Below are 57671 nucleotides of genomic sequence, written 5' to 3'. Positions count from 1 at the left end.
CTGAGTGTAGATAATCAATCTTCTTCCCTTTTCCCCATTGTTTAAATTCATAAAGGCGTTTGTACCATGGCGCTTTATATTTATCTGTCCACATATAAGACATCGATAAGGCACCAGCTTGATCAAAATCGAGCGTTGTGCCTAATTCAAAACCTCGATAAGTACCCGGTAATAAACTCCAGTGAGGGGCTAATAGTGTTTGACCTGATGGCTGAATAAAACCGGCTTTTAGCCAAAATAATTCATCTTGCTTAAAATTGACCTGTGCTTTATAAAAGCTCACACCACTGACATCTTTTTTCCAATCCTCATCCCAGCGGGTGCGTGCGCCACTAAAACCGATTTCATTAGGATGACCATTGCCACCGTTACTGACTTCCCATGCACCATATCCGCCCAGTTCAATACCAAGGTGATCAGCAATATACCCTGATCTAAAATCTAAATTTGTGTTAAATGATGAGTGCCTGAGGTTTTTTTCATATTTATGTTCTTCAATATTTTTTCTTTCTCGATCACGATTCCAAAAAAATACGTTACCGGTTAATGATGCATCATCAATAAATTCACTAGCATATTGAGCTTGTGCGGGGCATATACTGGTTAAAATGGTCATCGATAAAAAAAGTTTAGTAAAAAGATTAAAACGATAGGGTAAATCAAGTGCATTATCCAGACTCATAATTTCATTCCCATAATTATATAACTGACCGTTAAATTTCCTTAATCGGATGTTATAAGCCAAACTGAATTCTTTATTACTTTGAATTGCTTTCTAAACTACGAAACATATTTAGGTGGAGATTGGACAAATATGCATTTTTATAATGCATAAACATATTTTAGTTCGCAAATTAATTAATCTAAATTCGTGATCTAAATCACCAAAATGATGAAAATTCGGCTTATTTTTGTGGGATTTTCGGCTCTTTTTTTACGTGATAAATTAATTAAGCTCTATTTTTTTGATGGTTTTTAAGTCATGAAATTATGGGCAGAATTAGTAATGAAATGAATAAGTTTAATGGGGTGAGTAATAGGTAAAAAAAGAGAAATGTATAACATTTCTCTTAGGAATTGATAGCACAATTAGTTTTCAGTATCTAGCTCTTCAAAACTTTTTACTAATTCATCAATGGCTTTCATCTGTTTTAAGAATGGTTCAAGTTTTGCTAACGGTAATGCTGATGGACCATCACATTTTGCATGACTTGGATCAGGATGTGATTCTAAGAATAATCCAGCAATACCTACCGCCATACCTGAACGAGCTAATTCAGTAACTTGACCACGACGACCACCTGACGCAGCCCCCATTGGATCACGACATTGTAGCGCATGAGTTACATCAAAAATCACTGGCGAACCTTTGCTAACTTTTTTCATTACGTTAAAGCCAAGCATATCAACAACAAGGTTGTCATAACCAAAGCAGCTACCACGATCACAAAGGATAACTTGGTCATTACCCGCTTCTTCAAATTTTTCGACAATATTGCCCATTTGTCCTGGGCTAACAAATTGTGGTTTTTTGACATTGATTACCGCACCAGTTTTCGCCATTGCAACAACTAGGTCTGTTTGTCTTGCCAAAAAAGCAGGTAATTGAATAACGTCAACGACATCGGCAACGGGCTGGCACTGCTCTTCGGTATGAACGTCAGTGATAATTTTTATACCAAATTGCTGTTTTAATTCTTGGAAGATTTTCATCCCCTCTTCTAACCCAGGTCCTCGATAAGAGTGAACTGATGAGCGATTAGCTTTGTCAAAAGAGGCTTTGAAAATATAAGGAATATTCAGTTTATCGGTTACTGTGACATAATGTTCACAAATTTTCATGGCTAAATCGCGTGATTCAAGCACATTCATACCACCAAATAATACAAACGGTAAATCATTAGCTACCGTGATATTACCTACTTTTACTTTTTTTTGTTTAATCATAAACTCATTCCTAGTTAAGGTTTAAACCAACGACCAAGTGTGACTCTGTCATTGCCACTGTAATCGGTGAAGGTTTCGACTAATTGAAATCCGTGTTGTTTAAAAATAGTTTGTACCGCTAAGCCCTGCTTCCAACCATGCTCGATTAGCAGCCAACCATATTGATTTAAATGTTTAGTTGCGCCTTGTACAATGACTTTAATATCGGCAAGTCCATCATCTTCAGAAACTAATGCACTGCGAGGCTCATAACGAACGTCGCCTTGCGATAGATGAACATCGGTTGGATCAATATAAGGGGGATTACTGGTAATCATAGAAAATTTACGATTTTTTATTGGTTTATACCAATCTCCCAGTAAAAAGTAAACATTATTAACATCGATTTGCTTGGCATTTTTTTGAGCTAATATTAACGCATCTTTGTTTTTTTCGATTGCGGTAAATAAGCAATCAGGACGTTCAGTTGCCATGGCGATTGCTATCGCTCCGGTTCCAGTCCCTAAATCCAAAACTTCACAAGGTGCCTTTGGCAAATATTCTAAACCAAGTTCAACAAGCTTTTCAGTATCGGGGCGTGGGATTAATGTCGAGTTGGAGACATTAAATTTTAATGACCAAAATTCTTTTTCACCTGTTATGTAGGCAATTGGCTCACCTTCTTGACGTCTTTTTAAATAAGCATCTAACGCAGTGACTTCATCGTCAGTTAATGATGTTTCACTAAAAGCCATTAAAAAGGTGCGTGTTCTATGAGTTACAAAACTCAATAAAATTTCTGCATCACGTTTTGGGCTTTCGCTTTCAGTTAAGGTTTGCGACGCAAATTTAAGCCATTCTAAATAGGTCATTCATCCTGTTCCGATAACGCTGCAAGCTGATCTGCTTGGTACTCTTGTACTATTGGTTCAATTAGCATATCTAATTTACCTTCCATCACTTCATCTAAGCGATAAATGGTAAGATTTATACGGTGGTCAGTAACCCGTCCTTGAGGATAATTATATGTTCGGATACGGTCTGAACGATCACCCGAACCTAATAAGTTACGTCTGGTTGATGCTTCTTCTTGTTGACGTTTGCGCGCTTCGGCATCTTGAATACGTGCAACTAATACTGACATCGCTTTCGCTTTGTTTTTATGTTGTGAACGTTCATCCTGACATTCAACCACAATCCCAGTTGGAATATGGGTAATACGGATTGCTGAATCAGTGGTATTAACATGCTGACCACCTGCACCGGATGAACGGTAGGTGTCAATTTTTAAATCCGCTGGATTGATTTCTGGCATTTCTGCTTCAGGAATCTCAGGTAAAACAGCAACTGTACAAGCAGATGTGTGAATACGACCTTGTGACTCAGTTTCAGGTACGCGTTGAACACGATGTCCACCTGATTCAAATTTTAAGTGGCCATAAACACCATCACCACTGACTAACATGATCACTTCTTTATAACCGCCATATTCACCATCATTGGCACTCATGATTTCAACACGCCAGTTGCGAGATTCGGCGTATCTTGTGTACATTCTGGCTAAATCACCAGCAAAGATTGCAGCTTCATCACCGCCTGTGCCTGCTCTAACTTCAACAAAACAGTTGTAGTCATCATTCGGATCTTTCGGTAATAAAAGTACTTGTAACTGTTTTTCTTGCTGTTCAACTTGAGCCATGGCCTCATTTAACTCTTCTTGAGCCATTTCACTCATTTCAGGATCAGATAGCATCATCTTGGCAGTTTCGATATCTTCTTGAGTTTGCTGCCAATTAGCAAAGCACTTAACCACATCGGTTAATTGTGCATATTCTTTTGAAAGGGTTCGAAATCGGTTTTGATCGGCAATAACCGTTGCATCAGATAGTAATGCTTGAACCTCTTCATAACGCTCTTGTAGCGTTTCCAATTTACTGATAATTGAAGGTTTCATAACTCTATATATTTGATAATGATTAATTGAATTTGCCCGGCATTATATACTTAATTGCCTTTAAAATACAGTTTCTACTTACTTATGGCTAAGCTAAACAATATTGTTAATCGCACTGTATTGGTGAGGATATGATTATTAGATTGAATAAAAAATGTTACACGTGTCACAGATTTCAATTTTGGTCATTTTAAATTTACTTAACTCCATATAACATCATTTGTAAACGATGTCATCACGAATCAATAACACTTTTATTAAAATTGAACCACCATTTTGCTTTAAATTTTGTTATCGCATACATAAAACTGTTGTTAAATATTATAACTATTCAAGGAGTTAATTTTATGAAGAAGATGTTTATGTGTAGTCTGATTGGGTTAAGTTCAATGGCAAATGCGGCTATTCAATGGGATACTCCGCAAGGACAATTAAAGTTATATGGAGACGTCGAATTTAATGTGGATGCCGCTAGTAGCAAACAGCAACTTAGCTCTTTGAGGGAGACTGCTGATAAAAAAAATAAACCTTCTGACAAAGATCGTTGGGATATCAATGGTCGTATATTGATTGGTTTAGATGGCTATCGTGAAATTAACAACAAAAACTTTGCTGGATTCGTGGTGCAACCTTTAGCAGATTTAGGTGGTGATGTGAATCTGGATGATGCGGCATTTTATTTTGGTCAGAAAAACGAGTGGAATATTAAAATTGGTCGTTATGAAGCTTATGATATGTTCCCGCTTGGACAAGATACCTTTATTGAATATTCAGGTAATACTGCCAATGATTTATATGAAGACGGCTTTGGCTATATCTATATGTTGAAAGAGGGTCGTGGTCGTAGTAATAATGGTGGCGGTATTCAATTAAATACACCGCTATTTGATAATGTCAATTTTGAGTTAAATGCATTGGTCAATAATGGCGAGAAAATGTTTAATAAATCGGCTTATCATGGTTATGAAATTGATAAGAAGAAAAACGTGGTCTATTTACGTCCCGTTTTATCTTGGAAAAATGAAAGCATTTCAACCGCAATTGCTGCCGAAACCAATGTGGTAAAAAATGCTTACGGTTATCATGATGATAACGGTAAATTCCGCGATCAATCACAAAGAACTGGTTATGGCGCGACTTTTTCATGGAACAATCAAGGCGATTGGGATGCAGCAGGATTCAGATTTAATGCCAGCTTTGCTTATATGAATGCTAAAGATGAAAAAGATATGACCATTGGCACAAATATTGTTTGGGAAAAAATCGGCTTAGGTTACTTATTTGCGAACAATGATATCAAAAAATTTAATCCATATAATCGTGTTAAAGATGGCCATATAAATAGCAAAGGTAAATATAAAATTCATACTGTTAATGCCTCATATCTAATTGATGATGTGTTAGATATGGATAATTTTAATATCTATTTAGGTGCTTATTGGTCATTACTTGATAGAAGTAAATCTCATGGCGATAACACCGATGATCGTTATGGTGCTCGTGTAAGATTTAAATACTTCTTTTAATTAGTTGAAGTAAATTCTCGATTAAGCCAGTTTAATGCTTATTTTTAAAACTGGCTTTTTTATTGCTTTTGGCTAGTTAGTTAAATGATCAACCAATTAATAATTATTAATGATATTAAAATCAAATCTTCCCTATCAATTAGAAGACTCTCATTATAAAAAAGAATTTTAGCTACATTTTTATTTTCCATAATTTTGCTAAAAACACCTTCAAAAACCCCGCTCCTCAACTTTTTTTGATATTGTAATTTATCATTTTGCGAATCATTAGAGCATATTTAATAAATAGGATTGTTGAAATTGTAATTTTTTATTCGTACTTTCCGATAATGTGAAAAGATTTAGCGGTTAAAAATCGCAGGATATTAAAATCAAATTTTCCCTATCAATTAGAAGACTATCATTAAAAAAAGAATTTTAGCTTCATTTTTATTTTCCATAATTTTGCTAAAAACACCTTCAAAAACCCCGCTCCTCAACTTTTTTGATATCGTAATTTATCATTTTGCGAATCATTAGAGCATATTTAATAAATAGGATTGTTAAAATTGTAATTTTTTATTCGTACTTTCCGATAATGTGAAAAAATTTAGCGGTTAAAAATTGCAGGATAATAAAAGTAGGTTAGATTACTATTATTAATTATATAGTTATCTCCCCTTTTTTTACTCATTTAATCGGGAAGTTTGGGATGTCAATGTTCTCAAGCAAGAAAAATAAAATGCCGTCAGTAAGCTAACGGCATTATTTCAATGATAAGAGTAGATATTACTTATTTTTTAACGGCCTTTGGATTGGGTAGATCGGTAACCGTACCTTCATACACTTCGGACGCGAGTCCGATTGATTCATGTAAGGTTGGGTGAGCGTGGATGGTTAATGCAATGTCTTCTGCATCACAGCCCATCTCTACAGCAAGAGTGATCTCTCCAAGAAGTTCACCACCATTTGCTCCAACTACCGCACCACCAAGAAGGCGATTATCGGCTTTGTTAAAGATTAGTTTAGTCATCCCTTCTGAACAATCAGACGCAATTGCTCGCCCTGATGCTGCCCATGGGAATATGGCGACCTCATAATCGATACCTTTTGCTTTCGCTTCTTTTTCAGTTAATCCTACCCAGGCAACTTCTGGCTCGGTGTAGGCAATGGATGGTATGGTTTTCGGATCGAAATAATGTTTTTTACCAGCTATCACTTCAGCTGCAACATGCCCTTCATGAACCCCTTTATGAGCCAACATTGGTTGACCCACAATATCACCGATCGCATAGATATGTGGAACGTTAGTTCTCATCTGTTTATCGACTTCAATAAAACCACGATCGGTCACATTTACTCCAGCTTTTTCAGCATTGATAAGTTTACCATTTGGCGCTCGACCTATCGCCACTAGTACTGCGTCGTAAGTGTGCGTTTCGATGGTTCCATCTTTCTTTTCCATGGTGACATAGATTGCATCATGTTTGGCTTCGACCGTATTTACTTTAGTTTCTAAGCGTAAGGTAAATTTCTTTTGAATTTGTTTGGTAAAGACTTTTATCACATCTTTATCCGCAGCTGGGATCACCTGATCTAGCATTTCAACCACATCCACTTCTGAACCCAATGCGTGATATACGGTACCCATTTCCAGACCAATAATACCACCACCCATTAACAGTAATTTTTTAGGAATAGTGGTTAATGCTAACGCATCGGTTGAGTCCCATATACGAGGATCGTCATGAGGAATGAATGGTAAGGTTATTGGTCGAGATCCTGCTGCAATAATAGCATTATCAAAGGTAATTTTAGTTATCCCTTTGGCAGAAGTGACATCCATTGTGTGACTACCGGTGAATTGCGCTTCACCTTGAATCACATTAACTTTACGCATTTTGGCCATGCCTGCCAGCCCGTTAGTAAGCTGATTGATTACCTTTTCTTTCCAAGCACGAACTTTGTCGAGCTCTAACTTTGGCGTTCCAAAATGGATTCCATGTTCGGTGAGGGATTTTGCTTCATCCATCACTTTAGCAACATGCAATAATGCTTTAGAAGGAATACAGCCAACATTAAGGCAAACACCACCCAAGGTTGAGTAGCGTTCGACTAATGTCACATCTAATCCAAGATCAGCGGCACGGAAAGCAGCGGAATAACCCGCTGGCCCGGCACCTAATACAACAACTTGTGTTTTGATATCTTGACTCATAACTGATTTCCCCCCCTTACATCACTAGTCGACGTAAGTCGGATAAAACATTAACAATATGGCTTAAGAAGCGTGCACCATCTGCGCCATCAATCACTCGGTGATCGAAGGATAATGATAAAGGTAACATTAAGCGTGGTGTAAATTCTTTACCATTCCATACTGGTTTCATACTTGAGCGAGATACACCAAGTATGCCCACTTCTGGCGCATTTACAATTGGGGTAAATGATGTCGTTCCGATGCCACCAAGACTGGAAATAGTGAAACAACCACCTTGCATATCACTACCTGTGAGTTTACCGTCTCGCGCTTTTTTGGAGATTTCAGCAAGTTCACGTGAAAGTTCAATAATGCCTTTTTTATTTACATCTTTAAATACAGGAACAACTAAACCATTTGGCGTGTCAACTGCCACACCGATGTTGATGTATTTTTTAATGATAAGAGTTTGTGCATCTTCTGACAATGAACTATTAAAACGCGGATAAGCAGTTAAAGCACTCGCTACGGCCTTCATGATAAACACGAGCGGAGTAATTTTGAGATCGAGTTTTTTCTTTTCTGCTTCAGCATTTTGTTGCTTACGAAATGCCTCTAGTTCAGTGATATCTGTTTCATCAAATTCAGTGACATGAGGAATCATCACCCAGTTTCGATGTAAATTTGCACCAGAAACTTTTTGAATTTTAGTTAATGGTAAAGATTCAATTTCACCAAATTTACTGAAATCGACTTTTGGCCATGGTAATAATCCAGGGAATGCACCAGATGATCCACCGTTTTCAACTTGTTTTACGGCATTTTTGACATAGTTTTGGATATCTTCACGAAGTACACGATGTTTAGGGCCTGTAGGTTGGATTTTTGCAAGATTGATACCAAATTCTCTTGCTAATCGTCGAACTGATGGTGTGGCATGTGCGTAAGCATCGTTTTCTACAAATTCATTTGCAGTTGGTGCAGGTTTAGCTGTCTCAGCAACTGGTGCAGGAGCTTGAGCTTGAGCTTGAGCTGGAGCTGGAGCTGAAGTTGAAGCTGAAGCTGGCGCAGGTTCAGCTTTAACGGGTGCACTATTCGTTTCAAACTCCATTATTTTGGAGCCAGTTTTGACTTTATCACCAATTTTAACAGTGATGCTTTTTACTGTACCAGCTATAGTTGCAGGTACTTCCATCGAGGCTTTGTCTCCTTCAACGGTGATGAGTGAATCATCAACTGAAACTGAGTCACCAACTTTAACTAATATTTCAGTCACTTCTACTTCATCGCCACCAATGTCTGGAACATTAACATCAACGACTTGGCTACTATTTTGTGCTGGTGCTGGCGCAGAAGCTGGAGCTGAAACTTCTGGAGCAGGCGTTTTTGACGCGCTTGCGCCCTCTTCGTCAAATTCCATAATACTAACACCTGTAGTCACTTTATCGCCAACTTTGACAATGATTGACTTCACAATACCAGCCTGTGGTGCCGGTATTTCCATCGATGCTTTATCGCCTTCGACAGTTAATAGTGATTGATCTACATCAACTTTGTCGCCGACTTTAACTAGGATTTCTGTTACTTCAACTTCATCGCTTCCGATATCAGGTAATTTTATTTCAATACTCATTATTTTTACCTCTTATGCAATACGTGGATTGAGTTTGTCAGCATTGATTTCGAACTTTTTAATCGCGTCTTCAACAATACTTGGCTGAATATCACCACGTTTAGCTAGTTCTCCTAGTGCTGCAATCACAACATAAGATGCATCGACTTCAAAATGATGACGTAAATTTTCTCGGCTATCACTACGACCGAATCCATCTGTACCGAGTACTCGGTAGCTTTCTGCTGGTACAAATCCTCGAATTTGTTCTGCATAAAGTTTCATGTAATCAGTGGAAACAACAGCAGGATTGTTATTCATTATTTGAGCAACATATGGCACTTTTGCTTCTTCGCTTGGATGTAACATGTTGTAACGTTCGCAATCTTGACCATCTCGAGCAAGTAAGGTGAATGACGTTACACTGTAAATATCAGAACTGACGCCATAGTTTTTAGCAAGGATATCAGCCGCTTCACGAACATGACGTAGCATTGATCCAGAACCTAATAATTGAACTGTTGGTTTGCCTTGTTGGCCTTCAACGGTATCTAACTTATAAATACCACGACGAATCCCCTCTTCTGCACCTTCAGGCATTGCAGGTTGGGCATAGTTTTCATTTAGTGTGGTGATGTAGTAGTAAACATTTTCTTGTTCACCATACATACGACGTAAGCCATCTTGCATAATAACCGCGACCTCATAAGCGTAGGCTGGATCGTATGATAAGCAGTTAGGGATGGTTAATGCTTGAATATGGCTGTGACCATCTTGGTGTTGTAAGCCTTCACCGTTTAATGTTGTGCGACCAGAAGTTCCTCCAATCATGAAGCCTCGAGCTTGTTGGTCACCCGCCGCCCACATTAAATCACCAATGCGTTGGAAGCCAAACATTGAGTAATAGATATAGAAAGGAATCATCGGTAAATCGTTATTACTATAAGAAGTAGCAGCCGCTAACCATGATGCAGTCGCGCCACATTCGTTAATACCTTCTTGGAGAATTTGACCTTTTTCATCTTCACGATAGTAAGCAACTTGCTCTTTATCTTGTGGGGTATATTGTTGACCATGTGGGTTATATATACCAATTTGGCGGAATAGACCTTCCATACCAAACGTACGCGCTTCGTCAGCGAGAATTGGTACTAGTCGCGGTGCTAAGTCTTTATCTTTTAGCATGATGTTAAGTGCACGCACAAAAGCGATAGTGGTTGAGATTTCTTTAGATTGTGCTTCAAGTAACGGCGCAAATTCGCTTAAAGGAGGGATAGAAACCGTTCCTGAGAATTTAGTTAGTCGTGAAGGCACATAACCATGTAATGCTTGACGTCGTTCATGAATATATTTGTATTCCGGGCTATGTTCTTCGAATTTGATATAAGGTAATTTTTCGAGTGCTTCATCAGTAACCGGAATGTTGAAGAAGTCACGAACATGGCGAACACCATCCATATTCATTTTTTTGACTTGGTGTGCAATGTTTTTCGCTTCTGCGGCTTCACCCATTCCATATCCTTTAATGGTGTGGGCTAAAATAACTGTTGGGCGATCTTTTGTCTCTTTTGCTCTTGCAAATGCAGCAAACATTTTTTCGGGGTCTTGACCACCACGGTTTAGTCTGAAGATCTCTTCATCAGACATATCTTTGACTAATTCAGCCGTTTCAGGATATTTTCCAAAAAAGTGTTCACGTACATAAGCGCCGTCTTTTGATTTGAAGGTTTGATAATCGCCATCAAGAGTTTCATTCATTAAACGAATTAATTTCCCTGATTTATCTTTTTGCAATAATTTATCCCAACGATCGCCCCAAAGTACTTTAATCACATTCCAACCAGCGCCAGCAAACACACCTTCTAGTTCGTTCACTATTTTGCCATTACCGGTTACCGGACCATCAAGACGTTGCAAGTTACAATTGATAACAAAGACTAAATTATCAAGTTTTTCACGTGTTGCAACTGTGATTGCACCTTTTGCTTCTGGCTCATCCATTTCACCATCACCTAAGAACGCGTAAACAGTTTGTTCAGTGGTATCTTTTAAACCACGATGGTTTAAGTATTTTAAAAAGCGAGCTTGGAAGATTGCACTAATTGGTCCTAACCCCATTGATACGGTTGGGAATTGCCAAAATTCCGGCATTAATTTTGGATGAGGATAAGATGATAAACCTTTACCGTGAACTTCTTGCCTAAAGTTATCAAGCTGTTCTTCAGTTAAACGACCTTCAATAAAAGCGCGTGAGTAGATACCCGGTGAGATATGACCTTGGAAATAGATTAAATCCCCACCATCTTTTTCATTGCGAGCACGGAAGAAATGGTTAAAACATACTTCATAAAATGTAGCAGCAGATTGGAATGATGCCATATGACCACCAAGCTCTAAATCTTTTTTAGAAGCTCGTAAGACCATCATAATTGCATTCCACCGAACAATTGAACGGATTCGTCTTTCAATTTCCCAATCACCTGGATATGCTGGTTGTTCTTCGACAGGGATTGTGTTTATATAGTTACTGGTTGAAGAACCAAATAGTAAAGGGACACCACCATCTCTAGCTTTATTGACAATCTGTTCAATAATATATTGAGCACGTTCGACGCCTTCTTCTCGAATAATAGAATCTAAACTTTCCAGCCAATCCTTTGTTTCGACTGGATCGATATCATTCATTTGCATGTCCGACATATAAAACCTCTTTTTTGTTTAAAAAATGCAGTTTTTGCTATCCTTAGCTATAACAGACGCCATAACTAAAATTATAAGCTTCAACTTTGCATTACGGATGCTTAATTGATATCAGTCTGCCAGTTTCCATTAAAAAGTAAAGCAAACCACCGCCCTGAAAAGAATGTTAATTCCTATTAAATTAATCAACTATTTCAATTATTAATATAAATAAAAAGATAATTATTTGATATAAGTCAAATTTAACTCATGAGATTGGAAAGAATACTGCGTTTTGAGTTATACCTTGAATAGTTAGCGGTTGTCAAGTTATAGTAAAATCTGCTATATAGTTGTTAATTTATTGTTAAATTAAGACTGAATTGACAGATAATATGCCAAGTAAAAACGTCATTATTAAAGAGTTAAAAACTATGCCTTATTGGCATACTTATCAAGCTATGCATGATTTTACTCAGCAGCGTGATAAGCAAACTCAAGACGAGATTTGGCTAGTTGAACATCCTCCGGTTTTTACTCAAGGTAAGGTTGGAAAACCTGAGCACCTGCTTACTAAAACGGATATTCCTGTTGTGCAAACTGATCGTGGTGGTCAAATTACATACCATGCGCCTGGACAACAAATTATGTATATCTTATTGGATTTAAAAAGGCGTAAAATAGGTATTCGTGATGTCGTCAATTATTTAGAAAATAGTGTTATTCAAACATTAAAACACTATGAGATAGTCGCCTATTCAAAACAAGACGCTCCTGGCGTTTATGTCAATCAACAGAAGATCTGTTCTCTTGGATTACATATTAAGCGTGGCTGTACCTTACATGGATTAGCCCTTAATATCGATATGGATCTCACTCCTTTTAATTATATTAATCCATGTGGTTATGCTGGATTAGAAATGACGCAGTTGAAACAATATGTTTCAAAAATTGATCGCCAAGAGATTAACCATTTATTGACTGATTATTTTATTAATCAGCTACCAAACTATTAAGATGTGAATTATGCAAAATACTGAAATCCGCAGTTCAAAATATCGTGATGCCGAAAAAACGCGTCTAATTCCCTCAATCACTATAGAGGATACAGCTCCTTTAAAAAAACCTGATTGGATGAGAATTAAGTTGTCGGCAAATACAGAAAATATTACGCATATTAAAAATACGATGCGTAAACATGGGTTACATTCGGTTTGTGAAGAGGCTTCATGCCCTAACTTGGCGGAGTGCTTTAATCATGGGACCGCGACTTTTATGATTTTAGGGGATATTTGTACTCGTCGGTGTCCTTTCTGTGATGTTGCTCATGGTCGCCCTTTGCCACCAGACCGTGAGGAACCGAATAAGCTTGCGCAAACAATTCAAGAGATGAAATTGCGTTATGTTGTGATCACCTCTGTTGATCGTGATGATTTGAAAGATGGCGGAGCAAGTCACTTTGCTTCATGTACTCAAGAGATTCGTTCATTAAGCCCGAATATAAAAATTGAAACTTTAACTCCTGATTTTCGTGGTTGTGTTGATGAAGCCGTTGCGGTTTTAAGTGAAAACCCTCCGGATGTGTTTAATCATAATTTAGAAAATATTCCTCGGTTGTATAAAAAAATACGCCCAGGAGCAAGTTATGAGGGATCGTTACAATTACTTGAAACGTTTAAACAAAAACATCCCGAAATTCCCACAAAATCAGGATTAATGGTCGGATTAGGTGAAACCAATGAAGAACTTATTCAGGTTTTGAAGGATTTGCGGAGCCATGGTGTTACCATGCTAACTTTAGGTCAGTATCTACAACCAAGTAAGTATCATTTGCCAGTGGAGCGCTATGTTTCACCTGAGGAATTTGATGAATTAAAACAGATGGCGCTGGCTATGGGATTTACTCATGCAGCTTGCGGACCATTTGTGCGTTCATCTTATCATGCTGATTTACAAGCAATGGGAAAAGAGGTGAAGTAATATTCACCTCTTTGGAAAAAATTGTTTAATTATCTACCACAATAAAATGACGATTTTCGGTGACAATTTGTAAGAATGTAGGTAAGTTTATCTTTTCATCTTTCAATTGATTACCGTTTAGATCATAGATTTTAGATCGTCCATACGCATCAATTACCACGGTTTTATTACCATAAAGCGCTGCAACCTGATTTTCACTTCCAGCTAGAATCCATTCACGCTCTTGAAATAGATTTTGACCTTGGCTATACTGTTTTGCAGGTGTAGTGACGTTGAGAGCATCTTGCATTAATGTTCTTAATATATCCGTTTCAGAAGTTATATTATCAACTTCTTTTGCCTCTTTACCTGGCCATGAAATAATTAATGGTACTTTTAAGGTATTTCGATTAAAGCTAACTTCATCATTACGTAAAGCAGATTTTTTAGCATCATCTATTTTTATGTCATTAGAACCGGTAATAATAATTATGGTGTTTTCGTATGCATTAGATAATGTTAAATATGCAATTAAAGATTCTAAATATTGGTCGAGTTTTTTTGCATCTGTTTCTAGTTCGGTTATTGGTATTTTTTTATTTTTGGCACCCAGTGAATATTGGATGACAGAAAATAGAGGAGCGTGGTTTTCGAGTTGATTTTGTTCATCGTGCCATGCCATCCAATTATCAGTGGTTTGCTTGTTAGACTGCTTTTTACCATCTGGGGTGGTGAAATTAGACAATAATGCATAACGATAAAGTGGTTCAGAAAAACCATCAGCCGAGAATAGACCAACGTTATAATGTTGTTTCGTTACAGTTTCGAATAATACCGATGGCTTATGCCCTGCCAAGATACTATTATAATAATTCGGGTCAAGTCCATAGAATAATGAGAAGTTATTTAAGTAGGCTTGGCTACTTGCGCCATAATGATTAGTAAATTGTATATTTTGGCTAGCAAATTCTTTCAGCCAAGGCATATTATTGGCTAATAGTCGATCATTCCAGCCATTAATATCAATAATCAAGATATTCGGTTTATCTTGATTTTCATTAAATGAAATTTTATCGAGTGGATATTCAATAGCGATCGCAAATGGGTTACCTTCTTGAATTGCGCGATTACGATAACCATTCTCTTCAATAAATCCATAGCGCTCAAGAAAATGACGCGCCGTTAACGGATACGATAGCGGTAAGCTTGATCGTTGCATCGTAATTGGACGATAGAAGTTAGCATCGGCCCAAATATGAATCAAATGTGATGAAACAAAGCATAGAATAAAACCTATTACTACAGGTCTGGCAAAACGTTTGCGTTTACTTAAACTGCGTTGCTTTTTCCAACTCCAAATCGAGAATAATATTTCAACCAAAAGAATAAAGGGTATTAATATAAATGCACTATTGAGAAAAGATGCTTTATCCGAGGTAAATAGTTGCCAGATAGATAAATTTAGATGCATTCTAAAATGCGAGAAAACTTCAACATCAATAAGCAGTAAACTAATTCCTATCGTTGCAACGATAGTTGCAATAATCCTTTGCCATCGTGAAGAGTGAATAAGAAAACTTAACGGAAAAAGCAATATCAAATAAACAATGAAAGTAAGAAAACTAAAATGCCCAATCGCACTAATAATTGCATAAAAACGCCCCATGAATGTTCGGGGCCAATCAGCAATGAGCAAATATTGGCTACCAAGTAAAATGACTACCAGAATATTAAATAGCGTAAACCAATGCCCCCAACTAACTATCTGCGAGGTTTTATCGTCTTTGATATGATTGTTTTTGAGTTTGAGCATATTTAATTGTAGTAATTACCAAGAAAAACTTAATTGAAATTTACGTCACAGTTTAACTGATTTTTTAAAATCTTTCCGTAATTTTTTTAGTATAAAGCCTTTGGTTATTTGTTGGCGTTGCTATCGATACTTGTTATAATTTGCTTTAATAATATAGCTAATTAAAAAGATACTAACTTTGGCAATCAAACAACTCAACTCTCAAGAAGTCCAACCTAACGTAAATGACATTGTAAATAATAGCGATATTAAAACAAATTTATGCAGTGATGGATTAACCAATTTGTTATCGTGGCAACCTCGCGTTGCTGCTGCTGTATCCTTATTGTGCAAAAATCATAATACGCAGTATCGTTCTCGCTTTGTGCTTTTAAAAGCATCTGAAAGCGAGCTTTTTTTTGATTTATTAAAGCAGTCGGTAAAGCGTAATCTCACAACGACCCATTTAGGTTATAGCTATTACTTTAGTGATAATAAAATTACCTTAACTGAAGCGAAAAGTAAGCAAGATAATTTTGCATCCCAAGATAATTGTCTATCAGCAACAATCGTTGATATGGAAAAACTATTTGGTTGTGTTAGGCAACCTGAAAATAGTCCAATCAAATTACAAGCTGGTTTAGTTCATGATGCTAATGGTGGTGTTTTAATTTTAGGATTGCGTTCACTGCTTGCGCAACCAGTAGTTTGGGCTAAGTTAAAACAGATGGTTCTGTCACAAACTTTTGAATGGTTTTCAGCTGATGATTCTCATCCATTACCATTATCTATTCCTGCCATGCAGTTGGATTTACGCATTATTTTAGTCGGAGATAGGCTCTCTCTAGCTGAATTGCAGGAATTTGAACCAGAATTTTATTCATCATCTATTTACGCTGAATTTGAAAGTGAAATGCATATCACTGAACCTCAGCAAATTAATGATTGGATGAATTATTTACAATTTATAAGCCACCACTTAGCACTACCCAAAATTGAGCAATCTGCTTTTGCTAAAATTTATAAACACGCAACAAGATATACGGGTGATCAATATTATTTACCACTTAGCGTTGAATGGGTGCAATCGATTCTGCTAAATTCATCTTATTTTATAGAAAATGAGAATATTGATGCTTCAGCCGTCACAAAGGCTTTAGAACAAAAAGCATGGCGAGAAAATTATTTAGCTGAGCGGTTCCATGATGAGATTTTTACCAATCAAATTTTGATTGATACTCAGTCACAAGTGGTTGGGCAGATTAATGGGTTGTCAGTTATTGAATACCCCGGTTATCCAAAAGCGATTGGTGAGCCAACACGGTTAAGCTGTCTTGTCCATTTTGGTGACGGTGAATTAATTGATATTGAACGTAAAACCGATCTTGCTGGCAATATTCATTCTAAAGGGATGATGATTATGCAAGCGTTTATTATGTCTGAGTTTGCAATCAATCATCAACTTCCATTTTCTACGTCATTAGTATTTGAACAATCCTATAATGAGATTGATGGCGATAGCGCTTCACTGGCGGGGCTTTGCGCGCTGATTAGTGCGCTATCTAATCAACCTATCGATCAGCAATTAGCTGTGACAGGATCTGTTGACCAATTTGGCCATGTTCAATCTATTGGTGGCGTTAATGAGAAAATAGAAGGATTTTTTGCTGTTTGTCAGCACCAAGGTTTGACTGGCCAACAAGGCGTTATTATTCCTGCTAGTAATCAGCGCCATTTAAGCTTAAGCGATGACATTATTGAGGCAATTAATAATGATAAATTCTCTATTTGGACTGTCGAACATGTCGCCGATGCGCTCTATTTATTAACTGGTATTCCTTACAAAGATGAGAATAATATTAGTCTTTATAAGTTGATTCATGCTCGTATGCAATCAATGCTAATTCAAGATAGAAGACGTGATGGTTGGCTCAGTCGCTGGAAAAAAATTGCAAAAAGTAACAATACACAATAAACTTGAGACCAAAATTTCATTGATGCGATTAATGAAATAATCATGTAAAACTTTACAGCTTAGGTTAATTATTAGTTTTTTAATCAATAATGATTCTATAAGCAATTATGTAATGACAACAAAATAAAAGGTTTTTTTATGACATTTGAACGTAAATCTTCGTATGATAAAGCAGATCTAATTAAATCAGGTAATAGTGAATTATTTGGTCATGATGGACCGCCATTACCGTCTGATTTGATGCTAATGATGGATCGCGTTATTGAAATGAATGAAGACGGTGGTAGTTTCGGTAAAGGTTATGTTGAAGCTGAGTTTGATATTAATCCTGATTTATGGTTTTTTAAATGTCATTTCAAAAACGATCCGGTAATGCCTGGTTGTCTTGGTCTTGATGCTTTATGGCAATTAGTCGGTTTTTATTTAGGCTGGATTGGCGGTAAAGGTAAAGGCCGAGCGCTTGGTGTTGGTGAATTAAAATTAAAAGGTCAAATATTACCTAATAACAAAAAAGTGACTTATAAAATTAATTTTAAACGTGTTATTAATCGTAAATTAATCATGGGAATCGGCGATGGTGAAGTTTACGTTGATGGTAAATTAATTTATGAAGCAACTGATCTTAAAGTTGGTTTATTTAAAGACACGTCTGAATTTTAATTCAATATAATCTTACACTCCTTGCTCACTATTATTAATTACTGATAATTAGCAAGGAGTAGCTTTTTTTTGCGCTACTATTTTAAGAAACAATCCGTAATGTATTTTTTAAGAAAATCTCTCCTAATCCTCTTATTTGTTGTAATCGGTCAAGCACAAGCAGACTTTAATGGTAAAGTTGTAAAAGTAATTGATGGTGATACCGTTGATATATTAACAAATAAAAAAATTCGCGTCCGGTTACTCGATATTGATGCTCCAGAAAGACACCAAGCATATGGTAATGCATCAAGAAAATACTTAGCATCGTTGATTGCGGGTAAAACTGTTTATGTTAAAGAAAATAAAAAGGATATTTATCAACGGACATTAGGCGTCATCTATCTAAAACAAGTCAACATTAATGCTAAGATGGTGGAAAATGGCTTTGCGTGGGCTTACCGCTTCAAAGGCGTTGCTAGTAATAAGAATATGGTAAAGCTCGAATTAAAAGCTAAACAAAACAAAAAAGGACTATGGAAAGATAAACATCCAATAGCCCCTTGGGATTTTCGCTATCGTAAGAAATAATAGCGTCTAAACAATGACTTTATTTTTTAGCTGGGATTGAAGCTTCTAGTTGTTTTAATACTTCAGTTGCTTGTTTACAGCCTTCTTCTTGATTTGCAGTAGGCATTGCAGAAATTTGTTGTTTAGCTGTTTCTAAGTTTTGTTTGATCATGTCTGTTTGTTGTTTAGTAGCAGCATCATCAGGAATAGATTTAACAAAGCTATCAACTTTTTCAAAGTAAGTTTTGCAAGATTCTGATAACTCAGCCATAGCAACAGAAGATAAACCTAATAATGCAACAGATAATACTAATTTTTTCATTGTTTCTTTTCCTTAAAATTATAAATATTTAGAACATAAAAGTATGTTTATTACTGAATTACTTTGAAGGGATAATATAAGAATTGGTAAGGAAAGTCTATTAATTAAATGTAAAAAATCTTATCAATAATTAATACTGATAAGATAATATGAAAAATCTTATCAATAATCAATATCGATAAGATAATTTAAAAATTACAAATTAGATAATTGTAACATCAGCAGCAGCAGGGCCACGAGGACTATCTTGGATAGAGAACTCAACTTGTTGACCTTCGCCTAAAGTTTTAAATCCATCGCCAGAGATTGCAGAAAAATGAACAAACACATCTTTACTTCCATCAGCAGGTGAAATAAAACCAAAACCTTTACTTTCATTGAACCATTTAACTTGACCAGTTTTTTTAGACATAAAAATCTTCCTATAAATAAATTAATTACAGCCATCAAAGGCGAAACATTAGAACATAAAACCTAGACTACTTATTAACAAACAGAAGAGAAGACTGAAGAGAACTAATACAAATGTGATTAAAGTAAACTACAAACTGCATAAATCTAAATGTTACAAAATATATCTGCATGTAATATGCTGATGACTATTAACTCATAAATAGATGACTAACACAAGCAATGATTTGCTATTATTTACAATTAAAAATGAAATGAACAATAACTATTTGTTATTGTTCATGTTAACAATCTTTAATTTTTTGACAAATCTTTGGATTTTTGAATTGAAGCCTCTACTGCGTCAATGATAGCTGCTCGAAAGCCTTTTTCCTCAAGTACTTGCACGCCTTCAATTGTAGTACCGGCTGGTGAACAAACCATATCTTTTAATTCACCTGGATGTTTTCCTGTCTCCAGCAATAATTTAGCTGAACCCATCACTGTTTGTGCCGCAAATTTGTAAGCTTGTTTTCTAGATAAACCACCTTTAACTGCACCATCAGCCAATGCTTCAATGAACATAAATACAAATGCAGGAGAAGAGCCACTTGCCCCAACTACGGCATCAATTAAGTATTCAGGTACAACTTCTGTTTCACCAATACAATTTAATAAAGTTTCAACAATTGTTAATTCTTGATCAGTAATTTCTGTATTAGGTGTGATAGAACACATAGCGGCATTAACTAAAGCTGGAGTATTTGGCATAACTCTAACAATTTTTTGTTCATAGCCTACACATTGCGCAATAGTTTTAATCGTTACACCGGCGGCAATCGAGATGACAATGGTATCTTTTTTTAACTCTTTTTGAATATCATTTAATACATCCACAATAACATTGGGTTTAACTGCTATGAAAACAATATCTGATTCTCGTGCAACATCTTTTGCCGATCCTAAATTATTTATTGAATGCGTTTGATTAAGTGCTTGGCCCTTTTCGGGATGAGGATCATAAACGTAAATTTGCGTTCCCGGCACAATATTACTTGCTAAAATACCTTGTAAAATGGCATTACCCATATTACCAATACCGATAAGACCTATACGCTGTTCCATTTGTTTATACCTTTATGAATGAAATACTATAAAGATTATAAAATAAATTTTTGAATAAAACTTATAAAATTTACGAATAAAAAGAAGACGAAATTTTTACTATTTAACTTAATCCAGCATTAATTGCATACCAACTTGTTGACCTGTTTGCATTAATGATAATATCTGCCTTGTTTTACCCTCGTTGATCAAATTGCTGACGGCTGGGGTGTTGATCAGAACTTCAAAAATAGCTTTTCGACTTTGTTTATAAGGTATTAATTTTTGACAGACTATCGCTTTTAAACTATTTGATAGCTGAGTACGAATTAATGCACGTGTCCCCTCTTCAAAGACATCAATAATACGGTTGATTGTCTGTATTGCAGTACGAGTGTGCAATGTTGCAAGAACTAAATGACCGGTTTCAGCAATAGTTAATGCAGCTTGAATGGTCTGTTTATTGCGTAATTCACCCAATAAAATGATATCTGGATCTTGCCTTAATAAACTATCAATTGCATCACCAAAATGGTTAATTTCGCGTTGTTGGATAAGTGATTTATCACTTTGATAAATGAACTCAATAGGGTCTTCTAATGTGATAATATGTTTAGCTAACGTCTGATTTATATGATCAATTAATGCAGCTAAAGTTGTTGATTTTCCGCTACCTGTTGCGCCAGTAACTAAGATAATTCCAGATTCTGCTTTTGCTAATTCATTTAGTACATCAGGTGCCTGAATATCAGTTAAGCTTGGTATTTGTTGCTTAATAATTCGAAATACGGCTGAAATACCACGTTTTTGATAAAAAATATTTACCCTAAAACGGCCTATATCTTCAAGATGATAACCAAAATCAATTTGTTGATGCTGCTGTAATAGCCCCTTTTGATCGTCATTTAATAGATTAAATAAATCAATTTCAAGTTTTTGTGGCGATAATTTATCTTGTGCAATAGGTTTTAGCTCACCATTAATACGAATCCACGGTTTTTCACCACTAGAAAGATGCAAATCAGAAGCTTTTTGCGTTACACTAAAAGCCAACATTGAATTTATCATTTTCACTCACTATCCATTAGTTTATTGGGAATTAATATGAATAAAGTACATGACAATTTAATCAAGATTAAAAATGAAATACATAAAATTGCCTTAGATTGCGATCGAAATCCCAATACAATTGAACTTATTGCAGTAAGTAAAACCAAGCCGGTCACATTAATCGCTCAAGCAATTGATGCAGGCCAATTAGCCTTTGGTGAAAATTATGTTCAAGAAGGTGTTGAAAAGATTGCTTACTTTAATAAAAATATGCCGAATACCCCGATTACTTGGCATTTTATAGGGCCATTGCAATCAAATAAAACTAAGCTAGTTGCTGAAAATTTTGATTGGATGCACACCATTGAACGTTTCAAAATTGCTCAGCGTTTAAATGATCAGCGACCTACAGATATGGATAAGTTAAATGTTCTTATTCAGGTAAATATTAGTAATGAAGAGAGTAAATCTGGAATTGCAGTAGATGAAGTCGCCGATTTAGTTAAGCAGATAATTACATTACCTAATTTAAGGTTACGTGGCCTTATGGCCATCCCCGAGATAGAAAATGATTATGCCAAACAACTTGAGGTATTTGAACAGATGACTCAGCTTTTAGAATCATTGAAAACGGATTATCCTTTTTTAGATACATTATCAATGGGCATGTCAGGCGATATGAAAGCAGCTATTGTTGCAGGCAGTACAATGGTTCGCATTGGTAGTGCAATCTTTGGTGCACGGCAATATGTGTGATATATTGCAGATCATTTTAGATTTTAGGAGTATTAAATGATTTCGTTAATCTTCTTAGGAAGGGCTATTTTCACTATTTGCTTATACATACTTATTCTACGTTTGTGGATGCAGTATGCGCGAGTAAATTTTCATAATCCCTTTACTCAATTTATTGTTCGTATTACCCAACCGATTATTGGTCCAATGCGAAAACTTATTCCATCTATTGGTCGTATCGACACGGCGACATGGATTCTTTTTTATGCAGTTGCATTACTAAAAATTATGTTTATTTTCCGTTTTGAGGGATATAACGCACCGTTGTTTAGCCCTTATTACCTATTATTTGCCTTGGCTGCAATGGCTCATGCGGTTGGACACCTCATTTTTTGGTTATTATTATTTAGAGCTATTTTAAGTTGGGTTAGTCGTGGACAATCTTATACTGATGAATTACTTGCTCAATTAACAGAACCACTTATTGCACCTATTCGGCGTATTATACCGCCATTAGGTATGATTGATATTTCATTTATGATATTTGTTTTTATATTAATGTTTTTAAACTTATTAGCTGTCGATTTTCTTGGAAATTTATGGCTTATACTATAAAAATAAAAGAGAGCCTAGGCTCTCTTTTTAAATAATATGATCTTCCCAACAAATCACATCTTTTTCATACACAATTCGATTTTTGACTGATATTTTTAATTTGTGCATTAACTTTTTATTTCCAACAATTAATGGATGCCATTGCGGTAACTGCCCTGTTTCTGAAAAATAACGATAAGCGCAAGTTGCTGGTAACCACTCAATTGTCAGTAAATTTTCCCTTGTCAGCTTGATGCAATCAGGCTCATATTTAAAACGGTTGTGGTAATGTCTGCACTGGCAGGTATTTGAATCAAGCAAATTACATGCAACATTGGTATACAGTATTTCGTCAGTATCCTCGTCCTGTAATTTATTTAGGCAACATTGGCCACAACCATCGCATAGTTGTTCCCACTCGTCATCACTCATTTGATCTAAAGTTTTATATTCCCAAAATGGTTCAATCATACTTTAAAATCGTCTTCATTTAACATTTGTAAGAAAAATCCATCCGCTTTAATTTTTTCCTCAATTTCCTGTGCTGTTCCTACCACAAAACGCCGTTTACCATCGAGTAAGACTTTCATGACAAAAGCTGGCGTGCCAAAAATTGACATAATTTTTTCAGGAATTGGAGAGAAATCGTTCTCTTTTTCCATATAGAGATAACAATTTTCTTTTTTTGTGCTTCTATAAATATAACACCACATCATAAACTAAAATCCTATTTCTCAATTATCTCAGGCTATTTTGCAAATAGACACCTGCACCAAATAATCCCGGATCTTTATGAGTAATCACATAAACAGGAATTTTTTTAACTAAATAAGACATACGACCTTTATGTTCAAATGCTTCTCTAAATGGTGATGATTTAAAAAATTCTATAAATCTAGGCACAATACCGCCAGCAATATACACACCGCCTTGAGTATTAAGTGTTAAGGCTAAATTACCCCCAAATCGCCCCATAAAAGTACAAAAATGAGTTAATGTTTCTGAGCAAATTGGGCAACTATTTGATAATGCTTTATTCACAATAATATCTGGGGTGATATCTTCAACTGGTTGATTATTGATCTGTAACAAAGCTTGATAGATATTAACAATACCATTACCCGATAAAAAACGCTCTGAAGAAACTCGACCAAATTTTTTTCTTAACTGAGCTAAAATTCGATCTTCTTGTTCATTAACCATAGGTAATTCTGTATGACCACCCTCGCCTGATAGGCTAATCCAATGACCATTAACTTTAACTAAATGAGAAACCCCTAACCCCGTTCCGGCACCATAGATTGCTATTGGATAATCAAGATTCGGCTCCTCACCACCAATTTTAACCACATCTTGCGCGGATAATTGAGGAATAGATGTTGAAACTGCAGTAAAGTCATTAATTACTTCTAACTTAGTTAGTTTAAGTTCTTTGATAAGTTCTGAACGAGAAAACGACAAATTATTATTAGTCATTTCAATCAAATCACTTTCATTGATTGGGCAAGCTATGGCAATGCAAGCCATATCCACTGTTACCGCTTGGGATTTCAAATAGTTTTTAATTAATTCAAGTAGTACATCATCTTTTGAAATGAGGATTTTAGTTATTGCGGATAATTCATTAGTTGCTAAATCATAAAGTGCAAAACGAGCGTTGGTTCCACCAATATCGGTAACTAGTGCATATTGACTCATGTTATTCCCTTTTTCTAAAAATAAAATCTTTCTATATGAACAATAGTTCAATAAATATTAAAAATAAAACTGGCAATATTATGGACTATTTATAATGATTTAACTAGATTGCTTTAACAGAATTTACTATTACCGCTAACAAAATTGTTAGCGGGTAATTTTTAAAAAGTTGAAAGGAAAATAACCACTAAAGCCATTTTTTGAGTTTAAAGTAAATGTAAGGAGCGACCCCTGCTATTAACATCAACAATAAAGATAATGGATATCCATATTCCCATTTTAACTCAGGCATATTTTCAAAGTTCATACCATATGCTGATGCAACTACTGTTGGCGGTAAAAATACCACAGAAACAACCGAGAAAATCTTAATTATTCTGCTTTGTTCAATATTTATAAAGCTAGTAGCTGCTTGCATTAAAAAGTTAACCTTTTGGAATAATGACTCATTATGGGGTACCAATGATTCAATATCTCGAATAACTTCTCTCGCTTGTTCTAACTGTTCAACAGGCATCTTAGCACGACGAACTAAATAGTTAACCGCACGCTGACTATCCATTAAACAGAGGCGTACTTTCCACGCCGTATCTTCGAGCTCAGCTAAGGAAGTAATCGCTTCATCATAATGCTCTTGAGCGGAACGATCCATAATAATTAAGCTCAATTCTTCTAGCTCACTATAGATGTTTTCAATTTGATCGGCTAACTGTTCAACTTTAACTTCAAATAAATCTAATAAAACTTCATACGGATTCCCATCATTCATTCCCTGATAACGAGAACGCATTCGGTATAGTCGAAACGCAGGTAAATCGCGTTCACGCAATGTAAATAAACGTCCATTATGTACTGTAAAAGCGACGGTAGAGTTACCGGCGCGATCTTCTGCATCTTCATAAAAAAAGAAGGAGTGAACATGTAGTCCTTCATTATCTTCGAAAAAACGAGCTGATGCTTCAATATCGTCTAATTCGATACTTGTTGCTAAATTTTGACCTAAATTGGTCAGGATGAATTCACGATCAGCTTCTTCCGGCTCGATCAAGTCAATCCAAGTCGCATTCTTTATATCGCCTTCATTAATTTTTACTAATTGTTTGTTTTTTAATCCAAACGCATTAATCATAAGGCCTCCAGCAGAAAAATGTTTAAGATATGAAATGGGTGGCATTATACTCGTTATAGGCAAAAATTCCTATGTCTAAGCCAATCTTTCTGAATTTTTAAAATTTGGATACAAACTTCCAAATTTAAATTAAATTCGGTGATGTTATTTCAGTCTCATGTTACAATAGCGCAATTATATATCTATGCAATTGTTAGGAGTTTATAATGGCAACCCGAGGAATTAATAAAGTCATTTTAGTTGGTAATTTAGGTCAAGATCCAGAAGTACGTGTCATGTCAACAGGTAATACTGTCGCAAATTTTAATGTTGCTACATCAGAAACTTGGAAAGACAAGCAAACTGGCGAGAATCGAGAAAAAACAGAATGGCATCGAATTGTCGTATTTGGTAAATTAGCTGAAATTACTGGTGAATACATTAAAAAAGGAACACTCGTTTATATTGAAGGGCAACTACAAACTCGTAAATGGCAAGACCAATCAGGTCAAGATCGTTACACTACAGAAGTTGTTATCAACCCTATTGGTGGCGTATTGCAAATTTTAGGTAACCGCCCTAATAATGACTCTTACAATGAAGGTTCAAAAAGTTGGGGACAAAGTGCAAATAATACATCCTCTGCGCCAACTACTCCTGCAGCATCTCGTGCTTCATCAACTGCACCAGCAAGTCAACCAGCTATGCCTGAACCACCAATGGATTTCGATGACGATATTCCATTTTAATCGTTATTTATTCGATTCATTATTATATAGGCGTATAAATTACGCCTTTTTCAAATAGCATTTTTACAATCTTCTTCAAAAATCCCCCACCTATTGTGCCTAGCTTTTCTTATAGCCGGTATTAGAACGATAAAGCTCTGGTGTAACGCCTGAAATATTTTTAAACATAGTAATAAAAGCAGATACTGAACTATAACCGACAGAAAACGCGATGTCTTGTATCGATTTTCCTTGTTCTAAAAGCGAAATGCTATATAAAAACCGTAGTCGCTGTCGCCACATACTAAATGACATACCTAATTCTTGCTGGCAACGCCTTGCAAGAGTTCGTTCTGTACTAAAAACTTTTTTAGCCCATTGTGCCAGTGTCTTATTATCAGCAGGATTACGTTCCAACTCATTTAAAATCGGGGCTAAGTATTTATCTTTAGTATTGGGTAGATACATATTATGGTAAGGTTCTGCTGAAATCTGATCAATCAATACTTGCCCTAACCTCAAATCTTGCTCACTTTCTGGTTGTACAATATTTCGGTCAAAAAAGGAATCAATAATAGCTTGGCTAAGCTTACTCAAGTTAAGCAAACAAGTATTTTTAGGCATCGCTTGATAACTATTAATATTAATTGTACGAAACCATGCAAATTTTTTATTAAAACAAGCATGTTCGGTATAGGGTGGAATCCATAATGCGAAACCCGATGGCGCCAAATAACGTTGATCTTTAACCGTTAAAACAAAAATTCCTGACTTTACACAAATAACCTGTCCCCAAGGATGATGATGTGATGAATATTCAGTATCAGCATTGAACGATTCATGATGGAAAAAGAGTAATGATTTTAGATTAGAAGTAGTTAAAATTGATTGTTTTTTGACATTCATAAATAGTTAAATAGAATAAATTTTGTCTTATATTAGATCATTTTGTCTGATTAAAGAAATATTTATTAAATAAGACAAGATAAACTAGATTTATTTTTCTACTCGTTGATTTATCAAAAAATATATGGCTTATTTATACCCATTTATTGCAGTATTTATTTGGGCAGGCAATGCCGCTATCAATAAATTATCTGTTGGCGTGATTGATCCGGCAGTTATCTCATTTTATCGCTGGCTTCTCGCTCTCATTTTATTAACCCCATTTTTGCTAAAAGGTATTACTAAAAATTTACAGCAAATCTACCCACATGTTTTTAAATTAATGGTGCTAGGTCTACTTGGTATGGCTTCATATCAATGCTTGGCTTATTATGCTGCTGCAACTATTAGTGTATTAACTATGGGAATTATTATGTCAATAATTCCATTATTAACCATTCTATTAAGCCTATTTATTTTAAAAGTAATACCCACCCAAGGCGTGCTAATTGGTAGTATTTTATCTTTCATGGGATTAATTTGGCTGATTAGTGGAGGTCATCCGTTGCTCAAACTTGGTATTGGTAAAGGCGAGATAATGATGTTATTGGCGGCACTATCTTATGCACTTTATGGTGTGTTAACTAAAAAATGGGCTATGCCTATAACCAATTGGCAGTCAGTTTATGTCCAGATTATTTTTGGTACATTAGCTTTATTACCCGGTTTTTTATTAAGCGATAATATAACTATAAATTCGGATAATGTTGGGTTGGTCCTTTACGCAGGCATTCCAGCTTCTATAATTGCACCATTTGTTTGGATAATGGGTATAAAAAAAATTGGCGCAAATAAAACTGCCCTCTTCTTAAATTTAACTCCATTTATTACCGCTATAATCTCAATAATATTTTTGCATGAAACACTCTATAGCTACCATATAATTGGTGGAGGTATGTCAATAATTGGCGTGATATTAGCTCAAAACCTAAAATCACCATTATTTAAAAAAGCATCTAATGAAAGTGATTAATTAAGCCGTGTTTAGCAACGATGATATCAATTATCAACTGCTGGTTGATGTATCTTTTTTTTATATTTCATATATACCTAATTAAAACTATTATTATGATTTAGATTCATTTTATGCTGGAACTTATACAAACTGTTGGTTTAATTCTGTATATACCATTCCATTGACTACCGTTGTATTACTATTAGGTCTATCAAGCGATATGACCAATGAAGATTACCAATCAAAAATGACTTGTATTTATGTCTTTATTATTATGAGTGTGTCGTTTTATTGTGGCCAATTAGTAATGAGTAGATTTGGCATCTCTATTTCTGGATTACGTATCGCTGGCGGAATGATTGTTGGTATCATTGGTTTTAGAATGCTATCTCCTCAACAACTCTCTCACAAAACGTTAGAAGCTGATGAGAAGAAAAAAGAAATTTCAAATAATATTGCATTTATTCCCCTAGCTATGCCAAGCACCGCTGGCCCAGGAACCATTGCGATGATTATCAGTATGTCTTCAACTGTGAAAAGTGGTGGGTATAACGTATCAACTTGGGTAGTTTATGCATCATCTATTCCATTACTATTATGTATTATTTTATGGTTCTGTATGCGTAGTGCAGGCAGCATAATGCGGTTTATGGGAAAAAGTGGCATTGAAGCCACTTCGAGAATTATGGGCTTTTTATTAGTTTGTGTGGGTGCCCAGTTTATTATAAATGGTGTTAAAGAATTAATTTTAAGCTTTCAAAATATTTGAGGAGCGCTATTTTTTAATATCTATTTTACAGATTTGGAATGTTTTTAATCATTTCAACCCGCATTAAATAATCATATAGTGGTAATAGTTGTTTAAAACCTTTAGCAAGTTTATCAGCTAAGTTACCATCTAATACATCTTCAATATGATTATTGGTTACCATCACGGCAAGATTTTTTCGGTTATACCATGTCGATATTTTTTCATCTTTGATTAAAGGTCTTTTGTAAGACTCACCAACTAATTCAAATGGCTTTTTAACACAGCGAATAACTTTTAGAAATTTTTCGGTATCATTTAAAATTTCTTCACGAAATATATCCATAGTCTGTTTCGATGCACAATAATAACCTAATCCGTAACGATAACAATCTGGACTGATTTCAAAAAAATAGGCTGGCGCCTCTTTCCAATCACGATTTGGGCGTTTGAAAGTTAACCATAGTCGGCTACGATATAACGATTTGTCTTTTGAGAATCGAGTATCACGATGAATACGAGATATGGTTTTACCAATAGCGGGACGCGTTTCAAACCACTCATCGATTTTTAGCATAGCTGGCGTTAACTGCTCAACTAATAATCTAAAAGGTTTTACTAAATCATTATCATAAATAGCTCGGTGCTCATCAAACCAAGCCTTACTATTATTAATCCATGCATCTTGTAAAAAGTTTAATCCTGCCTGAGTAAAACCTGTAAACGTTGCCATCATCTACTCCTTAAATAATGTTCTTACTTTTTCTAAATCTTCTTGAGTATCGACACCAATTGCTGGAGGTTGTTTAGCTACAGCGACATGAATTTTTTCACCATACCAAAGTACACGCAGTTGTTCTAACATTTCAATTGACTCTAATGCCGAAGGTGCCCATTTTATATACTGCCTAATAAAACCAGCTCGATAAGCATAAATTCCTATATGACGTAAATAAAAATCGCCAATTTGATCTACCTTACCTTGCTCATTTAAATTAGCAAAACGGTCTCGCTCCCAAGGAATAGTCGCTCTTGAAAAATAAAGTGCATAACCATCTTTATCTGTCACGACTTTTACTGCTCCCGTATTGAACGCCTCTTCAACGCTATCAATAGGAACAGCTAACGTCGCCATGCCAGTTTTGAATTTCACTAGATTTTCGGCTACCTGATCAATAATAACTGGGGGAATCAAAGGCTCATCACCTTGAACATTAACGATAACTTCATCATCAGCAAATTTGTAACTATCAATTACTTCCGCTAACCGTTCTGTACCGGAATTATGCTTATCGCTAGTCAGAATTACTTCACCATTATAGCTTTTGACTACATCAAATACTTGTTGGTTATCAGTTGCAATAATTACTCGATTAGCTGACGATTTTTTAGCCTGCTCCATAACTCGAATTATCATTGGTTTGCCATGAATATCTGCAAGCGGTTTTCCTGGCAAACGACTTGAAGCATATCTTGCAGGAATAATTACCGTAAAACTCATAAAATTACCTCTAAACTTTTTTATTCTTTATCACAATGAGATGGAACTAATTGCTTTGCCTCGCTTGCTAATAAAACTGGAATACCATCTTTAATCGGGTAAACCAGCCGATCTTTTTGGCAAATTAATTGTTGATTTTGCTTATCATACTCCAATTGACCATGGCATATAGGACAAGCAATAGCGCTTAATAGAATCATTTTTTTTCTCTTAGTGATTTTTTTTCTACAAACAGTGAATAAATCTTTTCAATAGCTTGATTAGGTATTACTGCATCAATGGGTAAATACCACCAGTTAGGTAATGCAAATTGACGACATTTTACTGCATCTTTTTCAGTCATTAAAAGTGTTTGATTATTTTCCACTACTTTCTCTAATAACGGAAGCGTAAAATTTTGGTGATCAGCAAAAGATTCTGTATGAACTAAATCAGCTTTCATTTTAATTAGCATATCAAAAAAACGCTTTGGATTACTGATACCTGCAATTGCACAAATATGATGAAGTGATGACAATTCACATTGTTGGTTAGTTAAGAGATTAACTACATGACCAGGTAATAATTGCATGATGAAGGTTTTATCTGGAAATTGATTTACTATATCACCTGTGCTATCTCCATTGATTATAATTAAATCAACCGATTTTAATCTTTCTCTTCTTTCTCGCATAGGTCCAGCCGGTATCCACCAACCATTACCAAATTGGCGTTTCCCATCGACCACAACAATTTCAATATCACGAGCTAAAGCATAATGCTGTAGACCATCATCGGTTAAAATCACATCCAATTGATAAGATTCTAATAACGCTTTAACTGCGTCAACTCGTTTTGGCGCGACTGCTACCGGTATATGGGTTCGCTGAAAAATTAATACAGGCTCGTCACCGGCTTGTTCAGTTCCAGTATGTTCATCTAAGACTAATGGATAGTGATCAGATTTTCCACCATAACCTCGCGAAACTAATCCTACTTTTAGCCCTTTAGATTTCAACGCCTCAATTAAACTAATGGCAAGTGGCGTTTTACCATTACCACCCGCCGATAAATTTCCAATAACAATAATTGGAACAGGAGACTGCCATGATTTTAATACACCAAGTTTGTATAGTTGACGACGAACGGAAGCAATAATTCCATATAATAATGAAAATGGCAGTAGCAACCAAAATGATTTATTTTTACCATACCAAAGTTTTTCAATCATCATATCGCCTGCTATTTTCAATCATTTTTAAACCTTTAGTGACCCTATTTAAAGTACTTCCCTTATTTTACTCATAAAACGGTAAACTACCAAACCAATCATGATACCATCTTGGATTAATGTCATGTCGCAACGTTTTTTGCTGCCATGAAGTAGGATAAAAAAACAGACTTATTTGCCCTTCTCTTCCTGTAACAAAATAATTAATATTTAACTCTTTATAGCGAGCAGTGATTTTATTTGAAGGGAGTTGCCAAGGGTTATAACGTGAGGTTGAAGTTAATGCATTAACTGGATTAACGTAGTTTAAAAATGGGTAACTTGACGAAGTATTACTACCATGATGTGGAGTCTGTAATATTGTTGAAGATAGATTTTTCTTATGTTGCATAACTAAATCATACTCTTGCCTTCGTTCTAAATCACCGGTTAACAGCACTGAAAATCGACCATCAGTAAGTTGTATTACACACGAATCAGCATTTTCCGTGTTATCAACTAATTTAGTCGGCCATAGCACTTTAAGATTTAAGTGTTTCCAATAAAAATTATGCTTAGCTAAGCAATTATAATCATTGCGTAAACTTAAAGATGAACTCATAAGCCAGGCATTGGGATAACGTTGTTGTAAATAGGATAATCCTCCAATATGATCATTGTGACTATGGCTAATAATAATTCCTTCAAGCTGGAGGTTATGCCATTGCAGAAAAGGAGTAATAATTTGCTCTGCTGCTGAGCTGTTTTCCCATTTTGCACCCGTATCATATAAAATAGCTGATTCACCATTGTGAATTACAATAGCAAGACCATGCCCAACATCTAGCATATCCATTCGCCAAAGATAATCTGGTTGTTTATAGAATGGAGAAAAAGCCAGCGTCAAAATAATGAAAAGTGTAAAACTAAACCTTCGCCAAACTGCTGCTCTTATTATTATAAAGGCTAACCAACCAATAAAGCTTAGAAAGTAAAAATCCATTGAGATAGTTAACCACATATAATTTAGACAATTTAAACAATGAAATAACCATTCAAGCGAATATTGGGCAACAAACCAAAACCATAAAGCAAGATAAAAACAGTTGATTAAACTAAATACTAGTCCCAGTAAAATTGCTGGGAAAGAAATTAGAGAGATAATAGGAATAGCAATCAAGTTAGCAACCAGTGAAACAACGCTTATACCATGAAAAACATACAATTGGATTGGTAGAAGTAATAGTGTCAAACCAAATTGTAAATGTAATAATCTAAATAAATACCACCGTTTTTTATTTTTCATCGCGTTAGGTAGTGGTAACCAATCAAACAAAAAAATTAAACTAACAACAGCATAGCAAGACAACCAAAAACTTTCGGACAATATCATTAACGGATCAATAATTAATAGTAATGCAATAATACGATTAACTTTTTGCCATGCACTTATTTGATTATTCTTATAACGCAAATATATCCAAATCGATAAAGCAAAAATCGCTCGTAATGCTGGTGGATTAAAGCCGGTTAACCACGTATAACCAATACTGCACAACCAACCTACTATAATCGGTAGGAAGAAATAAATATAACGTTGTGGTAAGCAAAAAACGAATCCTTTAGTTATCCCAAAGCAAATATAAAAGACTAATAGAATATGCATTCCAGAAATAGCCATTAAGTGAGCAACACCTGTTTGCATCATTGTTATTCGATTATGAGTTTCAAGTTGTGAGCGATCACCAAAACCAAGTGCTAATAAAATATCTCGATAACTAAATAAATTAATATAAGGTAGGCATTTATCTGCAATGAGTTGTCGAAAATTAGATTTATCCTCGATTAGAACTGATTTGATGACTTTGGCTTTTAATAAAGATTTATTGGCTATCGCAAATCGTTGTTTATCAAATCCTCCTTCATTTAAATAACTATGGACTACTTTAGTTTTTATGGTTAATTGCCATATTTGTCCAGCTTTTATTAATTCGGGTTGTTCCCAAAGGATAATGATGGGTATGGGGGAAGGCAAAGATTGATCTGAAATATTGGTAATTGAAAATTTTACATAATGGGGAGTCATGGTTTGAATTTTAGCAGGAGCCTGTGTATTAATACTTTCAACTTTTGCCGTTATTGCTAATGTTTGGTCTATATAAGGTTCAATTGAATTGAGATATTGCTTTGCTATAGCGGTCGACCAGAGAAAGCTTAATCCAAGGATGACGATAAAAGTAAAATAACGTTGAAATTTAGCCGCTAAAATAATGAGTATCAAAGCTAAAATATACCAATCTTGATCATTGGGTAACGATGGTAAAAAAATTAATGGAATGCTACCTAATGAAATTGCTATTGCCATTAAATCTATTGAACACCGCATCAACTTCTACTTCTTATATTGACTAAACAGCCAATCTAACATGCTCAGACTTTTTTGAAGTTAATTTATAATTAATATTAGATCTCTATTCCAATTTACAGATAACTCTTTCACTTTTTATATTAAAGAAAATGATTTATTCAATAACAAAAAAGCCTTTGATTTTACTCAAAGGCTTTTTTTAATTAACTAAATTTAATTATGCTTTAGCTGCATTATTTACGCGTTCACGTAGCTCTTTCCCTGGTTTGAAATGAGGAATATATTTGTGTTTAACTTCAACATTTCCACCTGTTCTAGGGTTTCTTGCTTTACGTGGAGCACGATAATTTAAGCTAAAACTACCAAAACCGCGGATTTCCACACGATCGTTAGTCTCCATCGCTAATGCGATTTGCTCAATAATATCTCTAACAGCATCATCAACCAGTTGCACAGGAAGGTGTGCCCGCCAGTTGACTATTTTTTCAGCTAAATCGGATCTGTTCATGGTCACTCCTAATTTAATTTATGTAGTATATAATTTATTCATTTTATACCACAAAAGAAAAAGAGGGCAAGCCCTCTTTACTCTTTCAATAGATATTTTTTACTCAGTTTTTGACGCAGCTTTGAATGCTTCAGCCATTGCGTTAGTAAATGACGCATCTTCTTGAGGTGCAGTATTATTTACAGCAGCAAGTGCTTCTTTCTCATCAGCTTCATCTTTAGCACGGATAGATAAAGAAATTGCACGAGTTTTACGATCGATATTTACAATCTTCGCTTCAACTTCATCACCAACGTTCAATGCAGTAGTTGCATCTTCAACACGTTCACGAGCAATATCTTGTGCTTTTAAGTAACCTTCGATACCTTCAGCAATTTCGATTGTTGCACCTTTAGCATCAACAGCGGTAACTTTACCTTTAACAATTGATCCTTTTTTGAAGTTAGATGCAAAACTGCTGAATGGATCGTCTTCAAGTTGTTTGATACCTAATGAGATACGTTCACGCTCAGCATCAACTTGTAAAACAACGGCTTCAATATCATCACCTTTCTTATAAGCTTTAACTGCTTCTTCACCTGGCATATTCCAAGAAATATCAGAAAGATGAACTAAACCATCAATGCCACCGTCTAAACCAATGAAGATACCAAAGTCAGTGATTGATTTGATCTTACCGCTAACTTTATCACCTTTATTGTGTGCTTCAGCAAATTGTAACCATGGATTTGGTTTACATTGTTTAAGACCAAGAGAAATACGACGACGTTCTTCATCAATTTCAAGAACAACAACTTCAACTTCATCACCTAAGCTAACCACTTTAGATGGGTGAATGTTTTTGTTAGTCCAATCCATTTCAGAAACGTGAACTAAACCTTCAACGCCAGTTTCGATTTCTACGAAACAACCGTAATCAGTTAAGTTAGTTACTTTACCAGTTACTTTAGTACCTTCTGGGTAACGTTTAGCGATTGAAACCCATGGATCTTCGCCTAATTGTTTTAAGCCAAGAGAAACACGTGAACGATCTTTATCGAATTTAAGAACTTTAACAAGTAATTCTTGACCAACTTCAACCACTTCACTTGGGTGTTTAACACGTTTCCAAGCCATATCAGTGATATGAAGTAAACCATCAACTCCACCAAGATCAACGAATGCACCGTAATCAGTAAGATTTTTGATGATACCTTTAACTTCAGAACCTTCTTGTAGATTTTCAAGAAGTTGTTCTCTTTCTGCGCTATTTTCAGATTCAATTACTGCACGACGAGAAACAACTACGTTGTTGCGTTTTTGATCTAATTTAATAACTTTTAATTCGATTTCTCTATTTTCAATATGAGAAGTATCGCGTAATGGACGAACATCAACAAGCGAACCAGGTAGGAACGCACGAACGCCATTAAGATCAACCGTAAAGCCACCTTTAACTTTACCATTGATAACACCTAAAACGGTTGCAGCATCTTCAACTGCTTTCTCTAATGTTAGCCACGCTTCATGACGTTTAGCTTTTTCACGAGATAAAATTGTTTCACCAAAGCCATCTTCAATTGAGTCAAGAACAACGTCAACAACGTCGCCAACTTGAACTTCTAATTCGCCTTGGGCATTTTTAAACTGCTCTACTGGAATTGCTGATTCAGATTTTAAACCAGCATCAACTAAAACAACATCTTTGTCGATTGCAACGACAGTACCACGGATCATATTACCAGAACGAGTGTCTAGTTGATTTAAAGACTCTTCAAAGAGTTGAGCAAAAGATTCAGTCATATTTTATTTACTTTAAGTTTAATTTAACGTCCACATTACTTCATGTCTTGTGGGGTTGTTTACGATACTCCACTCATCCTTGTAATGGAGCTTGGTTCACGCCAAAGTTTAAATATAAACTTACAGCGCAAGTTTTTCTTTAATATACATAACAGATTGATTAAAAACATCTTGAATTGAAAGCGATGTTGTATCAATTATTAGTGCATCAACCGCAGGCTTTAATGGCGCAACAACTCGATTACGATCTCGTTCATCTCGCGCGGTTATCTCCTGCAAAATTTCGGCGAATTTAGCATGAATTTGCTTATCTTGCAACTGTTTCATTCTTCTTTCTGCCCTTGATTGTGCACTAGCATCAAGAAATAGTTTAACTGGGGCATCAGTAAATACCACTGTCCCCATATCACGACCATCAGCAACTAGCCCTGGCAACTGTCTAAAGTCACGTTGTCGCTGTAATAAAGCAACTCTAACTTCATTTATTGACGCAACTTTTGAAGCGGCTCCACCAGTCTCTTCTGTTCTTATCTCGCGAGAAACATCCACATCATCTAACAAAACTTTCACATCATCACTACTGGTATCAAACGTAAGCGGCAGGTTAAGAGCCAATGTTGCTAATTGTTTAGCATCATCTAAAGCAATATTTTGTTTCAAAGCAGCAAGTGCAAGCACACGATAAATTGCACCAGAATCTAAAAGGTGCCACTTAAAATGATTCGCTAATGCTTGACACAAAGTGCCCTTGCCAACTCCACTTGGTCCATCAACAGCAATAACCGGAATATTTTTAATCATGTTATATTTCGCTTAATCGTTTAAATTGTTCAAAATAATCAGGAAAGGTTTTCATTGTGCATTTTGGGTCTAAAATTGTGACTGGAGTATCAGACAGTGCAACTAATGAAAAACACATTGCCATACGATGGTCATTGTAAGTTTTAATATCAGCATGATTTAATTTAATTGGAGGAATAATTGTAATATAGTCATCCCCTTCCTCAATGGTCGCACCTACTTTACGTAGCTCGGTTGCCATTGCTGATAAGCGATCCGTTTCTTTAACTCGCCAATTGTAAATATTTCGAATAGTCGTTGGACCTTTAGCGAATAACGCAGTAGTTGCAATGGTCATTGCTGCATCAGGTATATGGTTCATATCCATATCAATGCCATTTAATTCATTGCGAGTACATTCAATATAATCATCAGCCCAAGTGATTTTAGCGCCCATCTTTTCAAGCACATGTGCAAACTGGGTATCGCCTTGTAAACTCTTTTTACCAATACCTGTTACGCGAACGGTGCCACCTTTGATTGCCGCAGCAGCTAAAAAATAAGAGGCTGAAGAGGCATCACCCTCAACCAAATAATGGCCTGGTGATTGATAAGTTTGATTAGCTTTAATGATAAATTTTTGATATTTTTCATTAATAACCGAAACACCAAACATCTCCATCATTTTTATCGTGATATCAATATAAGGTTTAGAAACCAGATCACCAATAATAGTAATTTCAGTATCGTTGGCAGCTAGCGGTGCAGCCATTAAAAGTGCGGTTAAGAACTGACTTGATACCGAACCATTTACCTCAATCTTTCCACCGGTAAAACCACCATGGATATGTAATGGAGGATAACCTTCGTTTTCAAGATAATCAATCTTAGCCCCACCTTGACGCAAAGCATCAACCAAATGGCCAATTGGACGCTCTTTCATGCGAGGTTCGCCGGTTAATACAATATTGTTATCAGCTAAACACAACGCAGCGGCTAATGGACGCATAGCGGTCCCAGCATTGCCTAAAAATAGCTCTAATGGATGAGTAGAGTGTAATTTGCCACCTACTCCTTCAATATCACAAATTGTTCGATCACTTGATAATTGATATTTAATATCCAAAGCTTTTAAAGCATCAAGCATATAGCGCACATCGTCACTATCAAGTAAATTAGTTAATCGTGTTTTACCAATGCTAAGTGCAGACAAAAGTAAGGCACGATTTGAAACACTTTTAGAACCAGGTAGATTAATCGTACCACTAAATTTTTTTATCGGTTGTAATGTTAAAGATAACATAGTAACTCTCTTTAATAATTTCAATATTCTTTAGAATTTATCTAAGGTGGCTTTCAATAAATTTATCGCTTGCTGATCTTTGGCACTATCTTGCCACAATTTATCAAATAAATGACGATAACGCTTAATCGCATCTTCTGATGAAGTTATTGAGGCGATACCCGTTGTAATATTAGGTAACTCACCTAATCTAAACGGGCTCATAGCTAAAGCTAACGCATTATCATTTTGATAAAATATTTGGAAAGCAATAGATGGAATAGCTTGCTCAGTAATAGCAATTGTTGGTGCATAAGCTTGATCTTCAATTAATTCGATTAAATGATAGACCTCCTTGCGCGCCAACAACATTCTTTCAGACTTTTTACCCGGCGAAATAGTCAGATTGCCAACTAAGCCGATATGCAAAAACCGTTCAACATTACGTAAGCTAATTAAATTAATTACTTTAGGGACAGATTGATAAAACTGAGTTTTGCGATCATGTAAAATAGATAAAGAAGTCGCATATCTTTCAGCCTCAATATTATCACTCGATTCTCTTAACATCATCCCTAAATGAGATAAATAATCAGGCGAAGTTAAAAGAAAAGAAAAGGGATCGAAATGAGAAAAGATATGAGTGGACTGCTCTTCGAGTTGACGCATACGCTCAAAAAAACCATCACCACTTGAATAATATTCTGTATCAATGCCAAGTAAACTAGCAAATGACGTATCTAACAAAGAGGCTAATCGTTCAAGCGTTTCTATTTTAACGATTTCGCCTTTTTCTAAACGGTAAACCGCAGCTCTTGAGATCCTAAGACTTTCAGCAACCTCTTCAGCCCTAAGAGAGGCAGCGATACGATAAGCTCGTAACCGCTGTCCGATAGCAAAATAATCAGTCGATCCAGTAATCATAATTTACTCAAACTATTGGGATTTCGGCAGTGTACCATATGATAAGTACAATGCCAATTTAATGTAATGATATTTCAGATCGAATCTATGTTTAAGAATATTATTTTAACAATTCGTCTTGTAACGATGATGCATTTTTGAACTCAGTATAATTGGTAATCGCTTCAGGTTGTTTTTTACCATCCTCAGGTTGACCTAATACTTGCGATGCTATTACCAAACCTTTTTGTTCAATAACTGCACTTTTATAAAATTCAATTAAATCCTCTTTAGTGAGTTTCTTAAGTAACTCTATTTTTTTATCACGCGAATCGAATTGGAAACGAGATAAGCGATAGTCTGATCTCAAACGATCAAACTCTTCATCTAAAGATTGTGGTGGCATTGTCTGCTCTTCGATGATACTTCTCTTATACTCCTCAACATCATCATTAGATAATGCTTCTAGTTTAGTTAACATTGTTGGATAAAACGCTTGGTAACGTTTTAATAAATAAGCAGGATCATATTGATTACTTTGAACAGCAAACCCAAGTCCTACTGATTCACTTATGTATGATGGAAAAACACCAACCAGATAACCTAATTGTTCATTGCTACGCAGTTGATCAAAAAACCAAGAATACATAATGTTAGCTAAAGTATATCCAACTATTTGACTCTTAGTGGAATCATAATTGATTGGAAAATAGGTCATTAACAACGCATTATCTGTGCTTTTTGCTTGTTGGGTTATTCTAGCTGTAAAGGCAGTTTTAATTTTAATATCATCTAATGGTGTAAATTCAACATCACGCTTTAAAGTCTTTTGAATGGCATGATAAAGATCTAATGATTCTTCATTTGAGATATTACCCAAACTAATCATATAAGGAACTGATTGAGTCATCAAACTATCGCGATAAGCTTGAACATCACTTACAGTGATATTATTGGTAATTTGTCGTCTTTCACCTCGTTCATAATAGTGAGGCATTTTAGATAAAGCGAGAACTGGCTCTGACGCTAAACGTACACTTTCAAAATGGTCAGCCCCATCAAGTCGTTGAAGATACCATGATTTAGCTAATTGTAAATTTTGCTCATCAATGGTCACTTGTCGATAACTATTAAGAATGGCTAAAACCATATCTGGTAAATGTTGATTAAAACCATTAGCGGTTATCATTAAACCATTATCAAGACCCGTTGATAGTGACATTCCAGCATTACCTGCTTGAAATTGTAATTGCGTCAAATCTCGACTTACAATGTAATCAAGTAACTCAAAAGAAACTGACGATTTTGCATCATTAAACGCCTGATTATTGCGTAAAGAAACAGCAATTACAGCCTTAGGATCGCTACTAAAATGACGACTAACAAAATGGATATGATTACCACGTTTACTAAATGTCGCGGGTTGAATCTGATCATTATTTTGTCTGACAATATTAAAATTGTCAGGAATATATGGATTTAGCTCAGGCAAACTAAACGAAAACGCTCTACCTAAATCAGCCCAACTTGTTTTTAATTCATCAGTGATATTATCAACTTTATAAGGTGCATTAAGGAAATAAGCCGTTTTGTCAGTAGTTTGATTTGGCGCAATTAACCAAACTCGAACATTTTCAGGCGTAAAACTTTTGAGTCGATTGATGATAGCATCTTTATTCAAATGTTCAGCAACATAATCAGAATCTAATACATTTTTAACCGGGTAAAGAAGCATCTGATCGGATAGCCATTCTACATAAGACATATCACGGTTAACATCTTTATACTTAAAAGACAAAGCAAAGACTTTTTTTATCTCATCATAATACGCGTCTGAAACACCCTGCTTTTCAATTAATTGTAAATAATTAAAAATGGCTGCAATAACCTTATCTTTCTGAGCTAAGCCTTCATCGGTTAAAATAACATTAATATTAAATGTGCCACTATTACCATAATATTTACTATCACTAGTAGCTTGAATAGCTTCAACCAAGCCCTGTTTTTGTAGCTGATCAGCTAAAGTATTTTTACTATTATTACTGATGAGATAAATAAGGTACTCATTGGTCTTATCAGAAAATTTGTCGATATCATTTTCAATCGGAAATTTTAACGACAACATTTTTCTAGGTTGGGCTGGTATCATAGTAATTTCTTTACCAGTAAACTCCTGAGTAACAGCTTGTTGAGTAATTGGCGAAACAGTTATATTTTTATTAGGAATTTGACCATAAGTAGATTCAGCCAACGCTTCTAAATTTTTGATCGGTTGATTACTATAAATAACCCCAACCATAATATTAGCTGAATAATATTTATCATGAAAATTAACCAATGCATCTTGCAATTTACTATTATCTTTATCACGTAAAGTTTCTAAATTCCCACCAGAAAATTGTGATGCCGGATGATCCGGATTAATCGTCTCAGCATCAACCTGCTGAATTCGAAAACCATCACTAGAGCGGTATAACGTCATCTCAGCGTTAACAGCATTACGTTCTTTATCAGCAAATTTAGGATCAAAAATTGGCTCAGCAATGGCATCGGCTAAATAATCTAACGCCTTATCAATTACACTATTTTCAACTTCAAAGAAAAATGCGGTGCGATTACCGCTAGTTGTCGCATTGTAGTTACCAGCATGTCGAGCCAAAAATTCTGTAAAACTAGATGGTTGAGGATATTTTTTCGACCCCATTAACACCATATGTTCTGTGTAATGGGCTAAGCCTTGTTGAAGGGCTGGATCATATAATGAACCAACAGGCAATGCGATAGAGCCGAGTGATTTGGTTGCCTTAGGATCGGAAACTAATAACACACGCATTTTATTATCAAGTTCAATCACTTCATATTGACGATCATCTCGTTCGCTTTGGTGAACTTTATCTAATAAAACAGAATGATCATGCTTATTTTCAATAGCAAATGAATTGTTAAAAGAAAAAAGAGTTAATGCAGTAAAAAATAGTGTTCTTGTTTTCATATTATTCATAGAATTCTTTCCAAATAAGCGTTCATTATATTCCGAATTAATAAATAAAACGATTAAAAACCAACAATAAAAGGACATATGTCAAATTTCAAAAAACATACTTAATTTTTATATGTATTTTATTATCTGTTTCATATATAATTCGGCCCAATACGTTTATCGTATTAATCTAGTAAAAATACGTTAGACGCTACTCAGTCCCAAACTTTCCCAAATTTGTCGATTTTATCGACGCATAAAGATACACATTAGTTTTTGATATTTAGAAATAATTTAATGGATTAAGGTAATTATATGTACTATAAGTTTGTCTTAATTGTCAGTATTTTGTTTTGCAGTTATCAAACAGTCGCAACCACAAATAGAGATAATGATGCAATAAAAGCAGATCAATTATTAAAAGAAAGTATTGATGCGAAAAAATCACAAAATTTTGAATTAGCAATATCAAAATTAATAAAAGCAAATCAACTACAGCCAAATAATTCCGATATTCTTGTCCAACTAGGTTTCAATTATTACGCACTAACTCAGTTAGAACAAGCAAAAAAATCGTTTGAATCCGCACTTGATATCGCCCCCAATTACGTAGATGCGCAATATGGTTTAGTTAGTGTTGTTTTAGCAAAAGATCCTAACCATCCCGAAAAAGCCAAATTGTTACTTGATAAGTACTTAAATCTAACACCTAATGACGAACAATTACTGTCCCTACAGGCAAACATTGATAACATAAAAAAAAATACACATTACTGGAATATTGTTCTATCTGGCACACATAGTCGATTATCTAAATCTTTGCCGAATTGGAATGAAGTGGATTTAGCACTATCTTATCGGCTATCACCGCAAAATACCCTAACCGGCCATTTTACCCAAGCAAACCGTTTTCATAGCAACGACCAAAAAATAGGCCTCACTTATTGGCACACATTCAACAATAAAGCGTATGGTTATCTATCAGGTTCTGTCGCCACATCTAAAAAATTTTACGCAACATATACAATAACAACCGGTGGGGATTATCAATTATTTTCCCCGTATAATGATCAAATAAATTCATTCCATATCACCCTCGATGCAAAGTTGGACCACTATAACGATGGCAACATTAAAACTATTTCACCGGGTATTGAACAATTTTTCTTTAATGACCGTTTATCCATAGCAGGTAAATGGTTCAACACATTTGATCAAGACAACCATCATATGAGTGGTTATTTATTTAAAACCACCATATCACCTACAGAAGAATTACATCTATTTGCAGGATATGCAAATAGTCAAGAAACATCCGACCGTTCGATAAAATTTAATCGTTCATTAATTAAAGTCAAATCTCATTTTATTGGATTGTCATATGACATATCTAATTCAATAACTGGGTTTGTAAACTATAATAATGAAGAAAGAGTTCAAACCAACCACAGCCGTAAGTTATATACTAAAAAAACACTAGGATGTGGAATAAAATGGACATTCTAACTCGATACTTAAATTTATATAATGCCTGTTTCATTTTTATTAGCTTTATTGTATTGATAGTAACCATTGCAATTTACATCAAACGTGAAATTCAATTTAGAAGACATAAGAAATTAAAATTGCAATTGCTAAAAATTTACAAAAAAGCATTGAAAACAGGTGATGAATCTTATTTTAAGCAAGAGATAACAAAAAAATTATCGCTAAATTGCGTAGCAATAATTGCTGCCTATTTTTTCGAGAAACATCGCGAAAAACATATTTTAACTTATTTTGATCTGGAACCATTCCAAAATAAACTTAGGTTACTATTAAAAAAAGGCACAATAAAACAGAAAATTGATGCAGCTAACATGTTAGCATATTATCCTTGCGAAAAAACGAATCAAGCGTTAATTCAGGCTTGTAACAGTTCTCGCCAAGAAGTCGCCATTGCTGCAGCATTGAGTCTAGTTAAAAACGCTTCAGGTATTTCGATAATTCAGATAATGATTACGCTATTTAACAAGATACCGCAAAAAGGCGTATTTTGCTTTTTTAGGCTTTTACCTTCTAATAAATTTCTAGAGCTTGAATCGCTAATCAATTGTGAAGATTTTAGCAATCACCAATTTTTTACTATCTTAAAAAAAATTTCTAAGAACTACATTATCCCCTATCTTATTCTTGCAAAAGAAGATGAGCGTACTTATATGCAAACTTTTTTTGAAAACTTACTGGAACTACAAACAACACCACAAGGGATTATACACAGTTGTTATCTTCTTAATTTCATTAATGAAGAATGTTACATAAAGAAATCATTAAGCATTGAAAAACTAATAACAGAACATTTTGATTTAAAAAGCAAACTATTTATCGATAAAAATTAAATAATTCTTAAAGCAAGAGATGTGGGTAAAACAATGAGTGATTATATAAACAACATAATGATGTTTGGTGTTAAATTCTTAGTTATAACGATAATGCTAATTGGATTAGTGCAAATATTCATCTATTTTGTGCAGCTACTAGTAACAATTTATGTGTTACTCAAAAATCCGAACAAAGAAAGAAAGATCCAGACCGAAAATGATGGTATTTCACATCCAATTACTATCATTTTACCAGCTTATAATGAAAGTGTAACTATAATTGATAGTATCGAATCAACATTAGCGACTCATTACCCTAATGTTGAAATGATAGTTGTAAATGATGGCTCAACAGACAACACTTTTTCAAAAGTGAAAGAATACTTTGATTTACAACCTATTGCGCATCACTTAAATGAACGTAATCAACTCTCTCATGCTAAAATAAGAGATGTTTATGTATCCAAAAAAGATAGCCGGCTTCGAGTTATCGATAAAGAAAATGGTGGCAAAGCAGACGCACATAATGCAGCAATTAATTTAAGTAATTCCCCAATTATCTGTCTTATAGATGCTGATTCAATTTTAGCACCTGATGCCATTAACAAAGCTGTAGTCCCTCTAATTGACGACCCAAAAACAGTTGCAGTAGGTGGAGCTGTGCGAGTTGCTAATAGTTGTTCTATTAGAAATGGAATAATATCTAAAATCAATTTATCTAAAAGATTCATCGTACAAATTCAAATTCTTGAATATATGAGAGTATTTCTCTTGGCAAAAATTGCTTGGAATCATTTTAATACTTTACCGATAATTTCAGGTGCATTTGGTTTATTTAGACGAGATTTTGCAATAAAGGTCGGTGGTTTTTGTGTCGGTTCTGTTGGTGAAGACTATGATATTACTCTAAAATTGCACAAATATATTTATGACTCTAATGTTGATTACAAAATTGATTATGTACCAACCGCCATATGTTGGACCCAAGTGCCTGAAAAATGGAAGGTATTAAAAAACCAACGTATACGATGGCATATTGGCGCACTACAAACTTTTATAAATTTTAAGTCGTTAACGTTTAAACTAAAATATAAAAAGTTAAGCCTTATGCTATTACCTTTTTCAATATTAACCGATATTTTAGGTCCAATTGCTGAACTGCTAGGGTACTTTTTAATACCGCTTATTTGGTCTCTTGACATGATAGATAGCAACGTAATGTTATCTTATTTTTTAATTGTTTTTGGATACAATAGCCTTATAAGTGCTTTTGCTATAGCGATTGATGGTGTGTTATTATCAGGATTAGATAAAACTAGATATCTACTAAAACTATTTATTACTGCATTACTAGATAACTTTGGTTATCGACAGTTATACCTATATTGGAAGCTTAAAGGCTATGCTAGATTAATAAAAGGCAATTTATCTTGGGGAAAAATGGAGAGGGTAAAATTTGACAAATAAACTTAAAATCATCTATTTATTATTTGTGATAAGTTTTATGAGTCCTGCAACATTTGCTGAAAATTTAGCATTAAATATTAGCTCCATCAATTTAAAACATTGGTATTACTTAAGTACTCATGAAATCAAAAAAAGTGCTACCTTACTATTAAAGCTACTTGAAAAAAAAGATTTCATAAACACTAATTCGGTGCTTAAAAATGCCAATGTCTATTCAAATATTAATCAATTAAATGCGGATAAGATGAAGTCAAATTATACCTCTTTGCCCAATCAATATAGATCCGATATCAATATTTCGATGTGGAATTGGCATACTGAAAATTGGATTCATTCACCAAGTCAATTTCTGACTAAACTAAAACAAAAAGGTATTAATCAAGTTTATCTCCAATTGAATATTGTAAATGGGCATATTCAAAATCAAGATAAGCTATTTCAGCTACTTGATATCGCAGCTAAAAAGAAAATGAGCATTATTGCTGTTGAAGGGGCACCTGATATGATTACTGATTCGGGTTTAAAAAATGCCATTGAACGCAATAAAGTCATTAAAAAGTTATGCCAAATACACAATCCTTGTCTTGCGGGAATTCAATATGATATTGAACCATACTTATTGGCTGAATATGCACAAAATAAAAGTCACATTTGGCAAAGATGGAATAATGCAATAAAAACATTAAGTGAAACTTGGCATGATAAAATTGAAATAGTCTTGCCATTTTGGTTACTTGATATAGAAGACGGAAAAAATATAGTCGAAAAGACACTACCATATAGCTCAAAATTAATTATTATGGCTTATCGCACAAAGTTAGCACAAATTTATACAATTAGTTCTCAATGGCTAACTTGGGGAGAGCTCAACAATAAAAAAATTGTTATCGCTCTTGAAAGCAGCATTATTGAAGATGAAACATCAGAAAATTACAATCAATATCCACAAAGTGACGAATCACAAACCACAAGCTTAAATCAATCTATTAGCTTTATGGGGGAAGAAAAAAAATTATTTAGCACGATTAACCAGCTATCAACCTATTTTTCTCAATGGTCATCATTTGAACGATTTGCTTTGAATGGTTTGGAAAGTAAATAAAAGAGACAGCGTCTCTTTTATTAAATAGCATAGATTAGATAGCATATTAATGTTCGCGAGTTTTTCTGAACTCAACATCCGGATAACGTTCTTGGGTTAAATTTAGATTAACCATACTTGGTGCAATATAAGAAAGATTATCACCACCATCTAAAGCCAAATTTTGTTCACATTTGCGTTTAAAGTCTTCAAGTTTCTTAGCATCGCTACACTCAACCCAACGCGCAGTGGTGACGTTTACTGGCTCATAAATTGCTTCAACGTTATATTCAGATTTCAAACGGGCAACCACCACATCAAACTGTAACACCCCAACTGCCCCAACAATTAAATCATTATTAGCAATTGGTCGGAATACTTGAACAGCCCCTTCTTCTGAAAGCTGAACTAAACCTTTTAACAATTGTTTTTGTTTAAGTGGATCTTTTAAACGAATTCGACGGAATAATTCCGGTGCAAAGTTAGGAATACCAGTAAATTTAAGATCTTCACCTTGGGTAAACGTATCACCAATTTGAATCGTACCGTGATTATGCAAACCAATAATATCACCAGCATAAGCTTGCTCAACATGATCACGATCGCCTGCCATAAAGGTTAATGCATCAGAAATATTAACATCTTTAGCAATACGAACATGGCGTAACTTCATACCTTTTTCATATTTACCTGAAACAATGCGCATAAATGCAACACGGTCTCGGTGTTTAGGATCCATATTTGCTTGGATCTTAAATACAAAACCGGTAAATTTTTCTTCGCTTGCTTCAACTTCTCGTTTATCTGTTTGCCGAGGCTGTGGTGCTGGCGCCCAAGCGGTTAAACCATCAAGCATATGATCTACACCAAAATTCCCCAGCGCAGTACCAAAAAACACAGGCGTTAAATCACCAGACAAAAATGCATCTAAATCAAACTCATTTGATGCACCTTGCACTAATTCTAATTCATCGCGAAGTTGTTGGGCCAAATCATCACCAATGGTGCTATCAAGTTCAGGATTATCTAATCCTTTAATGATTCTAACTTCTTGAATGGTATGACCTTTACCGGTTTGATAAAGATAAGTTTCATTTTTAGCTAAATGATAGACCCCTTTAAATAACTTACCACAACCAATTGGCCAAGTAATTGGGGCGCACATAATATTAAGCTCGTTTTCAACTTCATCTAACAACTCCATCGGATCACGAATATCACGGTCGAGCTTATTCATAAAAGTTAAAATAGGCGTGTTTCGTAAACGTGTAACTTCCATTAATTTACGCGTTCTGTCTTCGACACCTTTTGCTGCATCAATCACCATCAAACAACTATCAACTGCGGTTAAAGTTCGATAAGTGTCTTCCGAAAAATCCTCATGCCCGGGGGTATCAAGCAAGTTCACCAAACAGTCATTATAAGGAAATTGCATAACGGAGGTCGTAATTGAAATACCACGCTGTTTTTCCATCTCCATCCAGTCTGACTTAGCGTGCTGCGCATTAGCACCACGCCCTTTTACTGTGCCCGCAGTTTGAATGGCTTGTCCAAAAAGCAAAACTTTTTCGGTAATGGTTGTTTTACCGGCATCGGGGTGAGAGATAATTGCAAAAGTACGACGAGCATTCACTTCGTCTAAATAAGCTTGTTCTGTCATAAAATTAATTAATTTAGCTAAGCAAAAAAATGATGCGGTATTCTAGCAGGTCTCTATCTATATTGCCATTGATGAACGCTATTTTGCTATTTGCCTGATATCTATGCATAATAGAGCAAATAAAATCGAAGATGATATAATTAATCAATTATAACGGTGTCTACGCTAAATATTTCTCAATAATTAAATAGATATGAATATTCGTGACTTAAAATTGTTTTTACATCTATGTGATACATGTCATTTTGGAATAAGTGCCGATGCTATGCATGTAAGCCCTTCCACCCTTTCAAGGCAGATCCAGCGCCTTGAAGAACAATTTGGTCATCGATTATTTATCCGCGACAACCGACAAGTTCAAATTACCCACGAAGGTGAAAAAGTAAAACACTTTGCCCAACAAGTCATTAATCTACACCAACAATTAAAACAAGAATTAGACCAAGCCGATCAACGATTAGTTGGTGAATTAACCTTATTTTGCTCGGTCACAGCGGCTTACAGCCATCTACCTGAAATACTTGATCGTTTTCGCCTACACTACCCATTAGTAGAAATTAAACTATCCACGGGAGATGCAGCCGATGCTGTTGAAAAAATTCAATCTCATCAAGCTGATTTAGCTATTGCAGGTAAACCCAAACAACTACCATCGGGTGTTGAATTTATTAAATTAGGCGAAATTGAAATGGTATTACTCATACCTAAACTTAATAGTTCATTCAGTGACAAATTGCATCAAAAAGCACCAGATTGGCATAATATCCCATTCATCTTGCCTGAGCACGGTCCAAGCCGACATCGAATAGATTTATGGTTCAAACAACAAAAAATCACCAGCCCCAAAATTTATGCAACGGTAGCTGGGCACGAAGCCATTGTCTCCATGGTGGCTTTGGGTTGTGGCGTGGCTTTATTGCCTAAAGTAGTAATGGAAAATAGCCCAGAAAGAGTAAGAGAACGCATCACCGAATGGTCAACCAATTTAATGGAACCGTTTGATGTTGGCATATGTGTACAAAAAAGACGATTATCAGAAAAAATTATTTCAGCATTTTGGTCTATTAGTAACCCAAATTTACCAACTCAATAAAAAATAATATAATAAACTGTAGTTAATTAGTATATAGCAGTTAATTGAAATGTAGGGAACGAATGTAATGCCAATAAAATTAAAAAAAATAAGCACGTTATCCACCTTACTCTTTTTAACAATATTCTCAAATCCTAGTGGTGCTGAATTGGGTGATATTGCAAAGCAAAACCCGATTAATTATAAACCGCATTGGCTAGTTATTCATAGTTCAAACTACTATGATGGCGAAAGTGATGATCTTGTTACCGCTGGAATGGGGTTTACTGCATTATCGAAAATGATCCAAAAGGTCTATTATGCCGATCCATCAAATCCAACTCCCCAAGAATTGCGCCGTGCAAAACTAAATCGATTTATTGATACAAAAACGGGAGAAGGCTCGCTATTTGGATTTAAACGTGAGGATTTGTCGCCTTTATTTGACGGAAAAATTGCCGGCACAGAGATTTTAGCCACCATAAAAGATGAAAATGTTGGCTTGTTATTACAAGTTCCTGTTGATTTTAATAAGAAAAAACCCTGTATTGTTGCCGTACCGGCTTCGGGTTCTGATGGACTATATAACGCCAAAGATATACAAATCCGTGGATTGTGGGGGCTTAAACATAACTGCGCAGTAGTTTATAACGACAAAGGTTTAGGTACTGGTATTTATGATATTACCAACGAACAAGGCTTTACTGTTGATGGTCAAGTTGCTAAGGACAACATACTCTTCAAGCCAACTATCCAAAATCCAAAAGAGTTTATCAAAAATAATCCGCACCGTTATGCAGTAAAACAGCTCCATTCAAAGCAAAATCAAGAAGCAAGTTGGTCAAAATATAACTTCTTCTCAATTATTTTCGCTATGTATGAATTAAATGAGCTATTCCCTGAACCTGGTAAATTGAGCTTCTCCGAATCAAATACCCTTATATTAATCTATGGAGCAGAGGATGGTGCGACAGCTGCGCTTAAAACGGCTGAATCAGATGCGATGGGAAAAATTAATGGTGTAGTGGCTGTTAATCCACAAATTCAGCCACGCCAAGATAGCGCTATTGAAAACAAATCCTATCATTCACTACCGGATTACAGTACCTATGGGGCACTTTATATTCCTTGTGCCATACCGGCAATTGAACCCAATAAGCAGGACAAATACGTCCCTGAAGCCTCTAAATACCTTTTTTCACAAAACCGTTGTGATGCATTAAAACAAGCCAACATACTACCAACCGGCACACCGAAAGAGGCATTGAACAAACTGTATGATTATGGTTGGAAGCCTGAAATGAGCATCCAATTACCTTATTTCTATCTTAATGAATCAATTGCCTACCCTTATAAATATATTAGCGCCTATGGTCGATATGATGTAACTGAAAACATGTGTGACTTTTCAGTGGCAAGTACTCAACAGGACCCCTATTTTAATTCTGGTGAAGTAAAACCACTAAAACAAGTCAATTTTGCCGAAATTTGGGGATTATCTGATGGCCAATTACCAATCTGGGCCAACCATGATGCCACAGCGATTGACCTAGTTGAAAATAAAGATGTCACATCGCCTCGACGTGAATGGTTTTCAAGTTCTACCATTGAACATCAAATAGATTATGGCACTAAAGGAGCCATTTGCTTAAGAGAAAAAATAAAAGAGCCTCGTGTAATTAAAGGGTTAGAAGAAGTCCAAGCAACAGGTAATTTAAATAAAATCAAAACCTTTATTGTTCATGGTAAAAACAACCCTAAACAACTTATCGACCACACATCTCGACCTTATGTTGCATTAAATAGTAAAGTTGAAGGAAAAGAGTCGCAACTTCGTTATATTGAAGTTGAAAATGCGAGTTATCTTGATGGCAAAGCGCCTTTTGACAACACCTTATTACCGATTGACTATTATGGTGAAGAAGCTATCGAATGGTTATGGGCAAATCTAACCAACCAAGTTAATTTACCAGAAAGTCAAGTTATACGCACCAAAGCTAGAGGTGGAATTATTGGTCAAGCACCGCAAGCAACGGCTGAAAATCTAGTCCCAATATCGCAAACTCCAGATACCAACAATCTAATCACTGTCGATAATGGCAAAATTATATTTCCGCAATAAAATCAAATTCACAAATGACTATCGAACAAATCAAATACGATTCGATAGTCATTTATTCAACTATATTCGATACCTTAATAAGTGAACACATTTTAGGATAAAGCTCGAAAAACAATGTTTTTAGTGGCGTATAGTTTTGTTCAAAATCAATAAAGGTATCGCTTAATAAATAGAGCTTAGGTCGACGCTTTGCCATACCGTTTAAAACTTTACCAATAAAATCCACCGAGGCATAATTTACCAACCATTCACCACGCCACATTGCCCCCATAAAATCTTGATAATCAACTGGATAATTTGCGATATAAGGCTGAATCTGTCGCTTAGTAAAGGTATTGAATGATGAAAGAGATTGCTTAGCGTTAAATTCCGCCCAATATTTTGACAAAAAATGGTCCCAAATAATATCCAAGGTGATCGGTGCAACACGTTGATGTGATTGTCGAAAAAGCAATTTAGCTTGCTTAACTTCAGCAAAACTATCAATCAAACGATCAATCCTACGATGCAACATAATCCCATCGGCAATCTCTTTAGGATATTGTCGATAAGCATCACCTTTAACAAAATCAGCAACTGTATTACCAATCAACGAACTATTCGCCAACGTTGCCAAATGTAAATGTGCAAGAATATTCATGGCTAATCTCGATGTTTAAACTCCCCTTCAGCAAAACCTTCTCGCCAATAACTAGTAATGTGGACCGAACTAGGTTGCAAATCGACATATTTATCTTTAATGGCCTGACGTAATTGCCGAGCAAGCGAACACTCTAACCCGCCCCAAAACAATAGATTATCCTGCTGACCCAAATCCCAACTCATCACTGCATCAACTAATTGATTAGGATGATTGGCATCTTTAATCAACCATTGAACAGATAAATCAGATGGCAGTTCAACGATATCGCTCTTATGATTAACCTCAATAAAAGCAACTGCTTTATGATTTGCAGGTAAATGTTCAAGGGTATAACAGATGGTTGGCAGAGAAGACACATCACCCATCAAAATCAAATATTGATTATCAAATTCTAACTTACCTGCTGTACCAACTATACCGATTTGATCGCCCACTTTTGCCTGTTGAGCCCAAACCGTCGCTAAACCGCTGTCATGAATCGCAAAATCAATCACAATTTGATTGGACGACTCATCATAAGCCCGAATACTATAACTGCGAGCAAATTGTCGAACTTTATCACTCACTAAAATTTTATTATTTTCATCTAACATCGGGAAAGTAATTTTGCCAGTCAAAGGATCAGCAAATAACAACTTTAAATGAGGACAAATCCAATTTGGATTAACTGCTAAAGGCTTATCACAACTAAAATGTAACCGAAAGTAACTCTCTGACGGCCTTTCAACTTTAATCACTGTCAATAAAGCATTAATAATGTATTTTTTTGATTTTTCGTGCATTTGGTGTTCTCTTCTATTCCTCTAATATCGCATCACTATCATACAACATAATTGGTATAAAAAAGGGGAATTTTTAATCGCGGGAAAGAGAAAAAAAACCACCCTAAATGGGTGGAATCTAAATCAATAGCAAGTATTAAAAGCGTAAGGCCCCAAACGCCCCACACCAATCCTGATCGAATTTAACCACAGCAGCATCGACGGCCGGATCTGAAATAAACAGCTCCGCCACATCCACCGGCAACGTAATTGACTGACAACCGGCAAGCATACAATCTAAAGCTTGTCTTGGCGTTCTAAAACTGGCTGCTAACACCATCGATTCAGGACAATGCAAATCTAACAGCGCTTGTAGCTCATAAACCGTATCTTTACTATTACCACCTTGGGCATCAATACGATTGACATAAGGAGCAATATATTTTGCACCAGCAAGCGCAGCCAAAAAGCCCTGACCCGCACCATAAACGGCCGTACCTAAAGTTGGAATCCCCTGCTTGGTCAACTCCTTAATCGCCATCAACCCCTCGGCATTAACCGGGATTTTAGTCACAATCGATGGAATGACTTTACGAAGTTGCTCAGCTTCCTTAATCATCTCTTTAGCATTATGAGAAAGCACTTGCGCGAATAACAACTTATCAGACCCCAGCAAATCTTGTAATTCAGATAACAAATCAAAAATTGGCTTACCCGATTTAGCGACAATACTTGGATTAGTGGTAACCCCCTTTATTGGTAAAATTGCAGCTAAACGCTTAATTGCTGCAACATCGGCTGTATCTAAATATAATTCCATACCCACTCCTAATTAAATGCTTAATTGATGAGTAGCATAGTAAAAAAAAATTTAACTCAAGCCTAGAAGACAAAATTTCTATTTACTGGACTTTTGTACGATAAATAGCAAAATGCGATCTCGATCACATTTTTAATAATAATCAATAACACATTAAATTAAATAAATTTTTCAATTTTAACTCCACAAGCTATAATTAAACCAACTGCACATTACTTGGTTTACTAACAATATGACCACAAACCTAAAAAACGTATTAACTCAGCTCACTAACCAACAAATCAACCACCTCTATTTTGCCAATAACCAACAAACGGCCCCGCTACATGCTTATCAAGTTGATTTTCCGAGGATCGAAGTGATTATAGAAGGTCAACAGCTTATGCAATGGGCTGACAGCAATGGCAAAATAATGACACAACAACTTGAAGTTAATGATCTGCTCTATATTACCGCTAATAGTTGGAACAAACCTATCCGCACAACCCCAATCACCTGGTTAAACATCTTATTTGGCAAACAGCAAATTGGCATCAGCATTGTTTATTGGGACGGCAACCAATTAATTCCGCTAGCACAAACCAACATACCAAGACGAGGTCCACGAGTTGGCACCTTTATTATTCAAGCGCTATCTGAATTGACTTGGCAAAATCAACCACAAACTCAAACCGGCTACTACTTGATTCAAAGCCTGCTTAGTAACACCCTAGATTTACTCAATGCCGACATAAAAACCGCATCAAAAACCACCAGCTTATTCGAAGCAATACGCCAATATATTGATACTCATTTTCGGGAAGATATAAGCCGTGAATTTCTAGCTAAAATGTTTTATATCTCACCCAACTATTTATCCTATCTATTCAAAAACGAAGGCAAAATTGGCTTAAATGAATATCTCAACCATATCCGCATAGAGTACGCAAAATCACTACTTAAAGATTACGACTTAAACGTCAAAGAAATCTCGCTTGAAGCGGGTTTTAAAGATAGTAACTACTTTTGCCGAATTTTTAGAAAAAAAACCGAACGAACACCCACTGAATATCGACGGCAATATCATAGTAAATTATCGGAAAAGTAAACTCAGTTAATTGAAAGTAAAACAGAAGTTTCTAATTGCAAGCAATTAAGGAGCCCAAAAACCCCGTTCCTCAACTTTTTTCGATAAAAACTAAAAAACCACCCTAGTTGAGGTGGATGATTTACCTTTAACATCAAGCTCTGCGTAAAAAATGCTGACCTTATTTATAGCCTTTTTTCTATCAGCGGATTTGATAAATCCTATCCGATAGCGCCATCAGGCACAGTGTGCGCTGCTATTAATGCAATTCACTAAAATAATTCTTCAACTCCTGAATAAACGCACTATCTACCATAGCAGGATATTTATTTGCCTGCCATGATTGTAAAAATAATAGATGCTGAATCGTTAAGGATTTATTCATATCGTGGAATTCGTTTAACTGTTCGTTTACCTCTTGGGATGTTGTGAGAAGGGATTGTGGTGTTTTTTGCTTCGGTATTTGGCAATGATTTTGGTACCATAATTCATAACCACTTAAATCATAATCACCTATTAACTCATACCCGGTTAAATTAGGGCTGGCATTAGGATAGCGTTTAGTAATAGAACGGGTAGGAAATCCACCACAAACGATAATTTGGTCTATCTTTTTTATAAACTTTGCCGTTGCCTTTAAGTTAAAACCCAATAACTGCTGAACCACATATAATGATTGATTATAAAGCTTTAAAAAATTACCTTCGGCAATAAACTGAACCGGACTTTTACTTAACGCTATTTTTTCTTCAATATTCATTTTATATTACTCCTTTAATATCAATATTTTTAACCACCACCTCAGTGCCCAGCATTTTTGCCGCTTAGCCACAAAATCGCTTTTTATGGCTAAACGACGTTGACTCGTTGAGTCAGCTTGCTTTTAATCAGTTAACACTATTTTTTATCCCCCCCCACCCCCGGCCTAAGGATTAAGAACGAAGAAATAAATATTAAGGATGGGAGCAAAGGCCGTAGGTGGAGATGTTGTTGTAGAACCAACCCACGTCACCGTGGTTTATGGGCACGATAAAGTGGCCACTATCACGCGAGTCACTAGTCCGGTACTCATAGTTGCCGAAGAAGCCAACGCCAGCGTAATCCTCCATTTTGCCCCACTCAGCTAAAAAACCAGAACCTATATGACGCATATAATGATTATTAGGTGAGGAAGGGGTGGCGCTGACTGAACCACGACAGCGATTATAGTTAAAACCGCCTGGCAGACAAGATGCATTGGTTAAATCCTTTACCTTAGGAAGGCGATAACCAAGACTATTACACCAAGATAAAGCACGAGAATAATTGTACTCAATCACATTACCACGGTTGACGAACCACTGCTTCAAAGTAAAACCATATTTGACAACAGGAGTACCATTACTATCACGACCGACCAACTCGAATGTCTGAGGCAAAGTAGGTTTAGAAATAAGACCAGGATTGTCTGAACTATGCTGGGATGTGGTAGCGTAAGGACCAGTTAAAGTAACACGAACGCTTGTAGCAGTAGAATTAGACATTGTGACTGTGATACCACCCTGAGAAACAGGAGACCAATACAATGGCTGACTACTACCACTAATGAGTAAATCAAAGTACAATCCATTAGCACCAGTTGTAGGAAAGTTTCTTCCGTAAGATGATGGGCCTGTTGACTGAGGGATAAAACCATTAGCTGGGTCCCACATTGAAGCTGGGCCAGCAAAATCCCAAGATGGGTAATAAGGATTATCACCAAGCTTACCATATTTTAAATTAGGTCTTGCGAAACAAACCACAGGCTCAGCCTTAGGATTGACGTAATAAATCACATTACTGGCATTGAAAGTACTACGATTAGGAAATCCGTAACGAGTAGATAATGTACCATTAGTACTAGATAACTTAATCCTATAAGGTGCGTTACAAATTGTTGGAACGGTACTACGTGATACAGACTGACCTCTTTTATCGACGATAGATAAACTTAAAGAACCTGTAGCACTAACGCCAGAATCTCCATCATCATCTCCCCAATAATTATTAGGAGGACCGATAAGAGTACTTAAAGAAACTGAATTAGTATTAGTTGGGACGAACATACGAATATCAGCAAAACTCTGACCCGCAACCGGCAAGACGATTGGGGTTGTAGA

The 57671-nt window shown here is 35.5% G+C and carries 51 protein-coding genes and 1 pseudogene (2 of these 52 cut by a window edge); 18 read left to right on the top strand and 34 right to left on the bottom strand.

Features of this window, described 5'->3' with window-relative positions:
* The 4 genes from J3U23_RS02795 to prfA form a co-directional block, all read right to left on the bottom strand.
* A protein-coding gene (locus J3U23_RS02795; RefSeq protein ID WP_416380112.1) for an OprD family outer membrane porin crosses the window boundary here: on the bottom strand, positions 1 to 616 show its start. Its footprint begins 734 nt before the window's first position; 616 of the gene's 1350 nt are visible here — the first part of the coding sequence; it begins with the start codon at positions 614 to 616; its stop codon lies beyond the left edge, outside the window.
* A 473-nt stretch (positions 617 to 1089) separates the two neighbouring features.
* Positions 1090 to 1944, bottom strand: a complete 855-nt coding sequence (gene kdsA, locus J3U23_RS02790; RefSeq protein ID WP_065561962.1) for a 3-deoxy-8-phosphooctulonate synthase — start codon at positions 1942 to 1944, stop codon at positions 1090 to 1092.
* A 17-nt stretch (positions 1945 to 1961) separates the two neighbouring features.
* Entirely contained in the window at positions 1962 to 2798 is an 837-nt protein-coding gene (prmC, locus tag J3U23_RS02785) for a peptide chain release factor N(5)-glutamine methyltransferase (RefSeq protein WP_267338370.1), read from the bottom strand.
* Entirely contained in the window at positions 2795 to 3880 is a 1086-nt protein-coding gene (gene prfA / locus J3U23_RS02780) for a peptide chain release factor 1 (RefSeq protein WP_065561918.1), read from the bottom strand. The genes prmC and prfA overlap by 4 nt, the downstream gene beginning before the upstream one ends.
* Positions 3881 to 4227: 347 nt before the next feature.
* Between prfA and J3U23_RS02775 the strand changes: the two genes are divergently transcribed.
* Positions 4228 to 5406 carry a carbohydrate porin gene (locus J3U23_RS02775; protein ID WP_065561919.1) on the top strand — a complete coding sequence of 393 codons (1179 nt, stop codon included), beginning with the start codon at positions 4228 to 4230 and terminating at the stop codon, positions 5404 to 5406.
* Between the two features lie 772 nt (positions 5407 to 6178).
* Here the strand turns inward: J3U23_RS02775 and lpdA are convergent.
* Genes lpdA through aceE form a run of 3 tightly spaced genes read right to left on the bottom strand, consistent with a single transcriptional unit; the run spans position 6179 to position 11897 of the window.
* On the bottom strand, positions 6179 to 7603 hold the full coding sequence (gene lpdA, locus J3U23_RS02770; RefSeq protein WP_065561920.1) for a dihydrolipoyl dehydrogenase: 1425 nt from the start codon (positions 7601 to 7603) through the stop codon (positions 6179 to 6181).
* 16 nt (positions 7604 to 7619) lie between these two features.
* Positions 7620 to 9218, bottom strand: a complete 1599-nt coding sequence (gene aceF / locus J3U23_RS02765) for a pyruvate dehydrogenase complex dihydrolipoyllysine-residue acetyltransferase (protein ID WP_416380110.1) — start codon at positions 9216 to 9218, stop codon at positions 7620 to 7622.
* A gap of 12 nt (positions 9219 to 9230) precedes the next feature.
* Entirely contained in the window at positions 9231 to 11897 is a 2667-nt protein-coding gene (gene aceE, locus J3U23_RS02760) for a pyruvate dehydrogenase (acetyl-transferring), homodimeric type (protein ID WP_220224888.1), read from the bottom strand.
* A 374-nt stretch (positions 11898 to 12271) separates the two neighbouring features.
* On the opposite strand from aceE, the gene lipB reads away from it, so the two are divergent.
* Positions 12272 to 12892 (top strand): lipoyl(octanoyl) transferase LipB, encoded by a 621-nt coding sequence (lipB, locus tag J3U23_RS02755; RefSeq protein ID WP_065734552.1) that lies wholly within the window; start codon positions 12272 to 12274, stop codon positions 12890 to 12892.
* A gap of 10 nt (positions 12893 to 12902) precedes the next feature.
* The gene (gene lipA, locus J3U23_RS02750; RefSeq protein WP_065734553.1) at positions 12903 to 13856 is read left to right on the top strand and encodes a lipoyl synthase; all 954 of its coding nucleotides are present in this window, start codon (positions 12903 to 12905) and stop codon (positions 13854 to 13856) included.
* Positions 13857 to 13881: 25 nt separating this feature from the next.
* Here the strand turns inward: lipA and J3U23_RS02745 are convergent, their stop codons facing one another.
* Positions 13882 to 15648: a DUF3413 domain-containing protein gene (locus tag J3U23_RS02745; RefSeq protein WP_267338369.1), complete on the bottom strand. Its 1767-nt coding sequence runs from the start codon at positions 15646 to 15648 to the stop codon at positions 13882 to 13884.
* Between the two features lie 178 nt (positions 15649 to 15826).
* On the opposite strand from J3U23_RS02745, the gene J3U23_RS02740 reads away from it, so the two are divergent.
* The 3 genes from J3U23_RS02740 (at position 15827) to J3U23_RS02730 (ending at position 18832) form a co-directional block, all read left to right on the top strand.
* Positions 15827 to 17602 (top strand): Lon protease family protein, encoded by a 1776-nt coding sequence (locus J3U23_RS02740; protein ID WP_267338368.1) that lies wholly within the window; start codon positions 15827 to 15829, stop codon positions 17600 to 17602.
* 138 nt (positions 17603 to 17740) lie between these two features.
* Entirely contained in the window at positions 17741 to 18262 is a 522-nt protein-coding gene (gene fabA / locus J3U23_RS02735) for a bifunctional 3-hydroxydecanoyl-ACP dehydratase/trans-2-decenoyl-ACP isomerase (protein WP_065561925.1), read from the top strand.
* 99 nt (positions 18263 to 18361) lie between these two features.
* Positions 18362 to 18832 carry a thermonuclease family protein gene (locus J3U23_RS02730; RefSeq protein WP_065561926.1) on the top strand — a complete coding sequence of 157 codons (471 nt, stop codon included), beginning with the start codon at positions 18362 to 18364 and terminating at the stop codon, positions 18830 to 18832.
* A gap of 19 nt (positions 18833 to 18851) precedes the next feature.
* Here J3U23_RS02730 and J3U23_RS02725 read toward each other — a convergent pair whose 3' ends face one another.
* The 4 genes from J3U23_RS02725 to J3U23_RS02710 form a co-directional block, all read right to left on the bottom strand.
* A complete protein-coding gene (locus J3U23_RS02725; protein WP_065561927.1) occupies positions 18852 to 19133 on the bottom strand; it encodes a DUF5339 domain-containing protein in 282 nt (93 codons plus the stop codon).
* 202 nt (positions 19134 to 19335) lie between these two features.
* On the bottom strand, positions 19336 to 19545 hold the full coding sequence (locus J3U23_RS02720) for a cold shock domain-containing protein (protein ID WP_034909833.1): 210 nt from the start codon (positions 19543 to 19545) through the stop codon (positions 19336 to 19338).
* Positions 19546 to 19838: 293 nt separating this feature from the next.
* Positions 19839 to 20648 (bottom strand): pyrroline-5-carboxylate reductase, encoded by an 810-nt coding sequence (gene proC, locus J3U23_RS02715; RefSeq protein WP_267337532.1) that lies wholly within the window; start codon positions 20646 to 20648, stop codon positions 19839 to 19841.
* A 108-nt stretch (positions 20649 to 20756) separates the two neighbouring features.
* Entirely contained in the window at positions 20757 to 21695 is a 939-nt protein-coding gene (locus J3U23_RS02710) for a type IV pilus twitching motility protein PilT (protein WP_267338387.1), read from the bottom strand.
* Positions 21696 to 21731: 36 nt separating this feature from the next.
* Between J3U23_RS02710 and J3U23_RS02705 the strand changes: the two genes are divergently transcribed.
* Positions 21732 to 22433 (top strand): YggS family pyridoxal phosphate-dependent enzyme, encoded by a 702-nt coding sequence (locus tag J3U23_RS02705; RefSeq protein ID WP_267338367.1) that lies wholly within the window; start codon positions 21732 to 21734, stop codon positions 22431 to 22433.
* Between the two features lie 36 nt (positions 22434 to 22469).
* The gene (locus tag J3U23_RS02700) at positions 22470 to 23027 is read left to right on the top strand and encodes a YggT family protein (protein WP_267338366.1); all 558 of its coding nucleotides are present in this window, start codon (positions 22470 to 22472) and stop codon (positions 23025 to 23027) included.
* Between the two features lie 27 nt (positions 23028 to 23054).
* On the opposite strand, the gene J3U23_RS02695 is transcribed toward J3U23_RS02700, so the two are convergent.
* The 4 genes from J3U23_RS02695 to corA all read right to left on the bottom strand — a co-directional run bounded on the left by J3U23_RS02695 (position 23055) and on the right by corA (position 25833).
* Entirely contained in the window at positions 23055 to 23477 is a 423-nt protein-coding gene (locus J3U23_RS02695; protein WP_065561932.1) for a YcgN family cysteine cluster protein, read from the bottom strand.
* Positions 23474 to 23722 (bottom strand): YcgL domain-containing protein, encoded by a 249-nt coding sequence (locus J3U23_RS02690; RefSeq protein WP_081299438.1) that lies wholly within the window; start codon positions 23720 to 23722, stop codon positions 23474 to 23476. Before J3U23_RS02690 ends, J3U23_RS02695 begins: the two co-directional genes overlap by 4 nt.
* A gap of 22 nt (positions 23723 to 23744) precedes the next feature.
* The gene (locus J3U23_RS02685) at positions 23745 to 24704 is read right to left on the bottom strand and encodes a glucokinase (protein WP_065734559.1); all 960 of its coding nucleotides are present in this window, start codon (positions 24702 to 24704) and stop codon (positions 23745 to 23747) included.
* A gap of 187 nt (positions 24705 to 24891) precedes the next feature.
* Positions 24892 to 25833, bottom strand: coding sequence for a magnesium/cobalt transporter CorA (gene corA / locus J3U23_RS02680; RefSeq protein WP_065734620.1), 942 nt, complete (start codon positions 25831 to 25833; stop codon positions 24892 to 24894).
* 206 nt (positions 25834 to 26039) lie between these two features.
* On the opposite strand from corA, the gene ssb reads away from it, so the two are divergent.
* On the top strand, positions 26040 to 26561 hold the full coding sequence (ssb, locus tag J3U23_RS02675) for a single-stranded DNA-binding protein (protein WP_065734560.1): 522 nt from the start codon (positions 26040 to 26042) through the stop codon (positions 26559 to 26561).
* 99 nt (positions 26562 to 26660) lie between these two features.
* Here ssb and J3U23_RS02670 read toward each other — a convergent pair whose 3' ends face one another.
* On the bottom strand, positions 26661 to 27446 hold the full coding sequence (locus J3U23_RS02670) for a helix-turn-helix domain-containing protein (RefSeq protein WP_267338365.1): 786 nt from the start codon (positions 27444 to 27446) through the stop codon (positions 26661 to 26663).
* A 124-nt stretch (positions 27447 to 27570) separates the two neighbouring features.
* Between J3U23_RS02670 and J3U23_RS02665 the strand changes: the two genes are divergently transcribed.
* Positions 27571 to 28458 carry a DMT family transporter gene (locus J3U23_RS02665; RefSeq protein ID WP_267338363.1) on the top strand — a complete coding sequence of 296 codons (888 nt, stop codon included), beginning with the start codon at positions 27571 to 27573 and terminating at the stop codon, positions 28456 to 28458.
* Between the two features lie 113 nt (positions 28459 to 28571).
* Positions 28572 to 29209, top strand: a pseudogene (locus J3U23_RS02660) (MarC family NAAT transporter).
* Positions 29210 to 29234: 25 nt separating this feature from the next.
* Here the strand turns inward: J3U23_RS02660 and J3U23_RS02655 are convergent.
* The 11 genes from J3U23_RS02655 to ptrA form a co-directional block, all read right to left on the bottom strand.
* Complete coding sequence (locus tag J3U23_RS02655; protein ID WP_416379955.1) at positions 29235 to 29924, bottom strand: DUF2461 domain-containing protein; 690 nt, start codon at positions 29922 to 29924, stop codon at positions 29235 to 29237.
* The gene (gene kdsB / locus J3U23_RS02650) at positions 29925 to 30689 is read right to left on the bottom strand and encodes a 3-deoxy-manno-octulosonate cytidylyltransferase (protein ID WP_065734564.1); all 765 of its coding nucleotides are present in this window, start codon (positions 30687 to 30689) and stop codon (positions 29925 to 29927) included.
* A gap of 20 nt (positions 30690 to 30709) precedes the next feature.
* Positions 30710 to 30889: a Trm112 family protein gene (locus J3U23_RS02645; RefSeq protein WP_220224904.1), complete on the bottom strand. Its 180-nt coding sequence runs from the start codon at positions 30887 to 30889 to the stop codon at positions 30710 to 30712.
* Positions 30886 to 31899 carry a tetraacyldisaccharide 4'-kinase gene (gene lpxK, locus J3U23_RS02640; protein WP_416380111.1) on the bottom strand — a complete coding sequence of 338 codons (1014 nt, stop codon included), beginning with the start codon at positions 31897 to 31899 and terminating at the stop codon, positions 30886 to 30888. Before lpxK ends, J3U23_RS02645 begins: the two co-directional genes overlap by 4 nt.
* 67 nt (positions 31900 to 31966) lie before the next feature.
* Positions 31967 to 34264, bottom strand: a complete 2298-nt coding sequence (locus J3U23_RS02635) for a DNA internalization-related competence protein ComEC/Rec2 (protein WP_267338359.1) — start codon at positions 34262 to 34264, stop codon at positions 31967 to 31969.
* A 199-nt stretch (positions 34265 to 34463) separates the two neighbouring features.
* The gene (ihfB, locus tag J3U23_RS02630; protein ID WP_065561940.1) at positions 34464 to 34754 is read right to left on the bottom strand and encodes an integration host factor subunit beta; all 291 of its coding nucleotides are present in this window, start codon (positions 34752 to 34754) and stop codon (positions 34464 to 34466) included.
* 99 nt (positions 34755 to 34853) lie between these two features.
* A complete protein-coding gene (gene rpsA / locus J3U23_RS02625; RefSeq protein ID WP_065561941.1) occupies positions 34854 to 36536 on the bottom strand; it encodes a 30S ribosomal protein S1 in 1683 nt (560 codons plus the stop codon).
* Positions 36537 to 36656: 120 nt separating this feature from the next.
* Positions 36657 to 37337 (bottom strand): (d)CMP kinase, encoded by a 681-nt coding sequence (gene cmk, locus J3U23_RS02620; protein WP_267338358.1) that lies wholly within the window; start codon positions 37335 to 37337, stop codon positions 36657 to 36659.
* Between the two features lies 1 nt (position 37338).
* Positions 37339 to 38619: a 3-phosphoshikimate 1-carboxyvinyltransferase gene (aroA, locus tag J3U23_RS02615; RefSeq protein ID WP_267338357.1), complete on the bottom strand. Its 1281-nt coding sequence runs from the start codon at positions 38617 to 38619 to the stop codon at positions 37339 to 37341.
* A 30-nt stretch (positions 38620 to 38649) separates the two neighbouring features.
* Positions 38650 to 39522, bottom strand: coding sequence for a helix-turn-helix domain-containing protein (locus J3U23_RS02610; RefSeq protein WP_065734569.1), 873 nt, complete (start codon positions 39520 to 39522; stop codon positions 38650 to 38652).
* A gap of 100 nt (positions 39523 to 39622) precedes the next feature.
* Entirely contained in the window at positions 39623 to 42502 is a 2880-nt protein-coding gene (ptrA, locus tag J3U23_RS02605) for a pitrilysin (RefSeq protein ID WP_267338356.1), read from the bottom strand.
* Between the two features lie 294 nt (positions 42503 to 42796).
* On the opposite strand from ptrA, the gene J3U23_RS02600 reads away from it, so the two are divergent.
* From J3U23_RS02600 to J3U23_RS02585, 4 genes are read left to right on the top strand one after another with little or no spacing between them, the layout of a single operon-like run.
* Entirely contained in the window at positions 42797 to 43987 is a 1191-nt protein-coding gene (locus J3U23_RS02600; protein WP_267338355.1) for a YaiO family outer membrane beta-barrel protein, read from the top strand.
* Complete coding sequence (locus J3U23_RS02595) at positions 43975 to 44859, top strand: hypothetical protein (RefSeq protein WP_267338354.1); 885 nt, start codon at positions 43975 to 43977, stop codon at positions 44857 to 44859. The genes J3U23_RS02600 and J3U23_RS02595 overlap by 13 nt, the downstream gene beginning before the upstream one ends.
* Positions 44860 to 44892: 33 nt before the next feature.
* The gene (locus tag J3U23_RS02590; protein WP_220224913.1) at positions 44893 to 46308 is read left to right on the top strand and encodes a glycosyltransferase family 2 protein; all 1416 of its coding nucleotides are present in this window, start codon (positions 44893 to 44895) and stop codon (positions 46306 to 46308) included.
* Positions 46298 to 47410, top strand: coding sequence for a hypothetical protein (locus tag J3U23_RS02585; RefSeq protein ID WP_267330877.1), 1113 nt, complete (start codon positions 46298 to 46300; stop codon positions 47408 to 47410). The genes J3U23_RS02590 and J3U23_RS02585 overlap by 11 nt, the downstream gene beginning before the upstream one ends.
* Before the next feature lie 46 nt (positions 47411 to 47456).
* Here the strand turns inward: J3U23_RS02585 and prfC are convergent, their stop codons facing one another.
* Entirely contained in the window at positions 47457 to 49049 is a 1593-nt protein-coding gene (prfC, locus tag J3U23_RS02580; protein ID WP_065561949.1) for a peptide chain release factor 3, read from the bottom strand.
* Between the two features lie 193 nt (positions 49050 to 49242).
* On the opposite strand from prfC, the gene ilvY reads away from it, so the two are divergent.
* Together ilvY and J3U23_RS02570 are read left to right on the top strand one after the other, a co-directional pair.
* Positions 49243 to 50142 carry an HTH-type transcriptional activator IlvY gene (ilvY, locus tag J3U23_RS02575; protein ID WP_065734573.1) on the top strand — a complete coding sequence of 300 codons (900 nt, stop codon included), beginning with the start codon at positions 49243 to 49245 and terminating at the stop codon, positions 50140 to 50142.
* 67 nt (positions 50143 to 50209) lie between these two features.
* Positions 50210 to 52243, top strand: a complete 2034-nt coding sequence (locus J3U23_RS02570) for a 3-hydroxybutyrate oligomer hydrolase family protein (RefSeq protein ID WP_267338353.1) — start codon at positions 50210 to 50212, stop codon at positions 52241 to 52243.
* 52 nt (positions 52244 to 52295) lie between these two features.
* On the opposite strand, the gene J3U23_RS02565 is transcribed toward J3U23_RS02570, so the two are convergent.
* The 3 genes from J3U23_RS02565 to fsa all read right to left on the bottom strand — a co-directional run bounded on the left by J3U23_RS02565 (position 52296) and on the right by fsa (position 54467).
* Positions 52296 to 52883 (bottom strand): ACP phosphodiesterase, encoded by a 588-nt coding sequence (locus J3U23_RS02565; RefSeq protein ID WP_267338352.1) that lies wholly within the window; start codon positions 52881 to 52883, stop codon positions 52296 to 52298.
* A 2-nt stretch (positions 52884 to 52885) separates the two neighbouring features.
* Positions 52886 to 53668 (bottom strand): siderophore-interacting protein, encoded by a 783-nt coding sequence (locus J3U23_RS02560; RefSeq protein WP_267338351.1) that lies wholly within the window; start codon positions 53666 to 53668, stop codon positions 52886 to 52888.
* A 136-nt stretch (positions 53669 to 53804) separates the two neighbouring features.
* Positions 53805 to 54467: a fructose-6-phosphate aldolase gene (gene fsa / locus J3U23_RS02555; RefSeq protein ID WP_065734577.1), complete on the bottom strand. Its 663-nt coding sequence runs from the start codon at positions 54465 to 54467 to the stop codon at positions 53805 to 53807.
* A gap of 232 nt (positions 54468 to 54699) precedes the next feature.
* Between fsa and J3U23_RS02550 the strand changes: the two genes are divergently transcribed.
* A complete protein-coding gene (locus J3U23_RS02550) occupies positions 54700 to 55554 on the top strand; it encodes an AraC family transcriptional regulator (RefSeq protein WP_065734578.1) in 855 nt (284 codons plus the stop codon).
* Positions 55555 to 55792: 238 nt separating this feature from the next.
* On the opposite strand, the gene J3U23_RS02545 is transcribed toward J3U23_RS02550, so the two are convergent.
* The gene (locus J3U23_RS02545) at positions 55793 to 56293 is read right to left on the bottom strand and encodes a hypothetical protein (protein ID WP_267338349.1); all 501 of its coding nucleotides are present in this window, start codon (positions 56291 to 56293) and stop codon (positions 55793 to 55795) included.
* A gap of 193 nt (positions 56294 to 56486) precedes the next feature.
* Positions 56487 to 57671, bottom strand: the 3' portion of a protein-coding gene (locus tag J3U23_RS02540; RefSeq protein ID WP_267338348.1) for a hypothetical protein. 183 nt of this gene lie beyond the right edge of the window; only the last 1185 of its 1368 coding nucleotides appear in the window; its start codon lies beyond the right edge, outside the window; the stop codon is at positions 56487 to 56489.

It is taken from the genome of Gilliamella sp. B3367, assembly GCF_026536825.1.
Taxonomy (GTDB): Bacteria; Pseudomonadota; Gammaproteobacteria; order Enterobacterales; family Orbaceae; genus Gilliamella; species Gilliamella apicola_E.
The sequence above is the reverse complement of the archived record's forward strand: the minus strand, read 5'-3'. Positions and strand labels throughout refer to the sequence as shown.

Coding starts and splice junctions, on each gene's coding strand:
- lipA (WP_065734553.1), top strand. CDS start 12,903: ATGCAAAATACTGAAATCCGCAGTTCAAAATATCGTGATGCCGAAAAA.
- J3U23_RS02560 (WP_267338351.1), bottom strand. CDS start 53,668: ATGCACGAAAAATCAAAAAAATACATTATTAATGCTTTATTGACAGTG.
- lipB (WP_065734552.1), top strand. CDS start 12,272: ATGCCAAGTAAAAACGTCATTATTAAAGAGTTAAAAACTATGCCTTAT.
- J3U23_RS02665 (WP_267338363.1), top strand. CDS start 27,571: ATGGCTTATTTATACCCATTTATTGCAGTATTTATTTGGGCAGGCAAT.
- lpxK (WP_416380111.1), bottom strand. CDS start 31,899: ATGATTGAAAAACTTTGGTATGGTAAAAATAAATCATTTTGGTTGCTA.
- kdsB (WP_065734564.1), bottom strand. CDS start 30,689: ATGAGTTTTACGGTAATTATTCCTGCAAGATATGCTTCAAGTCGTTTG.
- proC (WP_267337532.1), bottom strand. CDS start 20,648: ATGGAACAGCGTATAGGTCTTATCGGTATTGGTAATATGGGTAATGCC.
- J3U23_RS02635 (WP_267338359.1), bottom strand. CDS start 34,264: ATGCGGTGTTCAATAGATTTAATGGCAATAGCAATTTCATTAGGTAGC.
- J3U23_RS02725 (WP_065561927.1), bottom strand. CDS start 19,133: ATGAAAAAATTAGTATTATCTGTTGCATTATTAGGTTTATCTTCTGTT.
- prfC (WP_065561949.1), bottom strand. CDS start 49,049: ATGACAGAACAAGCTTATTTAGACGAAGTGAATGCTCGTCGTACTTTT.
- aceE (WP_220224888.1), bottom strand. CDS start 11,897: ATGTCGGACATGCAAATGAATGATATCGATCCAGTCGAAACAAAGGAT.
- J3U23_RS02645 (WP_220224904.1), bottom strand. CDS start 30,889: ATGATTCTATTAAGCGCTATTGCTTGTCCTATATGCCATGGTCAATTG.
- J3U23_RS02690 (WP_081299438.1), bottom strand. CDS start 23,722: ATGATGTGGTGTTATATTTATAGAAGCACAAAAAAAGAAAATTGTTAT.
- J3U23_RS02775 (WP_065561919.1), top strand. CDS start 4,228: ATGAAGAAGATGTTTATGTGTAGTCTGATTGGGTTAAGTTCAATGGCA.
- J3U23_RS02745 (WP_267338369.1), bottom strand. CDS start 15,648: ATGCTCAAACTCAAAAACAATCATATCAAAGACGATAAAACCTCGCAG.
- J3U23_RS02545 (WP_267338349.1), bottom strand. CDS start 56,293: ATGAATATTGAAGAAAAAATAGCGTTAAGTAAAAGTCCGGTTCAGTTT.
- ilvY (WP_065734573.1), top strand. CDS start 49,243: ATGAATATTCGTGACTTAAAATTGTTTTTACATCTATGTGATACATGT.
- aceF (WP_416380110.1), bottom strand. CDS start 9,218: ATGAGTATTGAAATAAAATTACCTGATATCGGAAGCGATGAAGTTGAA.
- J3U23_RS02565 (WP_267338352.1), bottom strand. CDS start 52,883: ATGAATATTCTTGCACATTTACATTTGGCAACGTTGGCGAATAGTTCG.
- J3U23_RS02720 (WP_034909833.1), bottom strand. CDS start 19,545: ATGTCTAAAAAAACTGGTCAAGTTAAATGGTTCAATGAAAGTAAAGGT.
- J3U23_RS02610 (WP_065734569.1), bottom strand. CDS start 39,522: ATGATTACTGGATCGACTGATTATTTTGCTATCGGACAGCGGTTACGA.
- J3U23_RS02730 (WP_065561926.1), top strand. CDS start 18,362: ATGTATTTTTTAAGAAAATCTCTCCTAATCCTCTTATTTGTTGTAATC.
- corA (WP_065734620.1), bottom strand. CDS start 25,833: ATGATTAATGCGTTTGGATTAAAAAACAAACAATTAGTAAAAATTAAT.
- ihfB (WP_065561940.1), bottom strand. CDS start 34,754: ATGAACAGATCCGATTTAGCTGAAAAAATAGTCAACTGGCGGGCACAC.
- prfA (WP_065561918.1), bottom strand. CDS start 3,880: ATGAAACCTTCAATTATCAGTAAATTGGAAACGCTACAAGAGCGTTAT.
- J3U23_RS02570 (WP_267338353.1), top strand. CDS start 50,210: ATGCCAATAAAATTAAAAAAAATAAGCACGTTATCCACCTTACTCTTT.
- J3U23_RS02700 (WP_267338366.1), top strand. CDS start 22,470: ATGATTTCGTTAATCTTCTTAGGAAGGGCTATTTTCACTATTTGCTTA.
- J3U23_RS02695 (WP_065561932.1), bottom strand. CDS start 23,477: ATGATTGAACCATTTTGGGAATATAAAACTTTAGATCAAATGAGTGAT.
- ssb (WP_065734560.1), top strand. CDS start 26,040: ATGGCAACCCGAGGAATTAATAAAGTCATTTTAGTTGGTAATTTAGGT.
- fsa (WP_065734577.1), bottom strand. CDS start 54,467: ATGGAATTATATTTAGATACAGCCGATGTTGCAGCAATTAAGCGTTTA.
- prmC (WP_267338370.1), bottom strand. CDS start 2,798: ATGACCTATTTAGAATGGCTTAAATTTGCGTCGCAAACCTTAACTGAA.
- J3U23_RS02670 (WP_267338365.1), bottom strand. CDS start 27,446: ATGAATGTCAAAAAACAATCAATTTTAACTACTTCTAATCTAAAATCA.
- J3U23_RS02595 (WP_267338354.1), top strand. CDS start 43,975: ATGGACATTCTAACTCGATACTTAAATTTATATAATGCCTGTTTCATT.
- cmk (WP_267338358.1), bottom strand. CDS start 37,337: ATGATTAAAAATATTCCGGTTATTGCTGTTGATGGACCAAGTGGAGTT.
- ptrA (WP_267338356.1), bottom strand. CDS start 42,502: ATGAATAATATGAAAACAAGAACACTATTTTTTACTGCATTAACTCTT.
- fabA (WP_065561925.1), top strand. CDS start 17,741: ATGACATTTGAACGTAAATCTTCGTATGATAAAGCAGATCTAATTAAA.
- J3U23_RS02655 (WP_416379955.1), bottom strand. CDS start 29,924: ATGATGGCAACGTTTACAGGTTTTACTCAGGCAGGATTAAACTTTTTA.
- J3U23_RS02600 (WP_267338355.1), top strand. CDS start 42,797: ATGTACTATAAGTTTGTCTTAATTGTCAGTATTTTGTTTTGCAGTTAT.
- J3U23_RS02705 (WP_267338367.1), top strand. CDS start 21,732: ATGAATAAAGTACATGACAATTTAATCAAGATTAAAAATGAAATACAT.
- J3U23_RS02550 (WP_065734578.1), top strand. CDS start 54,700: ATGACCACAAACCTAAAAAACGTATTAACTCAGCTCACTAACCAACAA.
- J3U23_RS02590 (WP_220224913.1), top strand. CDS start 44,893: ATGAGTGATTATATAAACAACATAATGATGTTTGGTGTTAAATTCTTA.
- J3U23_RS02710 (WP_267338387.1), bottom strand. CDS start 21,695: ATGATAAATTCAATGTTGGCTTTTAGTGTAACGCAAAAAGCTTCTGAT.
- rpsA (WP_065561941.1), bottom strand. CDS start 36,536: ATGACTGAATCTTTTGCTCAACTCTTTGAAGAGTCTTTAAATCAACTA.
- J3U23_RS02685 (WP_065734559.1), bottom strand. CDS start 24,704: ATGAGTCAATATGCACTAGTTACCGATATTGGTGGAACCAACGCTCGT.
- lpdA (WP_065561920.1), bottom strand. CDS start 7,603: ATGAGTCAAGATATCAAAACACAAGTTGTTGTATTAGGTGCCGGGCCA.
- aroA (WP_267338357.1), bottom strand. CDS start 38,619: ATGTTATCTTTAACATTACAACCGATAAAAAAATTTAGTGGTACGATT.